Annotated in this window: 48 protein-coding genes and 1 pseudogene (2 of these 49 cut by a window edge); 17 read left to right on the forward strand and 32 right to left on the reverse strand. The window is 46.0% G+C overall.

What is annotated here, in order from left to right; genetic code table 11:
* Nucleotides 1-2,002, reverse strand: the 5' portion of a protein-coding gene (gene fadB / locus GMES_RS09020; RefSeq protein ID WP_006992343.1) for a fatty acid oxidation complex subunit alpha FadB. Its footprint begins 158 nt before the window's first position; 2,002 of the gene's 2,160 nt are visible here — the first part of the coding sequence; its start codon is at nt 2,000-2,002; its stop codon lies off the left edge, out of view.
* A gap of 307 nt (nt 2,003-2,309) precedes the next feature.
* On the opposite strand from fadB, the gene GMES_RS09025 reads away from it, so the two are divergent.
* From GMES_RS09025 to GMES_RS09040, 4 genes are all read left to right on the forward strand, one after another.
* On the forward strand, nt 2,310-4,223 hold the full coding sequence (locus tag GMES_RS09025) for a lytic transglycosylase domain-containing protein (RefSeq protein WP_006992344.1): 1,914 nt from the start codon (nt 2,310-2,312) through the stop codon (nt 4,221-4,223).
* A 94-nt stretch (nt 4,224-4,317) separates the two neighbouring features.
* The gene (gene pepQ, locus GMES_RS09030; protein WP_006992345.1) at nt 4,318-5,649 is read left to right on the forward strand and encodes a Xaa-Pro dipeptidase; all 1,332 of its coding nucleotides are present in this window, start codon (nt 4,318-4,320) and stop codon (nt 5,647-5,649) included.
* Between the two features lie 136 nt (nt 5,650-5,785).
* On the forward strand, nt 5,786-6,742 hold the full coding sequence (locus GMES_RS09035) for an SPFH domain-containing protein (protein WP_006992346.1): 957 nt from the start codon (nt 5,786-5,788) through the stop codon (nt 6,740-6,742).
* Nucleotides 6,726-7,178 (forward strand): NfeD family protein, encoded by a 453-nt coding sequence (locus tag GMES_RS09040; RefSeq protein ID WP_006992347.1) that lies wholly within the window; start codon nt 6,726-6,728, stop codon nt 7,176-7,178. The genes GMES_RS09035 and GMES_RS09040 overlap by 17 nt, the downstream gene beginning before the upstream one ends.
* A gap of 31 nt (nt 7,179-7,209) precedes the next feature.
* On the opposite strand, the gene GMES_RS09045 is transcribed toward GMES_RS09040, so the two are convergent.
* Complete coding sequence (locus GMES_RS09045) at nt 7,210-7,824, reverse strand: glutathione S-transferase family protein (RefSeq protein ID WP_006992348.1); 615 nt, start codon at nt 7,822-7,824, stop codon at nt 7,210-7,212.
* A 168-nt stretch (nt 7,825-7,992) separates the two neighbouring features.
* Here GMES_RS09045 and GMES_RS09050 point away from each other — a divergent pair, with 168 nt between their 5' ends.
* Nucleotides 7,993-9,105, forward strand: coding sequence for a hypothetical protein (locus tag GMES_RS09050; protein ID WP_006992349.1), 1,113 nt, complete (start codon nt 7,993-7,995; stop codon nt 9,103-9,105).
* A gap of 60 nt (nt 9,106-9,165) precedes the next feature.
* Here GMES_RS09050 and pmbA read toward each other — a convergent pair whose 3' ends face one another.
* Nucleotides 9,166-10,491 (reverse strand): metalloprotease PmbA, encoded by a 1,326-nt coding sequence (gene pmbA, locus GMES_RS09055; RefSeq protein ID WP_006992350.1) that lies wholly within the window; start codon nt 10,489-10,491, stop codon nt 9,166-9,168.
* Between the two features lie 108 nt (nt 10,492-10,599).
* Here pmbA and yjgA point away from each other — a divergent pair, with 108 nt between their 5' ends.
* Both yjgA and GMES_RS09065 read left to right on the forward strand, forming a co-directional pair.
* Nucleotides 10,600-11,127: a ribosome biogenesis factor YjgA gene (yjgA, locus tag GMES_RS09060; RefSeq protein WP_006992351.1), complete on the forward strand. Its 528-nt coding sequence runs from the start codon at nt 10,600-10,602 to the stop codon at nt 11,125-11,127.
* A 5-nt stretch (nt 11,128-11,132) separates the two neighbouring features.
* Complete coding sequence (locus GMES_RS09065; RefSeq protein WP_006992352.1) at nt 11,133-13,568, forward strand: beta strand repeat-containing protein; 2,436 nt, start codon at nt 11,133-11,135, stop codon at nt 13,566-13,568.
* Nucleotides 13,569-13,663: 95 nt separating this feature from the next.
* Here GMES_RS09065 and tldD read toward each other — a convergent pair whose 3' ends face one another.
* The 28 genes from tldD to GMES_RS09205 form a co-directional block, all read right to left on the reverse strand.
* Nucleotides 13,664-15,106 carry a metalloprotease TldD gene (gene tldD, locus GMES_RS09070; RefSeq protein WP_006992353.1) on the reverse strand — a complete coding sequence of 481 codons (1,443 nt, stop codon included), beginning with the start codon at nt 15,104-15,106 and terminating at the stop codon, nt 13,664-13,666.
* Nucleotides 15,099-15,929 (reverse strand): carbon-nitrogen hydrolase family protein, encoded by an 831-nt coding sequence (locus GMES_RS09075; protein ID WP_006992354.1) that lies wholly within the window; start codon nt 15,927-15,929, stop codon nt 15,099-15,101. Before GMES_RS09075 ends, tldD begins: the two co-directional genes overlap by 8 nt.
* On the reverse strand, nt 15,922-19,827 hold the full coding sequence (locus GMES_RS09080) for a YhdP family protein (protein ID WP_006992355.1): 3,906 nt from the start codon (nt 19,825-19,827) through the stop codon (nt 15,922-15,924). Before GMES_RS09080 ends, GMES_RS09075 begins: the two co-directional genes overlap by 8 nt.
* Nucleotides 19,824-21,287, reverse strand: a complete 1,464-nt coding sequence (rng, locus tag GMES_RS09085) for a ribonuclease G (protein WP_006992356.1) — start codon at nt 21,285-21,287, stop codon at nt 19,824-19,826. The genes GMES_RS09080 and rng overlap by 4 nt, the downstream gene beginning before the upstream one ends.
* Complete coding sequence (locus GMES_RS09090; protein WP_006992357.1) at nt 21,277-21,855, reverse strand: Maf family protein; 579 nt, start codon at nt 21,853-21,855, stop codon at nt 21,277-21,279. Before GMES_RS09090 ends, rng begins: the two co-directional genes overlap by 11 nt.
* A gap of 19 nt (nt 21,856-21,874) precedes the next feature.
* A complete protein-coding gene (gene mreD / locus GMES_RS09095; protein WP_011573122.1) occupies nt 21,875-22,351 on the reverse strand; it encodes a rod shape-determining protein MreD in 477 nt (158 codons plus the stop codon).
* A complete protein-coding gene (mreC, locus tag GMES_RS09100) occupies nt 22,348-23,208 on the reverse strand; it encodes a rod shape-determining protein MreC (RefSeq protein WP_006992359.1) in 861 nt (286 codons plus the stop codon). Before mreC ends, mreD begins: the two co-directional genes overlap by 4 nt.
* Nucleotides 23,209-23,258: 50 nt before the next feature.
* On the reverse strand, nt 23,259-24,302 hold the full coding sequence (locus GMES_RS09105; RefSeq protein ID WP_006992360.1) for a rod shape-determining protein: 1,044 nt from the start codon (nt 24,300-24,302) through the stop codon (nt 23,259-23,261).
* Nucleotides 24,303-24,567: 265 nt separating this feature from the next.
* The gene (locus tag GMES_RS09110) at nt 24,568-29,190 is read right to left on the reverse strand and encodes a LamG-like jellyroll fold domain-containing protein (RefSeq protein WP_006992361.1); all 4,623 of its coding nucleotides are present in this window, start codon (nt 29,188-29,190) and stop codon (nt 24,568-24,570) included.
* Entirely contained in the window at nt 29,190-29,630 is a 441-nt protein-coding gene (locus GMES_RS09115) for a pilus assembly PilX family protein (protein ID WP_006992362.1), read from the reverse strand. Before GMES_RS09115 ends, GMES_RS09110 begins: the two co-directional genes overlap by 1 nt.
* Nucleotides 29,620-30,459, reverse strand: a complete 840-nt coding sequence (locus GMES_RS09120) for a PilW family protein (protein ID WP_006992363.1) — start codon at nt 30,457-30,459, stop codon at nt 29,620-29,622. The genes GMES_RS09115 and GMES_RS09120 overlap by 11 nt, the downstream gene beginning before the upstream one ends.
* Complete coding sequence (locus tag GMES_RS09125) at nt 30,459-31,028, reverse strand: type IV pilus modification PilV family protein (RefSeq protein ID WP_033185171.1); 570 nt, start codon at nt 31,026-31,028, stop codon at nt 30,459-30,461. Before GMES_RS09125 ends, GMES_RS09120 begins: the two co-directional genes overlap by 1 nt.
* The gene (locus tag GMES_RS09130) at nt 31,018-31,584 is read right to left on the reverse strand and encodes a prepilin-type N-terminal cleavage/methylation domain-containing protein (protein WP_006992365.1); all 567 of its coding nucleotides are present in this window, start codon (nt 31,582-31,584) and stop codon (nt 31,018-31,020) included. The genes GMES_RS09125 and GMES_RS09130 overlap by 11 nt, the downstream gene beginning before the upstream one ends.
* A gap of 83 nt (nt 31,585-31,667) precedes the next feature.
* Nucleotides 31,668-32,237: a prepilin-type N-terminal cleavage/methylation domain-containing protein gene (locus tag GMES_RS09135; protein WP_006992366.1), complete on the reverse strand. Its 570-nt coding sequence runs from the start codon at nt 32,235-32,237 to the stop codon at nt 31,668-31,670.
* Between the two features lie 103 nt (nt 32,238-32,340).
* Entirely contained in the window at nt 32,341-32,979 is a 639-nt protein-coding gene (locus GMES_RS09140; RefSeq protein WP_006992367.1) for a type II secretion system protein, read from the reverse strand.
* Nucleotides 32,980-32,997: 18 nt separating this feature from the next.
* A complete protein-coding gene (locus GMES_RS09145) occupies nt 32,998-33,510 on the reverse strand; it encodes a hypothetical protein (RefSeq protein WP_006992368.1) in 513 nt (170 codons plus the stop codon).
* Between the two features lie 3 nt (nt 33,511-33,513).
* A complete protein-coding gene (locus GMES_RS09150; RefSeq protein ID WP_006992369.1) occupies nt 33,514-34,731 on the reverse strand; it encodes a type II secretion system F family protein in 1,218 nt (405 codons plus the stop codon).
* Nucleotides 34,724-36,652 (reverse strand): GspE/PulE family protein, encoded by a 1,929-nt coding sequence (locus tag GMES_RS09155; protein WP_006992370.1) that lies wholly within the window; start codon nt 36,650-36,652, stop codon nt 34,724-34,726. The genes GMES_RS09150 and GMES_RS09155 overlap by 8 nt, the downstream gene beginning before the upstream one ends.
* Nucleotides 36,649-37,770 (reverse strand): tetratricopeptide repeat protein, encoded by a 1,122-nt coding sequence (locus GMES_RS09160; RefSeq protein ID WP_006992371.1) that lies wholly within the window; start codon nt 37,768-37,770, stop codon nt 36,649-36,651. The genes GMES_RS09155 and GMES_RS09160 overlap by 4 nt, the downstream gene beginning before the upstream one ends.
* Nucleotides 37,767-38,675, reverse strand: a complete 909-nt coding sequence (locus GMES_RS09165) for an ExeA family protein (RefSeq protein ID WP_006992372.1) — start codon at nt 38,673-38,675, stop codon at nt 37,767-37,769. The genes GMES_RS09160 and GMES_RS09165 overlap by 4 nt, the downstream gene beginning before the upstream one ends.
* Before the next feature lie 4 nt (nt 38,676-38,679).
* Nucleotides 38,680-40,332 carry a pilus (MSHA type) biogenesis protein MshL gene (mshL, locus tag GMES_RS09170; protein WP_006992373.1) on the reverse strand — a complete coding sequence of 551 codons (1,653 nt, stop codon included), beginning with the start codon at nt 40,330-40,332 and terminating at the stop codon, nt 38,680-38,682.
* On the reverse strand, nt 40,322-40,672 hold the full coding sequence (locus GMES_RS09175; RefSeq protein ID WP_006992374.1) for a hypothetical protein: 351 nt from the start codon (nt 40,670-40,672) through the stop codon (nt 40,322-40,324). Before GMES_RS09175 ends, mshL begins: the two co-directional genes overlap by 11 nt.
* A gap of 1 nt (nt 40,673) precedes the next feature.
* Nucleotides 40,674-41,354 carry a type II secretion system protein M gene (gene gspM / locus GMES_RS09180; RefSeq protein WP_006992375.1) on the reverse strand — a complete coding sequence of 227 codons (681 nt, stop codon included), beginning with the start codon at nt 41,352-41,354 and terminating at the stop codon, nt 40,674-40,676.
* Nucleotides 41,355-41,400: 46 nt separating this feature from the next.
* Nucleotides 41,401-42,012, reverse strand: a complete 612-nt coding sequence (locus GMES_RS09185; RefSeq protein ID WP_006992376.1) for a PilN domain-containing protein — start codon at nt 42,010-42,012, stop codon at nt 41,401-41,403.
* Entirely contained in the window at nt 42,009-42,941 is a 933-nt protein-coding gene (locus GMES_RS09190; RefSeq protein ID WP_033185162.1) for a type IV pilus biogenesis protein PilM, read from the reverse strand. The genes GMES_RS09185 and GMES_RS09190 overlap by 4 nt, the downstream gene beginning before the upstream one ends.
* 253 nt (nt 42,942-43,194) lie before the next feature.
* Nucleotides 43,195-44,001 carry a DUF1338 domain-containing protein gene (locus tag GMES_RS09195; protein ID WP_006992378.1) on the reverse strand — a complete coding sequence of 269 codons (807 nt, stop codon included), beginning with the start codon at nt 43,999-44,001 and terminating at the stop codon, nt 43,195-43,197.
* 71 nt (nt 44,002-44,072) lie between these two features.
* Nucleotides 44,073-45,113, reverse strand: coding sequence for an arginine N-succinyltransferase (gene astA, locus GMES_RS09200; protein ID WP_006992380.1), 1,041 nt, complete (start codon nt 45,111-45,113; stop codon nt 44,073-44,075).
* A gap of 5 nt (nt 45,114-45,118) precedes the next feature.
* Entirely contained in the window at nt 45,119-46,324 is a 1,206-nt protein-coding gene (locus GMES_RS09205; RefSeq protein WP_006992381.1) for an aspartate aminotransferase family protein, read from the reverse strand.
* Nucleotides 46,325-46,476: 152 nt separating this feature from the next.
* Between GMES_RS09205 and GMES_RS09210 the strand changes: the two genes are divergently transcribed.
* A complete protein-coding gene (locus GMES_RS09210) occupies nt 46,477-46,905 on the forward strand; it encodes an Lrp/AsnC family transcriptional regulator (RefSeq protein ID WP_006992382.1) in 429 nt (142 codons plus the stop codon).
* A gap of 85 nt (nt 46,906-46,990) precedes the next feature.
* Here the strand turns inward: GMES_RS09210 and GMES_RS09215 are convergent, their stop codons facing one another.
* Complete coding sequence (locus GMES_RS09215; RefSeq protein ID WP_006992383.1) at nt 46,991-47,665, reverse strand: TetR/AcrR family transcriptional regulator; 675 nt, start codon at nt 47,663-47,665, stop codon at nt 46,991-46,993.
* Between the two features lie 239 nt (nt 47,666-47,904).
* Between GMES_RS09215 and GMES_RS09220 the strand changes: the two are divergent.
* The 9 genes and pseudogenes from GMES_RS09220 to GMES_RS09260 form a co-directional block, all read left to right on the forward strand.
* Nucleotides 47,905-48,831: pseudogene (locus GMES_RS09220) on the forward strand (amine dehydrogenase large subunit); the annotation flags it as partial.
* A 4-nt stretch (nt 48,832-48,835) separates the two neighbouring features.
* Nucleotides 48,836-49,357: a MauE/DoxX family redox-associated membrane protein gene (locus GMES_RS09225; RefSeq protein WP_006992385.1), complete on the forward strand. Its 522-nt coding sequence runs from the start codon at nt 48,836-48,838 to the stop codon at nt 49,355-49,357.
* A gap of 6 nt (nt 49,358-49,363) precedes the next feature.
* The gene (locus GMES_RS09230; RefSeq protein WP_006992386.1) at nt 49,364-49,984 is read left to right on the forward strand and encodes a redoxin family protein; all 621 of its coding nucleotides are present in this window, start codon (nt 49,364-49,366) and stop codon (nt 49,982-49,984) included.
* A 16-nt stretch (nt 49,985-50,000) separates the two neighbouring features.
* Nucleotides 50,001-50,558 carry a methylamine dehydrogenase light chain gene (locus tag GMES_RS09235; protein ID WP_006992387.1) on the forward strand — a complete coding sequence of 186 codons (558 nt, stop codon included), beginning with the start codon at nt 50,001-50,003 and terminating at the stop codon, nt 50,556-50,558.
* 68 nt (nt 50,559-50,626) lie between these two features.
* The gene (locus GMES_RS09240) at nt 50,627-51,025 is read left to right on the forward strand and encodes a c-type cytochrome (protein WP_006992388.1); all 399 of its coding nucleotides are present in this window, start codon (nt 50,627-50,629) and stop codon (nt 51,023-51,025) included.
* 29 nt (nt 51,026-51,054) lie between these two features.
* Entirely contained in the window at nt 51,055-53,379 is a 2,325-nt protein-coding gene (locus GMES_RS09245; RefSeq protein WP_006992389.1) for a TonB-dependent receptor, read from the forward strand.
* Between the two features lie 25 nt (nt 53,380-53,404).
* Nucleotides 53,405-55,105 carry an AMP-binding protein gene (locus GMES_RS09250; RefSeq protein ID WP_006992390.1) on the forward strand — a complete coding sequence of 567 codons (1,701 nt, stop codon included), beginning with the start codon at nt 53,405-53,407 and terminating at the stop codon, nt 55,103-55,105.
* 10 nt (nt 55,106-55,115) lie between these two features.
* The gene (locus tag GMES_RS09255; RefSeq protein ID WP_006992391.1) at nt 55,116-56,528 is read left to right on the forward strand and encodes an aldehyde dehydrogenase family protein; all 1,413 of its coding nucleotides are present in this window, start codon (nt 55,116-55,118) and stop codon (nt 56,526-56,528) included.
* A 144-nt stretch (nt 56,529-56,672) separates the two neighbouring features.
* A protein-coding gene (locus GMES_RS09260) for a DASH family cryptochrome (protein ID WP_006992392.1) crosses the window boundary here: on the forward strand, nt 56,673-57,671 show its 5' portion. Its footprint extends 303 nt past the window's final position; 999 of the gene's 1,302 nt are visible here — the first part of the coding sequence; it begins with the start codon at nt 56,673-56,675; its stop codon lies off the right edge, out of view.

The following is a 57,671-nucleotide window of genomic DNA, read 5'->3' on the forward strand; positions in this document are numbered from 1 at the left end:
ATGGAGGGAAGCCCAAACCGTACAACAAGGCCATGTCAGCTTCTGCTGCACTGCCCACTATGCCTTCTTCTAAACAACGAATCGCTTCGTTGGCCATTGGGATCATTACTCTTGCAATGATTTCATCGGCATCGAAGTCGCGCTTATCAGCACAATGTGGTGCAAACAATTCGTAGGCTTCATCTGCGGCTTTCTTCGCTGGGCGACCACGTTTATCGACACTGAAGTTGTAGAAACCTTTGCCATTTTTCTGACCTAAGCGCTCAGATTTGTACAACAAGGTAACGGGATCATTGTCAATTTTCTGCATACGCTCTGGTATGCCATCGGCCATTACGCTTGAGGCGTGATCGGCGGTGTCCATGCCTACCACGTCAAGTAGGTACGCTGGGCCCATAGGCCATCCGAAGATTTTCTCCATGACTTTGTCTACTGCTACAAAGTCAGCGCCGTCCATAACCAATTTGCTAAAGCCCGCGAAGTAAGGGAACAACACTCGGTTTACCAAGAAACCAGGACAGTCATTCACCACAATCGGGGTTTTACCCATTTTCAGCGTGGCTGCAACAACAGTTGCAATGGTGGCATCAGTGGTTTTTTCACCGCGAATGATCTCAACCAATGGCATTTTGTGCACTGGGTTAAAGAAGTGCATGCCGCAGAAACGCTCAGGCTTATCTAAGCTTTGTGCCAATTGGTTAATGGAAATCGTTGAAGTGTTGGAACAAATCACTGTGTCATCAGACACATTTTGTTCTGTCTCTTTAAGCACTATGCCTTTCACCTTCGGGTTTTCAACAACCGCCTCAATGACCAAATCAACGTCTTTAATCGCTGAGTATTCAAGGGTCGGTACTATGTTGTTCAAGGTGCTAGCCATAACAGCAGGGGTCACTTTACCGCGCTGCATGCCTTTACCTAGAATTTTCGCCGCTTCATTCAAGCCAAGATCCAATGCGTCTTGGTTAATGTCTTTCATGATAACTGGCGTGCCCTTCACAGCTGACTGATATGCAATACCGCCACCCATGATGCCTGCACCTAATACGGCCGTTTGTTTAACGTCTTTGGTCGAGGCTTTGGCTTGCTTCTTACCTTTGCTTTTCACTAACTGATCCGCAAGGAAGATACCCACTTGGGCCTTCGCAGCATCGCTTTTTGCTAGTTTGGTAAAGCCTTGATTTTCAAGCTCTAGCGCACCAGCGCGGTCTAAACGGGCTGCGTTAGCAACGGTATCAACCATGGTATGAGGCGCTGGGTAGTGCTTACCCGCTTGTGCGAATACCATGGCTTTAGCCGTTGAGAAGCTCATCATGGATTCATTTTTATTAAGCTTAAGAGGTGCTTTCTTTTGTGCGCGACGTGCTTCCCAGCCGAACTTACCGTCAATCGCGTCTTGCAACATGCTAAGGGCGGCGTCACGTAACTTTTCAGGTGCAACGACTGCATCGACTGCGCCTTCCGCTAACGCTTTAGCGGCTTTACGGTCACGGCCTGTGGTCATCCACTCTAGGGCATTGTCCGCACCGATTAGGCGAGGTAAACGTACTGTGCCACCAAAACCAGGCATAAGGCCTAATTTCACTTCAGGCAAGCCAATGGCTGCTGTGGTATCTGCAACACGCAGGTCACAAGCTAACGTCATTTCACAACCACCGCCGAGAGCAAAACCGTTGATAGCCGAAATCGTCGGGAAAGGTAAGTCTTCGAATCTATCGAACACTTGAGACGTTTTCGCTACCCAAGTTAATACTTCTTCAGTAGGCATATCGAATAAGCCTGTAAATTCAGTAATGTCAGCACCCACGATAAAGGTCGACTTATTCGAGCGCACCAACACCCCTTTTACATCTGACTGACTTTTAAGGGCTTGAGTCGCTTCGTCTAACTCGCTGACGGTTTGGCGGTCAAATTTATTCACCGAACCTTGAGCATCGAATACAAGCTCTGCAATGCCGTTTGGCAACAGCGTTACGTTGAGGCTTTTGCCTTCATATATCATTATTTTCTCCTTTGGCTTTGGCCAGGATTGAGGGTATTAAACTGTTTGACTGTTTAGATTTCTATCGCCGACTTTGCGCTGCTTTAAGTGCAACCTTGAAGCAACGATTTGGTTAATATCTTAATATCAAAACAACAACTAATTTATAACAATTATCAAATTGGGGTACGTTGCCATAATTCAACTGGTCATGCCAGTTAAATATGTTGAAACTTAGGTTGTCCCCTAACCCTGATTGCAGATATCTTATGGAAGTTATTTAACCAGCGAATGAGGCAGGGCTATTCTGCGTATTTTCCATATCCGGTTGCTACTGCTCGTATGCTTTTCATCTCAAGCAGCGACAACTCTTTCTTCAGCAGAGCAAAAACTACAACATCAGCGTGAAATCTTCGTCGAAGCAGAATCATTGGCTAACAACCCACAAAGCGCTGATTACCACAGGCTAGTTGCGCAATTAGTAGACTACCCATTGCTACCGTATGTCCAGTTGAAAGCATTGATGAACAACATCAATAGAAAAAATGGTCCAGAAATAGAAGCGTTTCTAGCGAAATATGAAAATACCCCCCTCGACCGTTCGTTACGCAAAAAGTGGCTGCAATATTTGGCCAAGTCACAACGCAAAACGGAATTTTTAGCTGCGTATACCAATACCGGCAGCGCCCAACTAGCGTGTAAAAACATTGAATATCGGCTGTCTGACCCTGTTGAGCGTAAAATAGCGTTAACCGAAGTGCCCAGATTATGGATTGTGGGTCAGTCACAACCCAAGGAATGTGACTATGTGTTTCGTGAATGGAAGAAAGAAGGTCTACTCACCAAAGACATGGTTTGGCAGCGCTTAGTGCTTGCTGCCACTAGTGGCAAACACACGCTGGTGCCTTATTTACAAAAACTGCTACCAGAAAACGAGCGCTATCTAGCTGACCTGTGGCTAGCGGTGCGCCGTGATGCTAGCTACGTGAGCCGTAGTTCGAAATTTCCTCATAAGTTAGTCAGCAAAGAAACCGAAATACTGATTTACGGTTTAAAGCGCCTAGCGTTTAGTCAGCCTGATTTAGCCTTAAAAAGCTGGTACGCACTAGAGAAACGGTTTGCTTTTAACGCTCCTCAGCGAGAGGCGATGACTGAACGTTTCGCCATTGCTTTGGCTGTGGCTGATCATCCTCAAGCTGATTTGTGGCTTGATAAAGCCAGTGCTGACTCAACCGACATCGAATTATTTCGCTGGCATTTGGCCCACGTTCTGCGCCTTGGCAACTGGCAACATGCGCTGGAATTAATTGAAGCCGCTCCTTCTGGGATCACCCAAGATTTAGCCTTTCAATATTGGCTTGGCCGTACTTACGAGCAGTTAAAAGCCGGTGACTTAGCGCAGCAAACCTTCAACAAATTAGCTGACCAACGTCACTACTACGGCTTTATGGCCAGCGGTAAGTTAGCTAAACAGCCTAGCTTGCATGACAAAACATTGAGTTTTAGCCCTGAGCAACTACTAGAAGTTGCCAATATGCCCCAAGCCAAACGTGCCTATGAGTTTTTGCAACTTGACAGAAGCTTAAGTGCAAGGCGCGAATGGTACGACTTACAGCAAGGGTTGAACGAACAACAAAGTTTGATGGCAGCAGTGCTGGCAGACAGCTGGAAGTGGCACGATCAAGCGATATTTACTTTTGCCAGAGTCGGCTATTTAGACGATTTGGAGCGACGCTTTCCGATTGCCTTTGATAAAAGCTTAATCAACAGCGCCAATAAAAACCAAGTCGACCCCGCGTGGGCCTTTGCTATTGTGCGCCGTGAAAGCTCGTTTATGCCTGATGCTAATTCACACGCGGGTGCCAGGGGGCTGATGCAACTTATGCCAGGCACGGCTAACTACTTAGCCAAAAAGAAAGTGGGCGGCAGTAGCTTATTTGACCCAGAGCAAAACGTGGCTTTTGGCACGCAATACATGCGCTACTTGATGGATAAAATGGACAACAACCCTGTACTCGCTACGGCCTCCTATAATGCCGGATGGCGCAAAGTATTGGATTGGTTACCCGAGCGCGATGCCGTACCCATGGATATCTGGGTGGAAACGATTCCTTACAAAGAAACCCGTAACTATGTAAAAGCCGTGATGGCTTATAAACAAATATACGCCCAGCGCTTAGGCCAGCCCAGTCAGGTATTTAAAGAACTGGTGGACATGCAGATAGCCCCTATACAGCAATAACATTTAGTTGCCTCTAGTAAGCCTAGCTAGCGCGGTGATCCTGGGTTGTGGTAACGTAAAAGGATGAAACACCTAAGGGCAATGGACAACAAAAATGCAGCAGCTAGCCGAACTTTATCCGCAACACATATTAGAATTACAAACCCGCACCAAAGAGGCGCTATCGCGCGAGGGTATTGATGGCTTAATTATTCATTCTGGCCAAGCCAAACGCATGTTCTTAGATGACAATAATTATCCCTTTAAATGTAACCCGCAATTTAAAGCATGGTTACCGGTCATCGATAATCCAAATTGTTGGCTGATCGTTAACGGCAGTGACAAGCCCAAACTCATTTTTTATCGCCCTAAAGACTTCTGGCATAAAGTCCCCCCTGAGCCTAACGATTTTTGGGTTGAACAGTTCGATGTAGTGCTGCTCACCCAGGCTGATGCCGTTGAGAAACACTTACCCTATGACAGAAGCCGCTTCGCTTACATCGGTGAATATATTGAAGTGGCTAAAGCGTTGGGCTTTGATTTAGTGAACCCAGATAGAGTATTAAACTATCTGCATTACCAGCGCGCTTATAAAACAGACTACGAATTAGTGTGTATGCGCCAAGCCAATGTATTAGCGGTAGCTGGGCACAACGCCGCAGCCACGGCTTTTAAGGCCGGTAAAAGTGAATTCGATATTAATCAAGCCTATTTAGCTGCCGTGCGTCAAAACGATAACCAAGTGCCGTATAACAATATTGTGGCTTTAAATGAGAACAGCGCGATATTGCATTATATGGAGCAAGACGTTTTAGCCCCAAATGAGTCACGCTCGTTTTTGATTGACGCTGGTGCTAGTTTTCATGGTTATGCGGCAGATATCACCCGCACCTATTGCAACGGGAGTATCCCAAATAGCAGTCACTTTGCTGAATTAATTAAAGGCATGCATCAAGTCACATTAAGCTTAGCGGATATGCTTAAGCCAGGTTTGCCCTACAGCGACATACACATTGCCGCACACGCGCAAGTTGCTCAGTTACTGCATCAGTTTGACATTGTTAATCTGTCTCCCGACGATATTTTAGCCGAGCAAATAGTCAGTACTTTTTTCCCCCATGGAATCGGGCATTTCTTGGGTTTACAGGTTCACGACGTGGCTGGCCATGTAGCGGATGATCGCGGCACGCCTAACCCGCCGCCAGCTGAACACCCCTTTTTGCGCACGACCCGTATGATTGAAGCGCGCCAAGTGTTTACCATAGAGCCAGGTTTGTACTTTATTGATAGCCTACTAGCTGATTTAAAGAGCACAGAAAAATCTAAATTCATTAACTGGGATATTGTTGACACGTTTAGACCTTTCGGCGGTATCCGCATTGAAGACAATATCATTGTGCATCGTGATAAAAACGAGAATATGACCCGAGACTTAGGCTTAAACTAGGCTCGCTACAGGGGCTTGTGAAGTGACTTGCCCCTTTGCGTTAAATTGGCATAAAAACAGAGCCTAAAAAATAACATAAGTAAAATAAGTAACATCAACGCTAGCGCCCACAGGGCATTTAAATAGGAAGAGATATATGGACGTTCTACTCAGTTATTTACTCTCAGTGCAAACATTGCTTTTGGTGTTTGTGATTGTGCTGCTCAAGTCTTCTATCAAATTTGTGCCGCAAAACCGCGCCTACGTGATTGAGCGTTTTGGTAAATACCAATCTACCAAGGAAGCAGGCCTGAATTTCATTGTGCCCTTCATCGACCAAGTGGCAGCGGATCGTTCACTCAAAGAAAAAGCCGTAGATGTACCTGAGCAAAGCGCGATCACCAAAGACAATATTTCACTGTCGGTAGATGGTGTATTGTATTTTCGAGTCCTTGACCCTTACAAAGCCACCTACGGCATAGATGACTATGTGTTTGCGGTAACGCAACTGGCGCAAACCACCATGCGTTCAGAGCTGGGTAAAATGGAGCTAGATAAAACCTTTGAAGAGCGTGACATCCTAAACACCAATATTGTTGCGTCTATCAATGAAGCATCTGGCCCTTGGGGCATTCAAGTGCTGCGCTATGAGATCAAAGACATCGTGCCGCCGCTATCCGTTATGGAAGCGATGGAAGCACAAATGAAAGCGGAGCGAGTAAAACGCGCCCAGATACTCGAATCAGAAGGTGACAGACAAGCCGCCATCAATCGCGCTGAAGGTGAAAAAGCCTCAGTGGTACTCGCCGCCGAAGCGGATAAATCAGAGGCGGTATTGCGCGCTGAAGGTGAAGCAAAAGCCATCGTTGCGGTTGCCGCAGCGCAAGCTGAAGCGCTACGCCAAGTCGGTGAGGCCGCCGCTACGGAAGAGGGCCAAAAAGCCATTCAGCTAGACTTGGCCACTAAAGCCATTGAGGCCAAAGAGGCAATTGCCAAAGAATCATCCGTGGTGTTACTGCCAGATAGCGGCACTGATATCGCAGGCGTTGTGGCACAAGCCACCACTATCATTAACTCACTAAATCGAGCAAAACATGATGTGGCTAAGCGATAATTTAGGCATAGGCTTAATCAGCCTTGGCCTCTTACTGTTAGCAATTGAAATTCTGGTGTTGGGGTTTTCCACGTTTGTACTGTTTTTTGTGGGCTGTGCTGCCGTTATAACTGGCATCTTAATTCAATTTGGCATTGTGGCGGATACCGCCCTCAACGCGACCTTGTTTGTGTCATTGATTACAGCAGTGCTCGCGGTATTTCTGTGGAAACCCCTTAAAAATATGCAAAAAGACGTGGATCCCAAAAAGGCCAGCAATGACCTAATTGGCCACAGCTTTATACTTGCCACAGACACCAGCGCTGAACAACCGGCGATTTACCACTTTTCGGGGATAGATTGGCGCTTAGTCAGCGAACAACCCATCGCCAGCGGCACCAAAGTTGAGGTCATTGCTGTGGATGTGGGGCAATTTACTATTGCGCCCTGCGCCTAGGCACTCGAAGTTCAGTACTCGGCTTTACTGCTCATGCTTTGCCCTTGCTTGCATCCATCGCGATGTAATTGGGCAAAGCTTCGATACGAGATAACCACGCCTGCACGTTAGGATACAGCGACAAATCAAATCCCCCTTCATGCGCAACATGTGTGTAGCCATACAAGCTGACGTCAGCCGCCGTGACACCCTGACCGGTTAAAAACCGCGTCTGGGCTAATTGTGACTCCATGACAGCTAACGCTTTATGCCCACCCGCTTGTTTGGCTTCATACTCAGCTTTTTTACTCTCAGGCAAGCCCAAATATTTTGCAATAAAGCGCGCCACAGCGATATAAGGCTCATGGCTGTATTGTTCGAAAAATTGCCATTGCTGCACCTTGGCTACAGCAAAAACGTCGCTTGGGAGTAGATCACTGCCGCTGGCCAAATAATTAATAATGGCGTTTGACTCCCACAGATGGCGCCCATCATCCAGAGCAAGCAAGGGAATTTTGCCATTGGGATTCATGGCTAAAAAATCTTTAGCATTGGTGCCGCCGGCCAATATATCAACATGGATCCATTCGTGCTCAATGTTCAACAACGCGCACATCAATTTCACTTTATAGCAATTGCCAGATTGTGCATCCGCATAAATTTTCATCTTTAATTACCTTTCACTTAATCAAAAAATGGGACTGATAAAACTGGCTTTATACTCACCTTTAACGCTTGTAATTCTTTGCATAAATCCATATAAACAAACAGGAATATCAAATTTATGACCACAAGCGAAATGCGAAAGTAACCCACAATAGAGAAGAATGCACCTATGGCTGATCACCGCCCTTTGTTTAAACACATTAGAAACCACGATGCCTTGTTCTCTGAATTGGCCCTGCTGCGTGGTGAATATGTCACGCAATTAGGTTTGAAGCATCATGAGTTTCACAAAACACCTAAGTTCATTACCCCTGATGGGCGCCGCTTAACCATTGAGCCAGAGCGCAGCATAGTCGTGCCGAATGTAGACGTGCTAAAAGGCGTTAAAAGCCAGCTTGAAAAAAGCATTGCGGGCTTTCATATCATCCCTAAAAGTGAAATTGGTTTTCGCTACCCGACCGCCGCAATTGCTGGCAGCGATGCGCCGTTTATCAAACGCTTTCGCTCAGAGTTTTTTCACAAAGACGGTGAAAACCGCGATATCTGCCGCCCTATAAACTTGTCATACGGCATTAAAAGCCGAGGTAAAGCGGATAATCGTCAAGAATATGAAGTGTGGGTACAAGACGCTCACCTAGCCCAAGACCCTTCACATTTATTTATCGATAAATACGGTGAAGACTTGCCTGATGATGTACGCCAGTTCGCATTAGAAGAGCCTGTTGTGCATGGCTGGATGGGCGTAAAGCGCGCGGCGTTTGAAGCCATTTACTATGATCCCAGTCGCTTTGGCGATATCGCTGTGTGCGTCGGTTTGTCGGTTGATGCCTACAATATTGGCGCGCGTCCTGATTTAGCCTACTCTGGGGAAATAGGCAGTTCAATTGCCATAGGCAATGCTGAATTAGAGTGGGAAGTGATGGGTTATTATGCCCCTGTTGGCCAAGCCTTTGAACATGACCAAATTTGGCATGCCATCGACAGCACCATTGCTGCTATTGCAACGCCATTAGAAAACACTTATCAAAACGATTTAATATCCACTAATGAGAGTAAAACTGAACGTATTTTGAGTACTGTTGCAGCGGTTGGCTCAACGCCTAAGCAAATTGCCGCATGGAATTTAAAGCCGTGGGAATTTTTAGAAACCACCAGCGAACATCGTAAAAAAGCTCACGATCCAAGTCGTAGCGTAAATTTGCTAGGGCGCTTAAATCGTTTGTTTTATCAAGACAAGCAACCATTGCCGTCACTGAATAAAATTCACGACTTAATAAGTTAGAAAGCGAATTTCAAGCAGAAAAAAGCCCACATTGAGTGGGCTTTTGTGTACAAAAAGGTTTTAATCGCCAGCGACTTGCATGTTATCGATCAAAATAGAGCCTGTTTGAATACTGCCTCGGCGTTCTATTTGTGAACCCACAGCGACGATGTTTTTCAACATATCAGCCAGATTGCCCGCAATGGTGATTTCATGCACTGGGTATTGAATAACACCATTTTCAACCCAAAAACCTGCTGCACCGCGGCTGTAATCACCCGTGACCACATTGACCCCTTGGCCCATTAATTCAGTGACTAGCAAACCTGTACCGAGTTCAGCTAACATTTGCTTATCGCTTTGCCCCGTAGGCTTAATCAGCCAGTTGTGAATACCACCAGCATGGCCAGTGGTTTGCATTTTCATCTTACGGGCAGAGTAACTGGTTAACAGGTATTGATTGAGAATACCGTCAGTAACGATCTCACTGTCTTTCGTGCGCACACCTTCGTGGTCAAACGCTGAGCTGGCTAAACCACGCATGATAAAAGGGCGTTCGCTGATGCTGAACCAGTTAGGCAGTACCTGCTCACCTAATTTATCGAGTAAAAACGATGATTTGCGATATAAATTGCCACCACTGATTGCACTGATGAAGTGGCCGATTAAACCCGAGGCAATTTCTTTATCAAACAACACCGGTACTTTGGCTGTTTTGATTTGACGAGCACCTAAGCGGCCTAAAGTAAACTCAGCCGACTCTTTGCCTATTTGCTCTGGGCTTGCCATAAGATCAGCCTGGCGCTCAACGGTATAGCTGTAATCACGCTGCATATCGCCATCTTGCTCACCAATGACCACGCAGCTCATGCTGTAACGGCTGCTGTTATAACCCACGTTTAGACCGTGGCTGTTACCGTATACCTTGGTGCCCAAATTCGCATTGTAAGACGCGCCATCAGAGTTGGTAATGCGCGGGTCGAAAGCTAATGCGGCGGTTTCCGCTGTAATGACTTGCTCAATGGCGAAGTCAGTATCTAGCTCGATCGGATGGAACAGGTCAAGATCTTGCGGCTCAAACGCCATCAATTCTTTGTCAGCCAAACCAGAACAGTCATCTTCCCCTGTGTATTTGGCAATTTCAATGGCCTTTTCCACCGTTAAGCGCAACGCTTGCGGACTTAAATCTGCGGTTGAGGCGCTGCCTTTGCGTTGCCCCTTGTATACCGTGATCCCTAAACCACCATCGTTGGTAAACTCGACTGTTTCAACTTCTTTTAAACGAGAAGAAACCGCGATCCCGCGTACCTTAGACATGCTAGCTTCGGCTTGCGTGGCGCCTTTTTCCTTGGCCAGTTTCAGTACATCTTCGACTATTTGTTGGATATCCGTTAATTGCTGCTGCATACACCCTTCATTATCAAACGAGATTACCTTGAGCGACTAACGACTAACTATATTAATCGCCAATACAAGGTTACAATATTTTCCTAGTGTACCATTAAAGACATTGTTATGGCCGTATCTCCAGATAAAAACGAATTTGAAGTAGAACAAGAAGACACCCAACTGAGCAAGACTCAGATCAAAAATCAAATGAATGATTTGCAAAAGCTAGGCGTATCCTTAGTGGATCTCAGCCCGACGGCGCTGGCCAAAATTCCTATGGATCAGGAGTTGCTCGACGCTGTTATGTTGGCTAGGCGCATTTTACGCAAAAAAGAGGGTTACCGTCGTCAACTTCAGTTGATTGGCAAACTCATGCGCCACCGAGATGTGGCTCCTATCGAGCAAGCATTGCTGCAAATTCAGGCTTCACATCAAAAAACCAATCAAAAATTTCACAAATTAGAGATGTTGCGCGATAACTTAATTGCCCAAGGTGATAGCGCTATTGAAGATGTCCTAGAAGAGCATCCTATTTTAGAACGTCAGAAATTGCGCCAGTTGGTTCGCCAAGCGGCAAAACAGCAAGCGGATAATAAACCGCCCAAAGCGGCTCGCGAGTTATTTAAGTATTTACAATCTTCAATAGACGGATAATAAATATGCGTAAACGGTTACCGATGTACATAGTGTGGTTAGCGATTTTTACGCTAACCAGTTGTGGTGGTGGGGTTTCAGGGGATAACGGCGACGACCCGTTTGGCTCTGGCGGTGATACTGATGATGACACATCTACTTTTACCTTAGCGGTATCAACCTATAATGAACAATGCTCCACATCCACGCAAAGCTTTACCTCAGGCCAAGTAGCCTGTGCACAAGCCACTTTGATGCAAAACGGTAGCCCTGTTGAAGGTGAAATTATTACCTTTTCTGGTTCGCTTGGTACATTTTCCAGTACAACGAAACTGACTGATAGCCAAGGCGTCGCACAAATAACGATTTCCAGTGAAAACAGTGAAGTCGGCGCGGCCGTGTTAAGCGCTACCTTTGATGACACCACTAGCAGCGAAAATTATGAATATTTAAGTGCTGATACCTTAACCAGCCAATCTGCCGTGGTTAACTTAGCTTTGCTTAACAGTGGTCAGGTAGTCAATCGTTTTCAGGCAGGCACTGATGTTCAGCTGCAATCACAAATTACCGATGAGAACGACCTAGCCGTTGAGGGAGTTATCGTTACCTTTAGCGCACAGCGCGGTACGCTAAATACCGATTCTGCGTTAACCGATAGCAATGGTGTGGCGCAAGTCACCTTGTCGGCTACAGACAGTGATATTGGTGCTGGCGTAATTACGGCCACAGCCGAGGTTAATGCTGTCGATTTAGCCTCGTCACTTAATTATGAAATACAAGCTGCCGGCGCCATCTCAGAACAGATTATCCGTTTAGGTTATTTTGATGACAACGGCGTATTTATTGAAAATCAACTAGGAGTGAGTGCACGTAATAGTGCAGGTGACGTTGAAATAAGTGCTGGTGGTACTTTGGGTGTTTCTATCGCACTGGTAGATGAAAATGACCAGCGTATTTTAACCCAAACCCCTGTTACCTTTAGTTCGAACTGTGTCACTGATGGTTTCGCCACAATCGACACTCTAGTTAACACGATAAATGGCGTGGCTAACGCCACGTTTGAAGACCAAAGCTGCGCAGGTGGAGACGGCAACACCGATTCTATTGTTGCATCTGTGGTAGTTAATAACGCAACCCTTAGTGTTTCTCAGGCGATTTCAATACAAGCAGAGTCCATAGGCTCATTGGCTTTTGTATCAGCTGAGCCCAGCTCACTAGTGCTTCGCGGCACGGGAGGTCAAAACAGCTCAACGGTATCGACCTTGGTATTTCAAGTAAACGGTGCACTGGGCAATCCATTGTCACAACAAGAAGTGTCGTTTAGCTTAAACACGCAAACTGGCGGTTTAACACTTTCTTCAACCACTGGCCTCACCAACTCACAGGGTCAGGTGAGTACTCGCGTAACTGCGGGTGACGTACCAACTTCAGTGCGAGTAACCGCCGAAGTAGAAACCGAATCAGGCGAGAGTATCATCACCCAGTCTGACCTATTGTCGGTTAACACCGGCTTACCCGACCAAAATAGCATGACCATCTCGGCTGACAACCTCAACCCAGAAGCGTTTGATATAAATGAGCAAGAAGTAAATCTAGTGGTGCGCTTGGCTGACACCTTCAACAATCCAGTGCCTGACGGCACCGCAGTCAGCTTTACCACTGAAGGTGGCTCTATCGACGGCAGTTGCACTACGGTGTCCGGCGCGTGCGCCGTAACCTGGGTGAGCGCGAATCCTAAGGTGCCAGATCACCGTATCACTATTTTAGCTACCGCTATAGGCCATGAAACCTTATTTGATAGCAACGGTAACAATTTCTACGATGATGCCGATGGTGCAGGTTTTAATGACAACACGGACAATGGGTTGTCGACCAGCCTATATGGGCAAACCGGCTTTGTGGATATCAGTGAAGCCTGGCGCGATGACAACGAAAATGGCATCCGCGATGCGGGTGAGATATTTCTTGATTACAACGCCAACGGTAGCTTTGATTCAGCCGACAGCCTCTTTAATGGCCCTCAGTGTTCAGGCAACAGTTGCGGCACAGGTGATGCGAATACCATGCATGTGCGCCGCGCCTTAGTGTTGGTTACATCTAGCTCCGCAGCGCAAATCGATATTATTGATAACAGCGCCGCCGTCATTGCCAGCAACTATCAAACATCAACAGCGGCAACGGCTATACCGCGCGATACCAGCCAAAGCTTTACGGTTGTTTTCGCAGATACCGCGCGCCAACCTATAGCGAGTGGCTCTACGATTGTCGTCAGTTCCAGTGCAGGGCAACTCAATGGTCAAACAAATTTAAGCATGCCCAGCACCTCGGTCAATGCGGCATCGCGAGCGACCTTCACCCTAGAGAATGATGTATCTGAAACAACATCAGCCACATTGAGTGTGACGATCACCTCCCCTAGCGGCGTTGAATCTACAACCAGCACGATAGTGACTTTGAATTAATGTTGTCACAGCTTGCAGATACAAAAATGGCGCGATATTCGCGCCATTTTTTTATTGCTTAGAAAGTCGTTGTTTAAAAAATAACAACTTGGTAATTAGGCTGTACCGCCTACAGTTAGTTCATCCACTTTAAGTGTAGGCTGACCAACTCCCACTGGCACGCTCTGACCGTCTTTACCACACACGCCAACACCTTTATCTAGGGCTAGGTCGTTGCCCACCATAGAGACCTTCTGCATAGCTTCTGGGCCGTTACCGATCAGTGTAGCGCCCTTAATCGGCTTGGTGACCTTACCATTCTCTATGAGATACGCTTCTGAGGTAGAGAACACAAACTTTCCAGAGGTAATGTCTACTTGGCCACCACCAAAATTAGGTGCATAAATCCCATTTTTGATACTGGCAATGATCTCTTCTGGCTCATGTTGCCCGCCCAACATATAGGTATTGGTCATGCGCGGCATAGGCAAATGTGCGTATGACTCACGGCGACCGTTACCAGTAGGCTTAACACCCATCAAACGCGCATTGAGTTTATCTTGCATATAGCCAGTCAAAATACCATCTTTGATCAGCACATTGTACTGGCTAGGGGTGCCTTCATCATCTACCGACAACGAACCACGGCGATTTGCCAATGTGCCATCGTCTACTATGGTGCAACCTACTGAAGCAACTTGCTCCCCCATACGCCCGCTAAACGTCGATGCGCCTTTGCGATTAAAATCTCCTTCAAGGCCATGCCCTACTGCTTCATGTAATAATACACCTGGCCAGCCACTGCCTAATACCACCGGCATTTGGCCAGCAGGCGCAGCCACTGCACGCATGTTTACCCGCGCCATATGAATGGCTTCATCAGCAATCTGTTCGTAAAGTGGGCGCCCATCAGCTTGGCTTAGAAAATATTCATAGGCATAGCGGCCACCCGCGCCTGAGCTGCCACGTTCACGTCGCGCGTCTTTTTCCATTAACACGGAGCAGTTCAAACGTACTAGTGGGCGAATATCAGTACAAAACGTACCGTCGGTAGCGGCAATTAAAACTTCCTCGTAAACACCACTGATGCTCACAACCACTTGGCTTAGTGCGCTTTCTTGCTGGCGAATGTAGTTATCAACCGCGCGCAAAAGGGCTATTTTTTCTTCGTCTTGCATACCTAAAATAGGATTGTCAGCATGGTACTTAGGGTCAACCTTGCTGTTTTTAAGGCCTGTAACTTTATGCTTGCCCCCCGCACTTGCAATGTTGCGCGAGGCTTTTGCCGCTTGCATCAAAGCTTCTGGGTTGATGTCATCTGAATAAGCAAACCCGGTTTTTTCGCCACTAACTGCACGCACACCTACACCGCGCTCGACGTTATAGCTGCCATCTTTAATGATGCCGTCTTCGAGCACCCAAGTTTCGTGCTGACTGGCCTGAAAATACAGATCAGCAAAATCATTATCATGTTGATAAATGGCATCTAACGCGTTTGCAAGATGGTCTCTGTCGAGGTTAGCGGCAGTAAGCAGGTTTTGTTCAACCAGATTAGACAAGGTAACTCCTGAATTTATTATGGGTATAGACCGGCATATCCCGGCGAATTCTATTAAGTATGGCAGGTTCTAGCTGAGCGTTGATCACACCGACTGACTGAGGTAATTCAGCTAAAGTTTCACCCCAAGGTGAAATAATACAGGAATGACCATGGGTTTGTCTCTGATTGGCGTGCACACCAGTTTGCCCAGCTGCTACCAAATAGCATTGATTTTCAATTGCACGAGCGCTTAACAAGGCCTGCCAATGGGCTTCCCCAGTTTTTTGAGTAAATGCCGCGGGCAGTGCTACCACGTCCAACGCTTTATGTTCGGCCATAGCTTGAAATAAGCCTGGAAACCGCACGTCGTAGCATATGGCTAAGCCTAAATGTCCAAATGGCGTGTCTGGCACACTCACGACAGCGCTGCCCGCTTGTGTGTATTTAGACTCACAATAGGTCTTAGTGTTGTCTGCGACCTGCACGTCAAACAAGTGAATTTTTTGATATTCAGTCACCCGTTCGCCAGCATCATTGATTAGCAAGCAGGATGCGGTAAATTTATCAGGGTTTTCACTTTTTAACGGCATACTGCCAGCCACTAGCCACACACCATATTGCTTGGCCATACCCATTAGGCGCGCCTGTATTGGGCCGTCACCCAATGACTCAGCAATACTCAATAAGACTTTATCGCCCCCACCAAAACAGGCAAAACATTCAGGCAATACCACCAAGGCTGGCTCGTTGACCGTTAACTGAGCCAGTTGTTGCTCAACAAAATTGAGATTTTCTGTGACATCAGGTGTGGATGTCATTTGCAGGGCGATAAGATTAGCCATCGGATACCTCCAGCGCTACGCGCTCTTGATCAATCTCTTGTGGGATGCTTATATCTGTATTGTGGCTATTTGGGTCTATTGCAAGGCCAACATTTGGCGTATCAACCGGCGCTGGGGCAGTTTGTGCCGGCAAGCGAATTTCTTTACTGTCACGCTCCAACTCTTCTAATTTAGGATCGTCTAACGTGCCCGTTAAGGAAAATTTAATATTGGAAATGACCTTGGCTGAAGTCAGTACCTGATCCAACGCTAAAGCCGCCAATGCGGTTGCTGGGTTGACCATATAGGCGACGATAAGCGGCAAACTGGATGTCACTTTAGGGGCAAACGCAATATTGTAGTTTACTTCTCGGGTGTTCAAGTTGGTATAGCCTTGCATAGTGATTTCACCTGCTCCGCCATCTACCACAGTATCACGGGTATCCACTGTTCCTTGGGCCACCTGAAAACTGCCTTTCATTTTGTCGTAAAAGAAGCCTTGGGCAAATACATCACGAAAGTCTAAGCGCAGCTTTCGCACCAGCGACTCTAAGCTTAACAAGCTAAATATCCGTGAGCCTTTATCTGTTACCTCAGTGAGATAACCATCGCTCAAGCGCCAATCAATATGGCCATTTAAGGTAGCAAAATCAAACTCAAACGGGGCGCGCTGCCAATCTAAATTGAATTTAGCTGAGGCTTTTGAGTCTTTAATACCTGAGTCAAACTCGAAACCTTTTAGAAATAAACCAAAGTCTGAACTGCTAAATTCACCTTCGATCTTGGTTTGATTGCCGCTTGGGGTAAACAACCAATCACCACTTGCGTAAAACAATCCGTGGTCGTTATTTAAGCGCAATGAATCAATGTGCATGCCGTTGGCAGCGCGTGATAATTTAAAGTCGACCCTGCCCAAATCTTTATCTTCAAAACGGCAGCGTTCACATAAAAACTCGACTGGCGGCAAGGTTTCGAGTTTAGGTTCAAACTCCACAGCCTTGCCTTCGTTTTTCTCCCAACCGGCCAAATCCAGGTAATCCGCTGAAATATTAATGCCTCTGGCTAACCAGTCTTTATATAGTGATACATTGGCCCTGACTTGCTTAGCGTTGACGTTTATTTGCCAACTGTCATTGGTGTTTTTGGTAACAGCTTCTAAGTCTGTTAATTGCTGAGAAGCCACAGTGGCGCTATCAGCATTGAGGAAAATACGCTGAGGCTCGCCGATAAAGGGCTTTTTGTTTGGGTCTGAAGCGATACCTGATTCATTGCCTGTTAAATCATGTAGCAAAGAAGAAATAGCATGGTACCAGTTATCAATGTTCACGTAGGGTAAGTTCATAGCAACACTGAAACCTAACCCCATGGGCATATCCAATGACTCACCTATGGCCAAATGGGCCCGAGAAAATTGCATAGTTTCATAAGGCAATACCCCATCAAAATTGACTTGTGAACCCATTTTCAAATTCACCGTTGACGCGGTCTCATCGCCGGAAATATCCAAGGTAAGCGGCTTGTTCTGATTCACCGTTTTGTTAAGCGGTTCAGGCAGCTGAGAGCCAATACCCTGTAATCCAGAATACACGCTGGCCTGATAACTAAAGCCGTCATCGGGCAAGGTCAGCTTGACATTCGCTTGCCACGGCGATTTACCATCAACGTAACTGGCCAAACTAGGCACGAATTGTTTGATTAGGGGTTTAACCTTCCAATCGCCTTGTAAATCGATATTCGCTAAGTAGCCCTCTTTGCGCTGGCGACCACTAAAATCGACCTTAACTGGCTGGCTGAATAGTTGCGCCTGTAAGCCGCTCATATCAACCACTTCATTTTTAAAAGACACTTGTCCTTTAGCGTGGGTTAAATTCATATCAACCCGAGGTACATAAACGCGGTTATCAGCCAAGTGGACCACGCCGCTTGCCACAACATCCTGACCTGATAAAGGAATAACCAAATTCAGATCCACATTAAGCGCATCACTGACTTGCACTTCATCAAGGACCTTGCCCAAACTACTGGCAAGACTGCTGCGTTTCATTAACTCGTTAACTTGAGTGCCAAGAGCTGAGCCTTTCGCATCAATGGTTAGCACCGCACCCACGTCTAAATCGGGTATATCTGCCGATAACCCAGACAAGTTCACGCCTAGTAACTTGCCCATGCTTGCTTGCATAAATAAGCCTTTGTTTTCAAACAACAGGTCAATGTTTAAATCATTCAGTTGCGGCCAATCAGGGGCGAATTCAAAACTCGCATCTTCCACCCCCACTGTGATTTGAAATACGCCTTGATTATTAGCATAAGGAAACTGGCCTAACTCTCCATTCCAAAGGATCTTAGCACCGTTAACATGGCCGCCCTTAAGGGCTCTTTGCAAATACGCTTTGGTCTCTTTACCCATAGCGGCACTAGGGAACAGTTCATTCACTTGTGCAATATCTAGTCCGCCAATTGTGCCATTAAGGGCAAGATAACCAGTGTTGCTCTCATAACGCAGGTGTTGATCTATGTTCAGCCAATCATTGCCCAGTTGTAATTTCGGCGCATAAATTGCGATACCCTCGTCAAGAGACTGAATATACATATCAAGGTCAACTCGTTGAAATTCGATATTTCGGTCGACTATGTTGTCCAATTTCCACTGGGAATTTCGCCCGCGAATTTGCACTCGGCCCTTATCGTTGTGCCAATTTATATCTAACTCAAGATTATCTACGCCAGGTATACTGTTGCTTTGCTGCCAGCCAATTTGACTGAGATTAACTTGGGCATAGGTATCCAACTTGTCAAATTTCACATTGAATTTATTCAAGGTGGCATTAGGCGCAAGGTCATTTAGAAGATTGAAGTCGACCGGATTTAAAACGAGGGGTAGCAAGGGTGTGATAGCAGATAAGTCTACTCGGTCTGCATTTTGTATATGCACTTGGCCTTGGTTGTTAATTTCACCATACCAATTAGATGTTTGCGTACGCTCGTTGGCTTGCAAGGCAAGATCATATAAATTGAAAATCCAACCATCATTACTAGGCTCAGCATTGAGTTGCCCCCCCAAGATGGCCGCTGTGATTTCGGCATCTTCGTTTTGCCATACAAAACGGCTATCGGCCAAATCTAGCTGGGCATTTTTGATATCGCCGTCTTGGATACTCGCCCACACAACAAAATTGCCCCGGCTTTCGATTAAATCGTAACGGGTCGCCAGCCATTGATTTATCCAAGGGGATAAATCTACTTCGTGTGCTCTGGCATAAAAAGTTCCATTAAGAGAGTCTTTGTCACCGCGCAGATCTAAGGTAAACGAGGCTGAGTTACTTGCCAGTTCTTCGACCTGCAGTTCACCAACACCTTGGTGATGAAGCCCTCTATTACTCCAGAGCAATTGATGAACCAACACCACCTGCTGGTCGTGTGCGGTGCTGATTTCAAACTGACTGTCACTCACAGAAAATGATTGAAGCTGCTCTAGAAACAACTGTTTCAATGCCGATACGACAGGAAAATCACTGCCTTCTTTGTTCATCAAGGTGACATCAATCTTGACGTTCAGGCCATTTAAGTCAAAGCGCTGGGAGCGGATCTGACGCCCCAGTATTGAGCCCCAAAAATCCAATTCGATGATGGTTTTTTTAATATCTAAACTAAGGGGAGATTGAGCATTTTGCACCAGCTGCAGGTCTTCAAGCACAATCGCTGGCCCTGCACCTTTCCACTGAGCCGTGATAGTGCCGATATTAATCTCGACCCCATACTGCCCCTCAACCCATTGCTCTAAACGATGTTTTTGCCCGTCCATGTAGGGCAACGTGTAACGCACAACACTGATGGCCACGGCCACCAGCACCAGCAAAATAGCAGCGCAAGTCCATAGTTTTTTAATAATATAAGCGGCATAAAAAGAGCCTGACCTCACATCATTACCACATCGTATTTATCTTGGTTGTATAGCAACTCTGTATGCACCTTTATTTGTTTAGAGACAAAGACTTCAAGCTCAGCGAGCATATGTGATTCTTCGCCTAACAAGGCTTCGACCACAGACGGTGCCGCATAAACGACAAATTTGTCTGCATCGTAGGCGCGATTAACGCGAACAATTTCACGCATGATTTCAAAACATACGGTTTCTACTGTTTTAACCGTACCGCGTCCCTTACATACTGGACACTCACCACACAGAATATGTTCCAAACTTTCCCGTGTTCTTTTACGGGTCATTTCGATTAAGCCCAGCGCGGTAAAGCCGTGAATATTAATTTTAGCTCGGTCTTTACTGGTTGCACTTTCGAGGCTATGAATGACACGCCTCTGGTGATCAGCATCAGCCATATCAATAAAGTCGATTAAGATCATCCCGCCAAGATTACGCAAACGCAGTTGGCGCGCAATTGCAGAGGTAGCCTCAATGTTGGTGTTGAATATGGTCTCTTCTAAATTACGGTGCCCAACAAAGGCCCCAGTGTTGATATCAATGGTGGTCATGGCTTCAGTCTGATCGATGATGATATAACCACCTGATTTTAAATCCACACGTCGCTCCAAAGAGCGCTGCGATTCGTTCTCAACGTCGTATAAATCGAAGATAGGACGATCCCCCGGGTAGTACTCTAATAAGCGGTGTAGCTCGGGTACATACTCTCGGGTAAACTGTTGTAACTCATGGAATGACAATTTGGAATCAATACGAATTCGGTCAAGCTCTGTCCCGACAAAATCACGTAACACGCGTCGTGCTAGGGGTAAATCTTCGTACAGTATATGGGCTTTCTTTTTCATCCGTGAACGGATTTTTTCCCATAGGCGGCGCAAAAAATCGGCGTCTTGGCGCAGCTCTTGGGCTTTCACGCCTTCAGCAGCGGTACGTAAAATAAAGCCGCCATTTTCACTACAATATTCTTGTACCAAGCTCTTTAAACGTTCTCGCTCGGCTTCATCTTCAATACGTTGAGAAACACCCACATGCTCAACGCTAGGCATGAACACCAAATACCTTGATGGAATAGTGATATCTGTGGTTAAACGTGCGCCCTTCGTCCCTATTTGGTCTTTGACTACTTGCACCACAATATTCTGACCATCACGCACAAGCTCACGTATATCACGTTTTTCTAGGTGGCTTGATGACACTTCATCTTCTACTTCGCTATGAATAGCGATATCCGAAGCGTGTAGAAAGGCAGCTTTGTCTAAGCCAATATCTACGAAAGCGGCTTGCATGCCGGGCAAAACTCTGCTGACTTTACCGCGATATATATTGCCTACTAAGCCACGCTTGGTATGACGTTCAATGTGAACCTCTTGCAAAATACCATTTTCGATAAGGGCCACTCGAGACTCAGAAGGGGTAACGTTAATTAATAGTTCAGCACTCATGGGCTAGGCTCATCCGAGAAAGTAGTTGATTCGTTTCGTATAAAGGTAACCCGACAACAGCGCTGTAACTACCCTTTATATGGGTGACAAACTTTCCGCCTATGCCTTGAATAGCGTAGCTACCCGCTTTATCTTGTGGCTCACCTGTTTGCCAATATTCTTCTATCTGAGACGGGGTCAAATCACAAAAAGTCACTTCTGTTTTCACCAATATACTCTCACAGTGCTCGCCAGAAGTGATAGTCACGGCGGTAAACACTTGGTGTTTTTGACCTGAAAGTCGCTGAAGCATACGCATGGCATCATCGAAATTTTTCGGTTTACCCAACGCTTGTTCATGAATGACCACAACTGTGTCGGCGCCTAGTGCAAGTCGACTTTCTGCTATATCTGCACTCGCTTGCCAACCCGCTTGAGCTTTTTGTTTAGCTAAGCGTTGCACATAGATTTCTGGCGTTTCACCAGGGAGTATTGTTTCGTCAATATCCGCGCTTAAGGTGGTAAAAGGCACACCGATTTGGCTAAGTAACTCAGCGCGGCGGGGTGACTGAGAAGCTAAAATAAGCATAACTGATGTCTGGTGGGGCTCAGCTCAAACGAAACTGACGGCGAACCCGACGTAGTAACCAAAATATCCATGGCCAAATTACCATAGAGGTAATCACAGGCCACATGTAAGTAAGCATGAAATAGATGTCGGTCAATAAATGCATTAACCAAAATACCACTAAATTATAAAGCGCACATAAAATACCGATCACAACCGCTTGCTGCCAAACCGAATAATTACGCAAACGCTGATAATTGGCTGCAAGTACGAACACACTTAAACTCATGGCAAAACTGTGTACGCCAATACTGGTGCCTAACAATATATCGAGTACTAAGCCTACGATAAAAGCAACGCCTACATTGACGCGTTCAGGCAGGGCAAGCGCCCAATACCCTAGGACCAAAAATACCCAGTCGGGACGATACTGTTCGACTATGGCAGGCATGGGCATAATTTGTAGCACCAAAGCCACTATAATACTCAGACCGATTGTATTGTTTCTTAGTTTCATTGTTCTGTATCCGGAACAGATTGCTCTGGCCCTACAAGATTATTTGGCCACAACAAAAGTAAGTATTTCAGACGGTCGAGCAGTGCCACTGGCTCAGCGTTGACCTGAGCAAACGGGCGCCCTTCATCGCGAACAATCGAGGTAATTATTGCTACCGGATAACCTTCAGGAAATACATTGCCCAAGCCAGATGAAAGCAACAAATCGCCTTCTTCAATATCAGCGCTGTGGGGAACATGCTGAATGATTAACTCATTTAAGCTCCCTGAGCCCGAAGCAATCATGCGTATATTGTTTCTGGCAACACGCACAGGAATGGCATGAGTCACATCTGAAATCAACAATACGCGGCTGTTTGTCGAGCCAACCTGCATGATTTGCCCTACGATCCCTTTATCATCAATAACGGGTTGACCTTCGTACACCCCTTGAATGGCACCGCGGTCGATAACGATTTGGTGACTATAAGGGTTGTTATCCACCGCCATTAATTCTGCAACTTCTTTACGAATATCGCCACGCACAGGGGTGTTAAGTAGGCGACGCAAACGGTCATTTTCCTCTTGCAGTAAAACAAAACGCTGAAGCTTGCCATTGAGCACAACAGCATCGTGTTGTAGCTCAGCATTTTCTTCAAGTAATTGCTGGTGCGACACTAAGCGGCTAGCACTGGCGTTGAGCATCTCGCTAGGTAAGTTAGCTAAATATTGAATAGGGCTGACCACAGAGTTGAGGTAGACACGGGTTGTGGCGAAGCCATCAAATACATGATCAAACACAATTAATCCGGCTGATAGCGCAAGAGCAAAAACCAGCTTAATGTGTAACGATGGACCACGCAGAAAAATCGAGTTCATATGAAATGTAAAAGCGGCTAATGCCGCTTTTTAGTATCCTTTACTTGGGGTTACTCGTAGCTAAATAAATCGCCACCGTGCAAATCGATCATCTCGAATGCTTTACCACCACCTCGTGCCACGCACGTTAAAGGATCATCTGCAATCACTACTGGTATGCCAGTTTCTTCCATTAACAGGCGATCCAAGTCTTTTAGCAAAGCACCACCACCCGTTAACACCATACCGCGCTCTGAAATATCAGACGCAAGCTCAGGAGGAGATTGCTCAAGCGCCACCATAACGGCAGAAACAATTCCACTTAATGGTTCTTGCAACGCTTCTAGAATTTCATTGCTGTTAAGCGTGAAACCTCGAGGTACGCCTTCGGCTAAGTTACGGCCACGTACTTCAATTTCTTTCACTTCTTCACCAGGATAGGCAGCACCAATCTCGTGCTTAATACGCTCGGCTGTGGCCTCACCAATAAGTGAACCAAAGTTACGGCGAATATAGCTAATAATGGCTTCATCGAATTTATCACCACCGATACGAACCGATGAAGAGTAAACAATGCCGTTCAATGAGATGATCGCTACTTCAGTAGTACCACCACCAATATCGACGACCATAGAGCCGGTTGCTTCAGATACAGGTAAACCAGCACCAATCGCAGCCGCCATTGGCTCATCAATAAGATAAACCTCACGCGCGCCAGCACCTAATGCCGACTCACGGATCGCGCGACGTTCTACTTGAGTAGAACCACAAGGTACGCATACGAGTACGCGAGGGCTAGGGCGCAAAAAGTTGTTGTCGTGCACTTGTTTGATAAAATGCTGTAGCATTTTCTCAGTCACATAAAAGTCAGCAATAACGCCGTCTTTCATGGGTCTAATGGCTTTTATGTTGCCAGGAGTACGTCCCAACATCCGTTTTGCTTCACCACCGACAGCCGCTACACTTTTAGGACCACCTGCACGCTCTTGCCGAATAGCAACAACGGAAGGCTCATTTAGTACAATTCCCTGATCTTTTATATAGATAAGCGTATTTGCTGTACCGAGGTCAATAGATAAGTCGTTGGAAAACATTCCTCGAAGCTTTTTGAACATTGAAAAACCGCAACCTGTTTGATATGAGAGATAATCCGCTAACTTTACCAATGCCCCCCGTCTTGGGCAAGTAAACACCTCATTTGATGCAATAAAAAGTGAAGAAACCTTAGTTTAATTGAGGTTTAGCTAACAAATTTTTATCAAGTCGCCAAAAAAGGACAAATATAGTCGTTTCGCTACTGAAAATAGATCTAGGTGTGACCACACACCGAATAGAAAGTGCCGAGCCTAACTAAATTTATTGTTCCATGAATTCTAGCCGTTAATGGAACACTTCCCGCCAGTGAATGATCCTGTCACTTCCGCGGTAAAGGCCAAAGGTTATTATAGAAGCTGGGCCATCAACACCCGTCGCGCCTGAGCACAGGGCTAAGTCTGAGCAAATAAAACCATCTCCGCTCCAATCGAAGTTCATGTATTGTGCCCAAGCTGGGTTACCCACGCCTGGATCTAAAGAGACTTCGACTACACCAGCCACGCCTGGGCCATTACCTGCAGCACTGCCCCTTAAGGCAAAGTTAGCATTACCTAATAGTTCTCCACCGATTAAAGTGCCAGCGCTAGTTACTGAGTCAATCTGCCCGGTGATATCGTTACTACCTTGGGCGCTTAGCACGATTTGCCCAGAACTTTCAGTTAAATCAATGTTTGTACAGTTGTCTTCCTGATTAAACTGCCAGCGACCATTTAGATAATGCTCTGCGCTTACTGGGGGGATCAGGAAATCTGTTTCAGGGCCGAAGTTAGGCCCAAGCGCCAAACGCCCGTGGCGGACATTGACGTCTACTCCTGTAATATCACTGCCTGTTGCAGCACTAATGCTAAATTCTTCACATCCTGAAATCGGGTAATCGCTTTGATAACACACGTTATTATCCGCGCTTAAAAAAGTTACTAGAAACGTCATGTCCACAGCGGCGACAAAAGGCTCTAGCAAAGGATAAGCGGCAAAATCCGTGGTGGTTTTTTCATAAGTAAATGTACCATCCAGCACGTCTATTAAGGTGATGCCAGTGAACGCACTAGGTGCGGTGATTGTGGTCGAAGCTGCATCGGTAATGCGCGTCACAGCTGGGCTCGCGCCAGCATGAATTGACGCATCTTCTATCACTACAGCTGCTGCGGTATCTGGACTATAACGCCAATAGCCGTTAATGAAATTTTTGGTTACTTCACCTAGGGCACTCATAGCAATTAATTCAACTTGAGTGCTCGGCGAAAAAGAAATCGGTTGACCCATATAAGTGAAGTTACCACATTGATTGACCAACTCTGGCGCGGTTAATATCTGAACGTCAAAGTAAGCTGGGGTGAACTCCCCCAGAGTAATAGGATCTTGACTACTGATGACACTTGTTGGGTTGTTGTTATCACTCAGGTAGTCGCTATCCTGAACATCTAGGCGAATAACACCCACTTCACTGTAGGTTGCCTGATAATTGTATTCCCCCGTAACGAAGGTTAATGCAGGCGTGTCTGCAAACTGTTTAATTGCATTACTCATCACGCTGGCGCCGTCCCCAAAGACTAATGTACCTTCGGCTGCATTTGATTCAAAAGGCAACATGCGCTCAACCGCTATTTGCAATTCGCTGGGCTGATAATTGGGCATTGGAATATCCCCTAAGACCCCATAGGCGGTAATATTTAAGGTAAACTCTTCGCCTGCAGGGTAAACGTCTGTATCCGCGCTTGACGGATAAGTATTGAAATCAGTGTCAGTATAAATGAGAGCTGGCGGCGCAACCGCCAAGGTTAATTTTGTAGGGACAATATCTACACTGGTATCACCTGAGGTAATTGACACCCCATCTATTTCAGCAGCGACTCGCAGCCCCACCCGCCCTGCATCTGCGTAATTAAACGCCTCTAATGTGGCCACACCGTCAGCGTCAAAAGTAAGAGAGACAATACCTGTGGATTCACCATCTGGTGAAGCACTCACATCGATACCACTGAAATCAGTTAAGCAACGATTTGGCGAAACACAGTTCACCCCCAAAGTGACATCTTGCTGCCCTTGTAATAATGCCTTACATACGCCGTTATCGTTTTGAACTGCGCGCAAATTTGCCCCAACAAAATTGGCTTGTGACAATTGATCAGGCAAAAATTTATCAGTCACTGTCTCGCCGATAAACTCAAAGCCGGCATCGACAAAATTGATGTCGCAGTCTGCTATGCCTGACCCGGTATTTAAGCAGCGCAAAGGCGCAGCTGGATTGGCACGAACTATGTCAAACGTAGCGGTTTCGGGCTCTAACACTGCCAGAGGTGTATTGATAATTTCGCCAGTAAACACTAACGGGTTCCCAGCCCCCCAACTATCTGGTGCTAACTGTACACTGCTCGTTTCTGTATACAATTGAGTGCAATTCTCATCTGCACAGGCTTTTATAGATATGTTTTCTGCCTCACAGGTTAATCCTTGACCGTCATGCTCCAATTGATAATGATTAATAGCTTGGCATGTGGCGATAGCGTTCATGTCTTGGGAAATCTCTGCGCTGTTTTGCACATAAGCATTAACTCGAATATTATCAAACTGGCCGTTGGCCGAGTTCGCTGTCATGTTCGTCACAATATAGTCCGAGCGGTTATCACCAAAATACAAAGTGTTAAATTGGGCGATGCTATTATTTACATTTAAACTATTCGACCGGCCCGCCTCAGCCCCATTAATATGAATAACAGCTGTTTTTGCCGCATAATCATAGCTAACGGCTACATGCACCCACTCACCAGCGGAGAAATTAAGTCCAGAAACAGTGGCTTCTGCGTCCCTATCGTCGATATCCTCTAAACCAAAATACAAAGTGGATGCACGTAGGCTTAAGTAAAAATACTTCGCAGTGGAATTTGAGTTTCCGGCATCGGTAGAAGCATCGAACAACTGACGTGCAATGTCACTCGACCAATCTTCATTGCTTCGATACCAAAAGGATATCGTCCCTGCTTGGCCAATATCATTCGGTGAAAACCCGCTATCAATAGTATCTATTACCGCTGCAGCTGTGTTCATTGGTACGTCCGCATATCGACAGGAAACCTGCGCCGTTGATAACACAGAAAGCACATCCCCCAAAGGAGATGCATGGCGCTGGTTACTTGTGCTATCTAATATGCTTTGACTACCATTAAATTCTACTTGCTCAAACTCATAAATCGCAACAGGAGCCGCAGCACAGGGGGAAACGTTGTTTAGATCTGTATTGACTTGACTCTGACTTTGCGCGTAGTCGTAGATTCGTACGTCATCGAATTCACCGTCCGCTGAGTTAGCGGGCGAATCAGCAAAATTATACAGACTGCGATTATCTCCTATGTATAAAGTGTCAAGCACTGGCATGCTGCCGTTGAGTCCTAGAGCGGATGTTTGGCTGGCTTGACTGCCGTTGATAAAAATTTCAGCGTTATCTTTGCTGTAATCATAGATCACTGCGATATGCACCCACTCATAAGCGGCAAAGGTTAATCCACCTACACTGGTAGCAGCGTCATCATCGGTAATATCTTCAAGGCCAAAACGTAAGGTACCATTGCGTAGGCTAAGATTAAAATATTTAGAGTTTGCATTCCCTACCCAAGTCGAGGCATCGAAAAGCTGCCTCCCCGTCCCACTACTCCACGCCAATGCACTGCGATACCAAAAAGAGATTGTGCCCTTGTCACCAATGTCAGTATCTACTCGAAGCTCAGTATCTATGCCCGCGCTAATATTGGCATCGGTGTTTTTCGGTACACTCATCACCTGACAGGATTTTTGAGTACTGGGGAAGGTAGGAAAGGCATCTCCCAGTGGAGATGCATCATATCCAGACACTGAAGAATCAATGACGCTATTAGCGGTCGCCCATTCTTCTTGCTCGAACTGGTAAAAGGCTATCGCCGGGCCGTCACAAACCTCCTCCTTTGCCGCACTGACATTAATATCATCGACATAAAAACCAGATCGAGAGTTTTGCCCGCTGACTTGGAACCCAATGGCAACATTACTGCCAATAAATTCGCTAATATCGAAACTTTGCGCTGTACGAGAAAAATTGCTGGCGGTGACTGTGTAATCTCTTAAGTTCCTCCAAGTACTGCCACCATCGGTAGAGATACCAAGCCTTACTAAAGATTCCCCTGCATTATGACCGACACTGTAATTAAAGTTAAGTTGAGCAGTAACGGCATCTGATAAGTCCAACCTTCGGTACACGAATCGCGCGCCATAAGAACGCGGGTTTTCAGATGCGACAACCCCTAAGCGCAAACAGTTTCCAGCAGAACAAAGTGAGTTATTGACGCGCAAATAACCCGAAGAGGGGCCATCAGACTCTCCAGCCTCTAGCCAATCTGAGCTCCAAGGCGCAGAGCCTGAAGAAGCACTGTAGCTGGCAGATGGAAAGTTATCAGCCATATTGAAGGTTTCGGTACTACAACTATTACTACTGATGGACCAAGTAGCCCTTAGGCCTTGCCTTACAATTGAGGCATCGGTGCTATGCGCAATAAACATGGAGCCTGATGTAGCAACCAATGCAGACGGAAGGTTTGAGCCACTGAAAGTTCCTAAAAGTGGCGTACTGACATTTTCACCATCATATACAGAAAAATAGTCATAGTTTTCTTCGTAATTAAAATCAGAAAAGCTGAGGGTAATAGCCCCTCCCTGAGGAGCACGAATAGTAAACCCACAGCGCTCATTATTGGCATATTCACCATTTGCCCCGCCGGAATCAACTAACTCCCCGCGAGCACGTGATGTTTCGGTGTCTGAGCATAGCGTGTCGGCGAGTACCTGCGAACAGCAGAGTACATTTAAAAGCAAGAGCAAAATGATTGAACTTAAGTAGCCTCTAAGGGTTTGGATCGCTCTTATCGCTTTTATCCCTTTCATTACTGGATCCCGTCAACCGATACGTTGCGACTGACCACAGTGTCACCTGCAATGCATTGCCCTTGAGCAGTAAACCTAAAATATTGGTAGCTGTCACCATCGTCTACAACCGAGACCACGGAACAACTGCTTTGATATCCGCAGTTAGAAAGGCCTGGGGTACTGGTGAAGGTAAAATTATCAGAGGCCATGCAATTACTTGCCCCAACGACAGGAAACGCTGCAGCAATAGAGCGCTCTACGCCTGCTCTTGCCGCGTTTAACGCTCTTTGACCGTACACTTCACTGACAACACTATCGGCAGAGGCCGCTAGCATTCTAAGCATAGCTAAACCCAAAATCGCCAAAACGATGATGATAAACAGCGCGATAACCAACATGCTACCGCGCTGTTTTCTTAGGCCGCGATGTTGCTCAACGCAAAGACGTTTATGGGACATTGGGCACATGAATATCACTACTAAGATTGATTATTTCATCGTTTAGCTCAAACGCGAGCAAGACTTGTATTAAGCTATTTCGATTCAAGGTGGCATTTTGTACGGTGAATGGCAGCTCCGAATTGGCGAGATCATTGACGATATTTTCAGCCATTAAGGTGCCGCCCGAAGTAAACGTTGTCTGACTCTGCACTATCGACGCTTGATGTCTAAACATGCTCCCTCCACGTATGCAGTAACTTACGGCATTTCGCACTATGTATAATCGTGAGGCAGGAGACACATCGGCAAATGCACCATCGACGGTTAAGGCGGCTAAATGCTCAGCGCTATCATTTGTAGTGCAATCACCATCACCGCTGTCAGTGCAGGATAAAATTGTACGCCGTTTGCTTTCATTAACGTCATAAACATCATTGCTATCGGTTGGATAGACAATTGCCATATCGCCATTTGCGATTGAAAACTGGTTATTAACATCGCCCAATTCTACCGTGTTTACTGTTCGCTCTGTAGAGGGCGCCAATGGTAAGCGCGTGTAATAAGTAGCCCATATTGTAGGCACAAACTCTATACACTGGGCGCCATTTTCTAGTTTGACGCGAGCACTATTAGGTACAGAACTGCGCAACTCTCTATTTAAGCGCTCAATGACAAAACGACTTTGACTTAACAGTTCGTCTCGCTCGCTCACATCATTGAAAATCTGCACACCAGAGCGAATAAAACTGGTGACACCAATAGACACAATACCCAGCACAATAATCACTGTGACCAGCTCAACCAAGGTAAAGCCTTTTTGTAAGTGTAACGTATGACGTGAGGCCATCAGTAGTTGTACCTATAGGTCGAAAAAACAACCTCCTCGCTGCTAGGGGTGGTTACCCTTACGGTGATAAGTTTTGCTGCACCCACAGCACCATCGTTTGATCCGTCTAAATCAGCATCGTAAAAGACCGAAACGCTGGCCCGAAATCCCTGATATAAGTTACGCCCATTGATACCTATTGTGCTGCCTGTTGCACTAAGAATATTGCCGTCTCTTTCATCTAGACCCTCAAAGTCATCCACATCGTTATACGCACTTCTGCTTTCACTGTCTGGGCCTAGGGCATTTGGCAGCGTACAGGCTGGAGCTGTTCCATCTCCGCATCGTTCACTGGCATTACGACTGGAATGCTCATCGAAGGACTTACTGCTGATTTCGTTGATAAGTGACTGGGCAAGCTCCGTCGCCCTGACTTGAAATATAGGATCAATACTACGGGTAGTTTGGGGAACAATGAGACCGATAAAGAACGTCATCGCGATAGCGAAAACCAACATGCCTATTACGAGTTCTATTAGCGTAAAACCTACGTTCAGCCTGAGCTGGGTAGTGGATCGTTTAACACTCACGGATATACCCTTCGCTTTCTACGCAAACGGCCGGGGATTGCGTTCCTTGGAAGGTTATGCGGCAAGTGGCTTGGCAACTACCAGCACTTGTCAATGGGCGACCTAGGCTATCAAATCGTATCCAATTAAATGCACCATTTCCTGTGTCTAACGTGTTCATGCCAATACCGTCAGCAGCGATTTCACCACTGCTGGTGCGCAGGAATTCAGGTGTGGCGTAATTAATGGTAGTTGCGCAAGTCGCAGTATGTTCAGCAGGGGTATTATTGCGATAGCTAAGCGTGGGCGGCCCATAGCTAGGATTGGTAGTATTAAAGTTAATTTGGAAACAATAACCGTTTCGCGTGTCTTGCATCGCGCGTTGTTGCATCGCGCGTAACGCTGATAATAAACGTGATTGATAGCTGTATTCAGCATAGCCGGTACTATCAAAGCGACTCGCTGCGGATACAGCCAGAATACCAATAATAAGGATCACCACTATTAGCTCAATAAGGGTGAAACCACGTTGCACAGCATTCACGGGGAATATGTTTTTGCTGCCCAACGTATTCATTCATTTTACTCCAAACAGGAAGCCGGAAAAGCAAGGCCAAATTAAATTTGGCTAATCACTAACACTCTTGCGGCTTAACCAGCTTAACAGCCAGTGGTAATGCTGCCGATCGTTGGTTCTTCACCTTCAGCTGTAGCTGCTTCATTATGAATGTAGTAGGCATAACAAGCCCCAGCATTCGTTGTACCGTTTGGATAAACGATTAGCGCCACATTGCTCTGGGTTGGCAAAGTCGTGAAGCCATCTGCAGTAAGATCAGCACCTATATCCTGAGATTCATCAACACAAAATTCAGAAGTACAAGCTCCACTGGTTAATTCTTCAATATTTGCGTCAAGCATATTGATCCAAGCAAGATCCCAATCGTGAAGAGCATATCCGAAATCAGTTTGCACGTTATCACCGTTTTTCAGCGCCAGGGTTGCTGCTGCTGATGCATTTGTCCCATCAAGTAGAGATTTAGCATGAATAATGTCGCTGGCTGACTGCATTGCACCTTCCATCCCTTTTACAACAGATGCTCGGGCATCACCTTGAATATCTAAAAATTTAGGCGCTGCAGTTACCGCCAAAATACCCAAAATACCCAAAATAACGATAACAATGATTAATTCAATAAGGGTAAAACCACCCTGTTGTTTGCTGCTTTGCATAATGTTTCTCCCACTTGCTAAATATGAAAATCTAAACTTTTTTTATTTTAACCACTTGAGTTGGCCTAGGCCATTAGCAAATGGTAGCGTGTCAAATTATTGACTAATTATTACTAAAAACAATCACTTGCCCGATGCGCGGATCGTATATAAAACCATTACCAGCCGTGTTGTCAACAGGCTCATTGGTATCGTTTTTTATCGTTTGGGTTAAATAATAATAACAAAGATCATTTCCCCCAGAACCATTTCCTTCGCTTTGGCGAGTAAAATAGCGGTGGTCATCAAACGGGCGCTCATTCCAATCAGATGAAATTGTCGGCGCGCTTTGCATGATTAAATTAAAAATACTTTCACAATCTAACAAACTTATCTGAGTATCTTCGGTACTGCTGTCGGTATCAAGTTGTCCTGTGGGGTATCCAGTGTCCTGATCAACGCCGATTCGAATATCGTCGATAGTCACAAAACTCAGGTTCGTTGCAAAGTTCTCCTTCGGCCGCCCTTCAATTTCCCATTGAGCTCGCACTAAGCCAACACCTGTTGCATAGCCACCTGCTACGCCTTCAACAGTGGCATCTTCAGCCTCTTCAGTCACATCAAGTAAGCGTGGTAAGGCAGTAGCAGCTAATAGACCTAAAATAACCACGACTATAACCAACTCAATTAAGGTAAACCCTTGCTGGCGCTGAGCGTTAAGCATTGAAAAGGTTTGGCGCTGTGATTTAGCTAATTTCGTCATATTTCTTTACCCATTAGGTTAACTTATTATTTTGGAAACCTGTCCCGTATACACTTTGTACTCAAAATAAGGCCCTGTTGATAATCTGTATCGACAGATTGATGACAGAGCATTATTGTTTATTTGCACGCCATCATAAAATTCAGCGTACATTTTGAACCCTTCAACTTCTAGTTCTGTATCCAGTACGTCTCGCCATAAAGCCGCGCACCCCATGCTTGTTGGTTCTAATCTAGGCCAACCCAGATGGCTCATCGCCAGAGGGTGTCTACCTGTTTCATTACCCTGCGTATCGTACTCAATCAACAAAATACTGCTAGGCCTACCCTCATTTTGCCACTGCCAATGCGCATTCAAAGTACTTTTAGTGAACTGCTCTACTAAGTTCTGCAGCGCTACCTTGCGAATACTTGGACTGCTGTCATTGAAATAAACGATAAACCCCAAGATAAGCGAGGTGAACACGACCACGACAATCAAATTGCTAAAGAGGCTACGTTCTCGTTCATCAGAGGCTTCATTTCTGCGCATAGCTTAACCTTGTATCGCTCCCATCATGTTCCACATGGGTGTAAAGATGCCTAAGGCCAGTACCAGCACCATAGCGGCAACGACCATGATAAGAATAGGCTCGATTTTAGAGGTCAGGCTCTTCAAATCATAATCCACTTCACGCTCGTAAAACTCGGCGGCTTCGCCGAGCAGTTCATCTACTCGGCCTGTTTCTTCACCTACATTGATCATCTGTAGCACCAAAGGAGTAAACATTTTACTTGAGCTTGCTACCCGTGAAAGGCTTTCACCTTTTTCGATGTTTTTGCGCATTTTCACGATCCTATCAGCCATGAAAGCATTACTGACCGCATCTGCAACTAAATTTAGGGCAGTGGTTAATGGAACGCCGGAGCGCAACATCATAGAAAAGCTGCGGGCAAAACGACTAAGTAAAGTGCGCTCGAATATGCCCCCGACAATAGGTAAACGCAGCTTGGCTCGGTCCCAGTTATAGCGCCCTTTGGGCGTATTGATGTACCTAGAAACCAAATATATTGCCACGATAATGCCTATCAACATATGCGGCCACTTTGTAATGAAAAAATCTGAGGTGGATAATAATACGCGGGTCATTAATGGCAGCTCAGCACCAAAGCTAGAGAACATATTGGCGAAGACTGGTATCACAAATATATTCATAATAATTAGAGCGGCGACGACAGCCAAAATAACAAATGTTGGGTAACGAGTAGCCGCTTTGATTTGTTTTCTGGTTTCTTGTTCGCGCTCCATATAGTCTGACAATTGCAAGAAGGCTTCATCCAGCCTACCGGTATTTTCCCCAACGTGCACGATGCTAACAAATAACTGACCGAAAACTTTGTTATGCCGATGCAGGGCTGAAGATAGCGTGCGTCCTCGCTCTAACTGGTCACACACATCGTTCAAAATTTTTGTCATGCGTTCACTGTTCGAGGTCTCTGCCAAGCCCTTCACTGAGCGAATGATCGGTATGCCAGATTTGGTCAGCGAATACATTTGGCGCGAGAAAATAACCAAATCCTCAAGTTTAATGTTCGGAGTGAATATGGATAAATCCAGAGACACGTTAGCAGAATCACTTACTTCTTTTATTTCAATTGGAGTGAATTTTCGGCCAAGTAAAATTTGCGCCACACTGGAGGCATCACTCGCTTCTAGGCTGCCTGAGGCGAGTTCACCGCTGGCGTTACGGGCTTTGTAGGTGAAATTAGCCATTATTACTACCTGGGCCATTGTCGCGAGGCTCTAGCTCGAATGAAAACTCGCCACTTGATGAAGTTGGTATATTTTGCGCACGACTAGTCCCTGAAGTTGGCACAGCCCCAGACTCTGCATTACCCCCAGGCGATACGGTTTGGCTGGATTGAATGTTTGTCATTTCAAGTTCATTGTTTTCTTCTGGCTCTTCCCCTGACTCAGACTCTGTCGCGCGAGCTTGCTCATCAGCCACCATTTCAATCAGTTTCAATACTTCATCAACTGTGGTGATGCCCATTTTGGCATACGTTAATGCGACTTTTGCTAAAGGCACGAAGCCAGGGCTGTGAAGTGCAGCTTGGCCAAACTGAACGGAGTCATTCGTTTTCAATGCATTCATCATGCTCTCTGTCATTTCTAATAACTCGAACACACCTACTCGACCACGATAGCCTGTATTGTTGCAGGTTTGACAGCCACGGCCGCGGCGGAACGTCACGTTGGCCACTTGAGAGTCGATACTTTTCAACCACAATGATTCTTCACGTGTGGGTTGATATGCCTCACTGCAGCTTTCACAGACTTTACGCACCAAGCGCTGGGCGATAACAGCGCGTAAAGAACTCGCCACTAAATACCCTGGGGCCCCCATATCGAGCAAACGTACCGCACTGCTGATAGCATCATTAGTATGCAAAGTTGATAACACTAAGTGACCCGTTAAAGCGCCTCGAAGACCAATTTCCGCCGTTTCTTGGTCTCGCATTTCCCCCACCATGATGATGTCAGGATCTTGCCTTAGCGTTGTGCGTAAAACATTGGAGAAATTCAAGCCAATCTTACTATTGGTCTGCACTTGGTTGATGCGTGGTAAGCGGTACTCGACTGGGTCTTCGACTGTAATAATTTTAGCAGAAGGCTGATTTAACTCACTTAACGCGCCGTAAAGGGTGGTTGTTTTACCAGAGCCTGTGGGTCCGGTAACCAAAATCATACCGTGGGGGCGTTTCAATAGTACACGAAAGCGTTTTAGTAAGGCCGCTGGCATACCAGTTTGCTCGAGAGACAGTACACCAGCTGACTGGTCGAGCAATCGCATCACCACTGATTCACCATTTTGTACCGGCATAGTAGAGACCCGCACATCGATGGAGTGGCCCTTGATACGCATATTCGTCCGCCCATCCTGTGGAAGGCGTTTCTCCGAAATATCCAGCCCAGACATCAGCTTTAACCTTAAAACTAAAGCTGAGGCTATGTTCTTTTCCTTGATAATGTTTTCTTGCAGCACGCCATCAACCCTTAAGCGAATACGTAACATCTCGCTGTCTGGCTCGATATGGATATCTGACGCTTTGGTTTGTAGTGCATCTTCAAAAATCGATTGCAATAAACGGGCTACGGCAGTGTCTTGCTCATTGTCAACGCCTGTATCGAAATCAAACTCTGCATCATCTTGGTATTCTTCCGCTAACTCTTGGGCGAAAGAAGCAATATCTTCCGTTCTACGGTAAAAACGATCGTACGCTTGGAACAATTGCGCGTCACTAACAACAGCGACTTTAACGGGTTTAGGTAGCACGCCAGATAAAATATCAAGCGCGGCCAAATCAGCAGGATCGCTCATGCCGACCAGTAGATGATCGCCCTTATCGTCAAGCACCAACGCTCTGTAACGTCGCGCCTGAACCTCTGGTAGCAGCAACACCGCTTCTACCGACACACGATATTGAGTTACATCGATTAGTGGCACACCCAAATGCTGAGACAAAAAGGTAAGAAGCTGATGCTCGGTCATAAAGCCAAGTTCAATCAGCATGTAACCTAACTTACGGCCACTTTGCTTTTGTGCAGAAAGGGTCTGCATCAATTGTTCTTCGCTAATAATCCCTTCTTGTACAAGAAGATCCCCTAAGCGAATTTTGGCTTTAGGCTTCATTCTATTCCAACCAATTCTTTCAATCGTTGACGTACAAACGTAATCACTTGCGGTGACAACTGTTGCTCGTCGTCTGCTTTTTGATAACTGATTAACGCTTGTTTATTTTCACCTGCGCTGTCCTGGGCGATGCCTAATCCTAACCACCACTTAGCCTTGAGTGGTTCAGCATTGACGAGTCTTTGATAATCTTGTTGTGCTTGAGCATAGTGTTCAGTCTGTTGTGCTAGCGCTCCCCGGTATGCATAGTAATCACTGTGCAGTACCAAAGAAGGCGAGACTTCCAACAATAGGGTTAACGCTTTAGCTTGTTGGTTTTGTTGAGCAAGTAATCTGGCGAGCATTAAGCGTAAATCGTGAAGCTCGGGTGAGTCTGCTAACCCTTCGTTGAGCAAGGCTTGTGCTTCTAGCATACGATTTTCAGCAAACAACAAGGACGCCAACTTCTTGCGAATGCGCAGGTTATCTGGCTCTTGGCTTAGCAACTGTTGCAACCCTTCAATGGCGATCAATGTTTTGCCGTCTCGCAAAGCTTGATTAATAGATTGTTTTAATCCCGCTTGCGCATTTTGAGTTCGATTGGCTTTCTTACTAAATGACGCTTTGGGCGGTATCACTTTTTCTGCTGCAACGTAGGGTGTTCTCATGTCACTTTGAGGATCGACAGCGGCTGGACCAACTTCCACTGATTCAACATTTTGCAACTGTGCAACTTGCGTCTCTGGCTTCTTGTCAATTTCAGTTACCGCTTGCACCTGTGAATTTGTTTCTGGCTGCTTTTGACTACTTGTAGAAAAATCTACGTTTGCCTTATCTGGCGGTTCAAGCCAAGTCATGTCGCCTTTTGCCTGCGTGTCAGGCTCATTAGGCTCAACTACAGCCATATCCCTTAATGCAGGATTAATCATGTTACTGGACGTGTCCTCACTAGATACATCATCTGTCGCTGCAGGCCACATAAATGTCACTGCGGCGAAGAGCAACGCAATCACCATCAATAAAATCAACCATGCCAATCTTGTTGTACTGCGCTGTGGTGGCTGATAGTCCGCACTAACTGCATCAGGTGCAGTCTGCCTAGTCTCAAGATCTTGCAGCATTTTGTTCACCACACTCATAAGGTAAACCTCTGATATGCGATATAACCAGCCAGTGCAATGCAGATAGCAAGTAATGTCACCACGAATACTCTACCCATACCGAAGCCCATTTTATAAGCTGCTTCCGTGTCTGCTATGGCTAATTTCACGTGCTTGATTTCCACTTGTTGTTTGCCTTCACCATACGCCAACATCAACGCTTTGTGGCATAGCACATTCACGATCCGCGGAGTGCCTTTACTGGCTTTAAACAATAGTTTGCACGCTCGGTTAGAGAAAATATCTCCTCCTCTATATCCGGCAACAGACATGCGATGACGCACATACTGGAACAGCTGGTCAGCATTCATGAGCTTAAGCGCATAGGAAAAAGTGACCCTCTGTTTTAATTGACGCAACTCAGGTAGGGCAAGTTTGTCGTCTAGCTCTGGTTGACCAAACAGCACTACCTGCAATAATTTTCGCGACTCAGTTTCTAAATTAGTGATTAAACGCAGTGCTTCAATACTTTCTACCGGCAATGCTTGAGCCTCATCAATAATAAGGACGACTCCGCGATTCTGTTGGTTAATTTCAATCAGTCGACGTTGGATACGCTGAGTAAACTCTTGTTGATCAGCGTTTTCGCTTAATGTCACGTTAAGTTCAGCGGCTACAGAGCGGCGCAATTCACTTGGCGTTAAATAAGGGTTCGGAATATATGCCGCGACGAAGTGTTCTGGAAGTTCGTTAAGTAACTTGCGACAGATCAACGTCTTACCCGTCCCCACTTCGCCGGTCACTTTGATAAACCCCTCACCTGTTTTAATAGCAGTGAGAAGCACCTCAATTGCTTCTTTGTGACTTGGCAAGCCAAAGAAATAGCTGGTATTAGGGGTTAAGGTAAAAGGCAATTCCTTTATACCGTAGTGGTATAAATACATACAGTTAATCCACGTGCAGCCAGTCAGCCATTTGATTACGGCTGCGGATTAACTGCTGGCGCCACGTGTCTGCACCTACCACAGTGGGTCGAAGTAAGATAACCAGTTCTTTCTTGGTTTCTGTTTCTTGGCGGTTCTTAAATAAATTACCCAGTAGCGGAATATCACCTAATAATGGCGTTTTTGACTCTGTTTCAGAAATAATTGACTGCATGAGCCCGCCGATAACCACTATTTCACCTGAGCGAGCATGAATAATTGTGTCTGATTCACGGATGTTGCTTGCAGCAAGAGGCAGTACGAACTGCTCTTCGTTTAAGGTTACAACCTTCTCCTGTTCTTCGGTTTCAATCACAGATGGGTGCACGTGCAATAGCACCCCACCTTGTGCATCAATTTGCGGGGTTACGTCTAACGCGATACCGGAAAAGAAGGGTGTCAGTTCAATATTGGGTGTGGTGGAACTCGTCGCGGCGGTCACTGTACTTTGACTGGATACGTCCGTCACAAAGTACTCGTCATCACCCACTTTAATGACCGCTTTTTGATTGTTGATCGCCGTGACTCTCGGGCTAGACAAAACCTGCACATTGCCTTGGGTTTGTAATAAGTTCAACACGCCGCTGAAGTCTTTATTAACGAACGATAAACTTGTAATACCCCCCAACGACGCTGAAATAGCATCCCCTAAGCTGCCTGCAGTGCTGGAAAATTGAAAGTCAGTACTGCCACTATTGGCTAACACTTCTGTCCAGTTAATACCTTGCTGATAACCATCGCTTAATGACACCTCGAGAATGCGTGCCTCTAAAATAACTTGGCGCTGTACATGTTCTTCTGATATTGCCAAAAACTCTTTAACAGAGCGTATTTCATTAGGCATTGCGCGCACAGTCACTAACCCAGCTTGGGGCATCACCATCACGCTACGACCTTCTTCTGCGCCAATCATGACCTGCAATGAAGCCAGTAAATCCTTCCAAAAATCGGTTTCAGTACTGGTGGAAATACTGGTGCCATTCCCATTATTTCCTGAATTTAAGTTATTTGAGCTACCGGAAGAGGAATTACCGCTAAAGCTGTTTTGCGAGCTACCTGAGCTACTACTGCTGCTGTCCTGCGCTTGTGATACACCACCAGAGGTAATACTGGTTTGCGTCGCCCCGTCTCGTTTCATCAACAGATAATTCACGGCAAACGTTTCTGTACGCATGCCAGAGGGATAAATGCGGTAAATATTTTGTCTGCGCTGCACATCGTAACCATATATTTCAGTGACGATATCGAAGATCTGCTCTAACGTGACCTGCTTCAAATTCAAGGTAATCAAACCCGACACAGATGGATGAATAGCCACGCTGAAGGGCGTATCTTCAACGATACCAGCGAAAAAACTCACCGCATCGATTTGCTGAGCATTAATATCAAATTTGGGTTCACCAAAGAGCGCTTTGTCAGCTTGTTCAGATTTGGGCATTAACGTTTGATGAACGGCATCAGGTAAATCAGGTACACCTTGCTTTTTAGGACTAACTGTCTTTTCAGTGTCAGCAATTGCGGCGTCCAGCGATTTTTCATAATGCGTAGTATCATGCTTTGCCTGACAAGCGACTAAAACCAGCAGAAATCCGCTTAGCGTAATGAGCTTAAAATCCATCATTTGCATCTTTTATAAATTGAGAGTGATTGACATAAAGTTCTTGCGAACCTTTGGCGCCGCGCAATATAACTAGACCTTTACGGATCGAGATGAGTGTTTTTCCTGCCACGTCCTGCCCTTCTTTAACATTCATACCATTAATAATGGCGTGCTTGTGATCACCATTAATAAATATGGCGCTGAGTATCAATGTATCGGCTATTTCCCCTCTAGCTGAAGTGCTGGGAACGGCATCAAATGGGCGGGTTGGATCTGCTAAAACCTGACCGGTCGCGACACTCGTAAAAGCCAATGTCATAGCAAAAACAGCCAGCATAGTTTTTATGTTTCTATGCACATCAGACTCCTATAAACGCTTTGCTGGTACTTAAAGTATACAGCTCAACTTCAACCGAGGCGTCCGGATAGCCAGTGACCACGTAATTAAAGCGTTTCCAATAAAACTGCCACCTAAGATTTTCAATGCGCGTTAAATAACGTTGAATATCAAAGTAACTGCCCTTTAATGACAAAAGCACACCGTGGCGGTACAAGTTAATATCTAGTAATTCGTTAGCAATGATTTCAGTGTCACTGTCTTTTGCACCTATGTTAAGCACGGGCGTTGGGGGGATTGACTGCATGCTGATTAACGTAACGCCCTTACTTTCCGCCAACACTTTTTCCAGTAGTAACGGCATTTGCTTAGGCGGCACTAAATTGACCGTTTCTTGTTGTAAGTTTGTGTCTAAATCAAGGCTTCTTTGCTTAAGTTTATCTAGCGACGCCACCAACTGCTCATTGGGGTCATTATTAAACGCATACTCACTGACCTCGATTTGTGCTTCAACGCTGCGCACTTGATTACGCACAGAAGCGATATTCTGCTCATCCCGGGTGACCGCTTCATTCATCGGCTCGATGAATAACAGGTAACCAACCATACCAATGACAACCACACCACTGAGTAGAATCAGTAGTTGTTCGCGTTGAGTAATGGCGAGAAACTGAGCGAAAAGTTTATCGTACCTTTCCTTCACTTCTTAGCTCCTTGATTCATGACTGCTCGGCGCATAACCACTTGGCTCATGGCTGTTCCTCCGCTTGTAAGTCACTTATTGCTTTGGTGCCAAGGGTAAACATCAACTGTTGATTTGGGTCGCGATACAGCTTAGTAGTAGAGAATTCTTGGCCCCTTAGGCGCTCTGTTAAGCTCAATTGCGTCATCCATTGAGGGATAAGCGATGAATCGGTTGCCCCTCCTTCCAACATAACTTGATTCTCATCTAATTGAATTCGGGTTAACCATAGCCCGTCTAAGTGATGCTCTGCTAGCCCCGACATCAAACCTGCAAAACCATTCGATTTAAACTGCTCTTGCCCAGATAACTCATCAATTACACGCTGCTTTAAACTCACTTCTAGCTGCTTACTCTCAATTGCCGCAAGCAATTTAGGATCTTTCGTGCGACTCGCTAATGTTTCGTTTAGCTCAACGAGTCGGTCCTCGACCTGCTGCTTTTGCACTTCAATCGCCATTAAGTCTGCTTTTACGCTTTGTCCATGACTATAGTCATAATAGTAAACCAGCCCAACAATCGTGAATAAAATTGCCCATATAGTCAGTACGAACGACAGCGTCAACACTTCTAACTTAGGGTGTAATTCGGGTAAATAGAGATTGATACGAGACTTCATTGTGCAGCCTCTGTATCCAATCTAACATCTGACAACGCAGCACCTAAGCTTGCTAAACTGACCGTTTTATCTGGCTGGGGTGAAGCCAAAGGCAGTGCCATGACGGTCACAGGCATAAAAGTCAGCTCTTGAATGATATTCGCCAGCTCTTGTTGGATAGTTGAATTGAGGTGAACGACAATCTTGCGTACGGGTGCTTGGCGCAGTTGACTCTCGAAATAGTCCATGGAGCGCTGAATTTCAACACTCAAGGTATCTCCCATCCCCATCTGAAACTCCTCTAACGAGAAGCTAGCCAAGTTTTCATAGCCTTTTAAACGCCGTGAGAAGAATAACTTGCCTTGTTTAATAATATTTAAATTTATCTGGCCGCCATTCTCTTGGAATAAAGTCAGAACAGCATCATCATCCGTTGGCAGAAGCTCGCTGGTTGCCAACTCTTCTATGGTAATGGTATTGAGTTTTAACTCTGCTCGGGTAATACCTTTGATTATCCCGTTAATGTGGGTGCGGCTAATGGCGACCACATTAACCTTTTCTTTACCGCCAATCACGGCTGGGTGGTCGTAGTAATCAAAGACATGCTCATCTGTACTGGTGAGCTGTTCTTTAATTTGCCATTTGAGAGCGGAAGCAATTTCTTGCTCTTCCACTTCAGGCCTATCTATTTGAAAATGCTGATATTTATTTAACCCCAATGCAATATAACAAGGGGTGCGTGCTAGATTATTGTTCGCTACGTATTCTTGCAAATGTTTCGCCCAATCTTGCATAGGCAAAGTATGTTGATCTACCCATTGGTAGACCCCAGATTTTTTTTGGATGACATTAAGGTGCAATTCAGCATCACCCATCTCAATTCCAATCGAGTGAAATTTTGATGGTTTGCTAAAGTATTGCTTTATAAACTCGCGCCAGCTAATTCGCATTGTTTAATTCATATCTTGTTACATTGCTCTGCTATTACAGCAAAATTTAGGATAAAGCACCAGCAATATAAACCGCTACCTTAATCACGATTTATTAGCCATACCAATAAGTTAACTTGAGAAGTTGTAGCTTAATTTCGCATCAGTATAGGAGACAATAGCGACATTGCGAATCGTAAACAATTAGACAATCGGCTAAAAAAAAGAGGCCCGTAAGGCCCCTTTTTTTAGGTAATTAAACGTACCTAAACTTTTATCTTGCGTTAGTACTTTCGAAGATTTTATCAGCTGATTCAGCCACAAACCCAGTAAATAATTTACCGTCAGGCTTAGGATAGCGTTTAGCGAATTCGTAAAAGCAGCTAGGAATGTCTCGCTCACCGTCAGTAAATGCCACCGGATGCTTATCTGCCAGCGTCGATGATTGCTCTAGCATGACTTCAACCGAGCCTTTTATTTCGCCGCCAGCGGTATTCAATGAAAGACCAGCCGCTTTCACCGCTTGATTAATTTGTTCGATAGAATCAAATTCGCTGAGATGGTTATTGCTGACGGTGAAATGATTCGCACGGTAGCCCCACGCAGCTACCCAAGCCGCAAACTCAGATTCTTGTAATAACTGCTGATAGGTAGCGTAATCAACATCCCAATGACGCCCAGAATATAAGAAATTATCTTGCGTGACTGCATCAGCGCTCATGTTCGAAACAAGTGATCGAATAGTTTGCTGTAGTGATTCGCTGCACTGCTCAAGCAAAAGCTCTGAAATAAACACTTTGGGTAAGTCTGGATTTTCTGAGTGCTCAAAATGTTTAGCGTATAGCTTTTTGCCTACAAAATGATATTCACCACAAGCCTTGTAACCCAACGCCTCAAAATGCGCCGCCAGTGCATCAAGGCCTATCCCAGGTAAGTTGAAGGTACGTAATGCGATGTGATCGTTAATCACTTCTTGTCCTTGTGTTTGGCCAAACAAGTTATGAACGGTAACCGCTGAAGGGGTAACAGCGAGGTAACTTTCCCACAGCTTCTCAAATAATGTATTCACGTTAGTATGCATAAATAAAAACCTTTCTATTCAATATAATATCTTGCAAAGGCGGTTTAACCTTTGCGCCTAGTTTATTCGCGCTACAACCCAATGAAGCGCACATCGCTGGCATCCTTTAAGCCTAATTCAGAGGCCATCTCAGCACTAATTAACAACGTATTGTTTTCTTTTTCATACCTGATACAAGGCGAGATAGTGGCGCGAAACTGGCATACATCTGTGCTACACAGCATGTAGTTCTGAGCACCTGAATCCATCGCAGGTAACTGGCTTTCATCCATTATCACCACAGTGGCCAGCTGACTTTGTTGCACTGTACGAATGCTCTTAAGAGCCACTTCCACCGTTGGCCCCGCATCAAATAAATCCACGTAACCACGATGAAGAAAGCCTTCTTTTTGCAATAATCGAAGTGCTGGCGCCGTTTTTTCATGTACCTGACCAATCACCTTTTGCGCCTCTTCACTCAACAGCGCCACATATATTGGGTGCTTAGGCATCAATTCTGCGATGAATGACTTGTCGCCAATTCCCACGAGGTAATCAGCTGTTGGAAAGTCGATACCAAAAAAGTTTGGCTCCAACCATGCCCAAAAAGGAGAGTGCCCATTATCATCAGAAACGCCGCGCATTTCAGCGATAACTAAATCAGAAAAACGCTCCGGATGATTTGCCATAAACAAGTAGCGTACCCGAGAAAGCAATTGTCCGGCGAAACCACGACGAAACTTTTCGCGCACAAACAAGGTACAAACCTCTGACGCGCCTGTGTAGTCGTTGCACAGGTTAAGTGTCTCTACGACTTTTTTGACACCTAATCGCGGTGAATAGTGCACATGACTGGCAATATGATAATGATAAAACGGTGCATCGAGCCCAACAGCGGCTTCAATGCCGGTAACGCCAATAATCTCTTTGCTTTGAGTATCCTCGAGTACGAACAGATAGTTTTGTTGGCCAGGGGAAGTCACTTGCTCAGCAAAGCTTTTTTGAGCACGCGAAATCTTGCTAAGTAGTAGCTCATCGTTATCAGGCAATGAGGTAAAGCCGTGACCAGACTCAACAGCAATTTGCTTTAACGCCGCAAAATCTGCGGCGCATATAGGGCGAATAACCAGCATGCTAGTTAGCCTTTAACTACTTGAGCAACGGCCAATTCAAAACGCTGTAAGCCTAATTCAATGTCTTGCTCTGGGATCACTAAAGAGGGAGTGAAACGCACCACGTCAGCTCCTGCTATTAGGCACATTAAGCCATGTTCTGCAGCAGCGACTAAAAATGCTTTTGCTTGGCCCTTATATTTTTCGTTTAATGCGGCGCCGAGTAACAACCCTTTGCCACGTATTTCAGCGAAAGCGTGATATTTGTCGTTGATACGCTGTAAGCCTTCGCGAAACAACGCTTCACGCTTAACCACGCCCTGCAAAACGTCGTCATTACTAACCACGTCTAATACCGCTTCTGCGACAGCGCATGCCAGTGGATTACCACCATAAGTTGAGCCGTGCGTGCCAATTTTCAAATGCTTGGCAATCTCGGTCGTGGTGAGCATAGCGCCAATAGGAAAGCCGCCACCAAGGGCTTTCGCCGTGGTTAGAATGTCTGGTGTTACCCCTAAGTTTTGATAAGCGTACATTGCCCCCGTACGACCAACACCCGTTTGCACCTCATCAAAAATCATCAGAGCATTGTGCTTATCGCACAGCGCCCTAACGCCTTTTATAAAATCAGCGTTAGGTGAAATAATACCGCCTTCTCCTTGCAGCGGCTCTAGCATTACAGCGCAAGTTTTATCAGACATAAGGGCCTCTAAACCGGCCAAATCGTTGTAATCTGCATGTGCAATATCGCCTGGCTTAGGGCCAAATCCATCACTGTAAGCGGCTTGCCCGCCCACAGTCACAGTGAAGAACGTACGTCCATGAAAGCTCTTGTTGAACGAAATAATTTGTGACTTTTGAGCCCCATACACATCTAACGCCCAGCGACGAGCGAGTTTCAATGCTGCTTCGTTAGCTTCTGCGCCTGAATTGGCAAAATACACTTTTTCAGCGAATGTTAATTGCGTGAGTTTCTGGGCTAGGCGCAACGCCGGCTCGTTGGTCATCACGTTAGAAAGGTGCCACAATTTTTGCCCTTGCTCTGTTAAAGCTTGCACTAAAGCTGGGTGACAGTGCCCCAAACAATTCACCGCAATGCCACCAGCAAAGTCGATAAACTCTTTGTCATTTTGGTCCCACACGCGAGAGCCTTTACCGCGCACTGGAATAATCGCAGAGGGCGCATAGTTAGGGACCATGACGTCATCGAATAATTCTCTGGTTACTTGCATTGTTGCGCTCCTGTAAGGCTTAAAATAGTTACGTTGCTAATAAGCATGGTTAAGATAATTAACTATTATCGAGGTAAACAGATTAAAATTGCAGTAGCATTATGGTCAAAATGAACACACTATTTAGCAAATAAACCAAATAAAGTATCAAAATGATAACTAAGCAAGAACAACAACTGTTATCCATCTTGCGCTCCAACGCCAGAGCCAGCATTTCGGATTTAGCGCGAGTGCTAAATCTATCTCGCTCCACGGTTCAAAATAGAATGACCAAACTTGAACAGTCCGGCGTCATTAAAGGCTATGCGGTGCAATACGGCAGCGAATACCAAGACAACCTGGTGTCCTCTCATGTATCCATCAAAGTACGCCAAAAACTCACCGCCAAAACCAACGCAGAACTACGCCAAGTCAGTGAGGTCAGTGAGCTGTACGCCATTAGTGGTGAATATGACCTCATCGCTATCGTGCAGGCTGAATCGCTGGAACAACTGAGTCATATTTTGGATAACATTGGAAATCTTGAAGGAGTGGAGCGAACTAATTCGTCGGTTATTTTAGAAACTAAATTTAAGCGTTAGTTTCAGTGATAATTTGAGCGCTAAGTTCTATTAAGCGTAAACTCAGCAGCTTAGTGGGCTCGCTCGATATAAATAACCTAATTAATTATCCATTGTGATTGGCAAGTTCAAAACTATTCTCTTGAATATCGTCAGGCGTAATATTTTTAACCAACTGAAGAAAGCTCATAGTAGCAATATTTGCCATGTGTTGAATCGAGTCGTTCCACACTTTGCCGTGGCCAACGAACATGGTCATGCCTTCCATGGATGAAGAAATAAATAAGGCCACCTTTTGCACCTGCTCAAAGTCCAGTCTCGGGTTCAGCCGCATAATGCTATCCTCAAGCGGTACGCGCACACGGGCGTATATTTCGTCCATTAACTTATCTGCATACTCATCATGATTAGCCAAAGCCCATAACTCAGGGTAAAACGTGGTCGTTGTGGGGTTACCCAAATCAAGCACAATAAAATTGATAATCGATTTGAGGTGCAACTCAGGATCATTGTTCGCCCCTAACCGTAATCTTTCAAATTCATCCATAAACTCATCAATACTGTGATCGAGCATATCTTTGAGCAAGTCGTTCTTGCTTGGATAGTAATATTGTAAATTTCCCACGCTGATTTGCGCGCCCACAGCAACCTTACGCATTGACAGCTTACTATAGCCTTGCTCAATCAATATGGTTTTAGCGGAATCCAGTATCAATAAAAGGGTTTCTTTACCGCGGCGAGACTCCCCTGTCCCTTTCCTAATATTTCTCATTTTATTCAATTAGTTACCTTAATCAGGTGTGCTATCCAATGCGTCTAGTTTTTTCTTAAAATCGATTATAACAGATCATTCCACAAGTCCTGCAAATGCTTGAATGAACGCTCAAAAAACACCCTCATGTAAAAAATTCGTAAAAAAGGCTTGGATCAATTGTACAAGTGTACTAGTTTAGTACGCACGTACTATTTAGCGCATTAATTGTTCAATGCTAAGTCGAATGATAAGGCCAAGTCAGCACTGGCTTTTTCGGCTCGTTTATTCCTTCCACCGAGCGCAATGAAATGTACAGCGCCGAAACCTATTACTCACGCGGGACTCGCGGAGTGCGCACGGATGTTTTGTCTGTTTGGGATAACGCCACTCTTAGCGTTAAAAAAGAAATTGAATTACCTCATAAAAAACGCGCACAAACAGTGTCAGAGAAAAACGCCACACAGCTAATTGATAACGACAAGTACATGCTTGTTTTCAATTTTACCCCCGCTACCTCGGTTTCCGTCATCGATATGCTTGAACACAAGGTTCTCAACGATGTGGATATCCCAGGTTGTAGTTTAATTTACCCTTCGGGGAAACGCGGCTTTAGTACCTTATGTGCCGACGGTTCAATGCTGAGCATTCAGTTAGATGAGCAAGGCAAGGTTGTCAGTGAAACCCGCGTACCGTCTTTTTTCAATGTGGATGAGGATCCCCTGTTTGAGAAATACGCTCGCATCAATAATGTCGGCTACTTCCCGACATTCCATGGCTACATGCAACCCGTTGATTTAAGCGGCCCAGTGGCTAAACCTCAAGAAAAATGGGATCTGCTAAGTGCCAGTGAGCGGGAGCAAAACTGGCGCCCAGGTGGCTGGCAAATCATTTCTGGCCACCCAGATGGGCGGGTCTTTGTTTTAATGCACAAAGACGGTGTGAATGGTAGCCACAAAGACGGCGGCACAGAAGTGTGGGTATATGACACCAAGCAGCATAAAAAGATCAAAACCATCCCTCTTGAATCCCACGGCATTTCGCTTGAAGTCACCAAGGGTGATGAGCCTCTTCTAGCCGTCACCAATGCGAAAATGATGATCGACGTATACAACCCCAAGAGTGCCAAGTTAGAGCGCACCTTGTCTATTGGCGGTGATAACGCCAACCCCTTCACGCTAATAGCAGTGGAGTAACCTTATGTTAATCAACCTATTACTCGGCTTACTTAGCGTATTTTGGATAGCTTGCGCCGTCCATAAACTGGCAGATTTAAACAGCTTCACTCACAACCTAAAACAATACCAATGGGTACCACCCATTCAACGCGACATACTAGTAATAGGCCTGATTTTAGCCGAAGCGCTAAGCGCCATCTTACTGCTACTGCCTGCTATGCAGCTATTCGGGCTAATACTCGCTTGCGGGTTACTACTGGCCTATAGCGGGCTTATCGCCCTGAATATTTACTCTGGTAATCAAGATTTTGATTGCGGGTGCCTATTTGGTAGTCAAGAACAACGCCTGAGTGTCAGCCTTTTATGGCGAAACGCAGGTATTTTATTGCTGCATTTGGTCGCGTTTTTTGCTCTGCAAACCGCCACATCTCGCACGTCAGATGTACTCATTAGCTTATTGTTCGGCGCTGTAGCACTGCTTGTTGGAGTTATTGCTCAGCAACTATTTCGTAACCAATCTCACATCAACGCTCTAAAGAGGTAACTCACTATGTCAAACCTATTTCTATTTACATTCGCCCTCTTGTGGGTACTGGTTATTGCACTTGGTGTTGTGGTTTACGCCCTAGCACGTCAAGTGGGTGTGCTGTATGAACGTGTAGCGCCAGCAGGTGCATTAGCCATGAATCAGCAATTAAAAGCCGGCGATAAAGCCCCTGAAATTTCAGTGAAAACCATCACCAATCAGAAATTGTTTATCGGCAAGCCGACCAAGAAGAGCACCTTACTGTTCTTTTTATCCCCGGATTGCCCAGTATGTAAAGAGTACCTACCTGTCATTACCTCCCTATCCCATGCCGAACGTTCGCATTTAGACGTGGTATTTGTAAGCGATGGAGATGAACCAGATCATCAGGCTTTTATTAAACAGAAAAAACTCGAAAACTTCCCTTATGTGCTCTCAGAAGAAGTGGGCAAAAAATACGGTGTGAGCCGCTTACCTTACGCCACCCTTATCGACAAGAGCGGCATTATCTCTTCAATGGGCTTGGTCAATTCTCGCGAACACATCGAAAGTCTGCTCAATGCCCAAGACCTCAATGTTGCATCGATTCAAGAGTTCCTAGAGAAACAAGGAAACAACGAACGCACCCTTTATAAACAGGCTTAACGAGAGAGACTCTATTATGAAATGGTTTGATAAATTCTTTGAAAACAAAACCCGTAATATCGCCCGTACCAGCTCAAGACGCAGCTTTTTATCCAATTTAGGCAAAGCTGTTGTGGGTGTTTCTGTCATACCTGCTTTGCCTGTAGCTAAAGCCGCCAGTGGTGGAGCCCCAGCGGGTGCTCACTATCCGGGGGTTTCCCCGCAAACAAGTGGTAGCGATGGGGACCCAGGCGACCCAACTACCTGCGAGTACTGGCGCTACTGTGGTATCGACGGCTTTTTATGTTCTTGCTGTGGCGGCTCTCAATCAGCCTGTCCGCCGGGCACTGAAATGTCACCCATAACGTGGATAGGCACCTGTCTTAACCCGGCGGACAACAAGCACTACATCATTTCTTATAACGATTGCTGTGGTAAGGCCGCATGTGGACGTTGCTTCTGTAACCGCAATGAAGATGACACCCCTATGTATCGCGCGTTTTCAAACAACGACACTAACTGGTGTGTGGGCGCATCGAGCGAAACCTATGTTTGCTCAACAGCGGTCATCCTCGGCACATCTATCGAATCATAGCTGGGAGTATTCCTATGCCTAATCGTTTTCGAGTCAGGTCATTAGCCACTCTGGGGATTGCTTTACTGATGTGGCTGCCCTTGGCGAGCCACGCCAATGACGCCCAGACCAAGATGAAATACACCTTGTTTTGCAGTGGTTGCCATACCGCGGATGGCCGCGGAAGTGGCGACCCTCGCATCCCTGACATGCGCAACTACGTGGGCTATTTTGCCGCCGTTGAAGGTGGCCGTGAATTTTTGATTCAAGTACCTGGCGTGTCAACCGCGCCTTTAAAAAGTAAGGAGTTAGCTCAAATCGTCAACTGGATGCTGCGCACCTTTAGTGCAGATCAACTACCAGATGACTTCAAACCGTTTGATGAACAAGAGGTGGAGCGATTGCGGCAGTACGTTCTACGTAGCGAATTGGGAGACACGCGCAAAGCGCTGGTTACCCGAATAGAAGAGTACAAAAAAAATAATTAAACACACTGGATTCGCAACTAGGAGACACCATGAAAACACTAAACTATTCGAGCATATCCACCGCGGTCACGCTTGGCCTCGCCAGTATAAGTGGCTTGGCCAGTATTAGCGCCCACGCTGATGTATTAGAAGTCATAGAGGTGACCGCACAAAAACGTACCCAAAGCGTTCAGGAAGTGGGCATTTCAATCACCGCTTTCAGTGGCGAACAACTCGATGCTCTTGGCTACGACAACGCCCAAGAAGTCACCGCCATGGCGCCAGGGGTCACGGCCATTCAGCCCAATGGCCCGTCTGCGTTTTATATCAATATTCGTGGCGTAGCGCAGAACGACTTTTCTGGTGATCATCAAGAATCCCCTGTGGCAGTATACTTAGATGAGGCGTACATCAGCGCGTCATCTGGTGCTGGCTTTCAACTGTTTGACATCGAACGGGTAGAAATACTCAAAGGGCCGCAAGGCACACTATTTGGCAGAAATGCGACGGGGGGCTTGGTACATTACATTTCACGCAAGCCCACCGACACCTTCGAGGGATATGGTAAGGTTACCTTAGGCAGCTATAACCAAATCCTGACAGAAGGCGCTATAGGCGGCGCACTCACCGACACCCTCTTCTCTCGCTTCTCATTCACCACCAATAATCACGACCCCTACATCAACAATACTTTAGGTAAAGATCTCAACAATGGCGACGACTGGGCAGCCCGTTTGCAATTTTTGCTTGAAGTCACAGACGACGTGGAATGGCTGATCAGCGCCAGAAGCGGTAAGCAAGACATAGACAGCGGATTTTTCGAGCACTCAAGCGCGCGCTTAAATCCTGAAACCGGCTTGGGGGAACATTTTGACGGCCCCAATTTAACGACATCAGCGTATCAAGAGCCTGATAATGGCGTGTACACTGGCTCCTATGACAGGATCGGCTTTAACAAAGTCGAAAGCCAAGGCGTCACCAGTAATTTACAATGGGATTTTGGTGATATTCTGCTGACGTCGATCACCGATGTGTGGAGTCTAGAGAAAGACTACATCGAAGACTCAGACGCCTCGCCACAAGACTACTACAACTTCTTTTTACAATCGGATGTTGACCAATTCTCTCAAGAGCTACGCCTTAACGGCCAAAGTGACAATAGTCGCTGGGTTGCTGGGCTGTACTATTTAGACATCGACGGCACGTTCGCCAATGGCGGAGAAGTGCGCGGCTTTGTTGACCAGCTTGCAGGCGCTGGAGCAGGTACCGGCCCTGAAACAGGCGGGCCCGTCACAATTTGGACCCCTTTTGACACCACCACCGAGACTTACTCTGTTTTCGCCCAGTTAGAATACGATCTAAATGAGCAATGGACCGTTATTGGCGGCTTGCGCTGGGCTAACGAAGAAAAGTCCATCGACTACTCGCAAAATTATGTGGAAATTGCCAATGGCAGTAACCCATCTGCTGCCAATATCGTCAACCCAGATCCATTGGGCTTTGGCGGCCCGCTCTTTGTATTTAATGATGAAACCTTCGATTTTGCCAGCCTAGATGATGATTACTTAACCGCCAAAGCGGAAGTAGATTACAGCCCCAGTAAAGGCACATTATTCTACCTAAGCTACAACCGCGGCATTAAAAGCGGCGGCTACAATGCTCCGCTCGATATCACTGACTTTCTTGATGGTAATCCTGAAACCGGTGGCCCAGAAGAAATGCAATTTGGCAAAGAAACCTTACATGCCTACGAGTTTGGTGTGAAACATCAGCTCAATTCCACCACTCGGGTCAATGGCGCTGTTTATTACTATGACTACGACGACTATCAAGCCTTTCGCTTAGAAGGCTTAACCACGTTCGTTTTCAACACTGACGCCAGCGTCAGCGGTGCCGAGCTTGAGATCACGTCAAACCCAATAGACAACCTAGACTTGCTACTTGGCGTTAGCTACGTCGACAACAACGTGGAAGATGCCTATCAGCTCCCTAACGGTGATCTAGTCGACCGCCGCGCGGTGGTTACCCCACAGTGGAATATTAACGGTTTAGCCCGCTACGGTTGGCAACTAGCGGACGGCGAGCTAGCAGCGCAAATAGATTTTGTTTACATGAGCGATCACTACTTTCAATTGAAAAATTCACCCGTGGGCGAACAAAGTGGCTACGCCCTATTTAATGCTCGGGTGTCGTACACCTCTGATGATGGCAAATGGGAATTTGCTGGCTTTGTAGACAATCTGCTTGATAAAGAATATCGCGTAATGGCCTTCGATCTCGCAGGCGGGCCTGAAGCTGGTGGGTTCGGCATGGTTGAGAATTACTACGGCAAACCCAGATGGTGGGGGCTCAGTGCTACCTACAATTTTGAATAAAAACACAATAGATTAGGAACATTTTATGGCGCTTACACAAAGCTATATATGTGGCAAGGCTGATGCTCAGCTTATTTACCAAACCATTGGTGATTACTTTGATTACATTAGCCAAAAACATGCAGACAGCGAGGCCTTGGTGGTTGCCCACCAAGACATTCGCTGGACATACGCCACCCTCAAACAAAAAGTCGATGAATTGGCCACTGGCTTACTCGCCCTTGGCATAACGTCTGGTGATCGTGTGGGCATCTGGGGGCCCAATTCTTATGAATGGACGGTCACCCAGTTTGCCACCGCAAAAATTGGTGCGATCATGGTGTGCCTCAACCCTGCTTATCGCCTTCGTGAATTAGAGTACGCGCTAAACAAGGTGGAGTGTAAAGCCATTGTCTGCGCAGAACAGTTCAAAACCAGCAGCTACCCGAAAATGTTACAGCAGCTCATACCTGAACTGGCGCACTGTGAGCCGGGGAAAATTGAAAGCTCCGTTACGCCCCATTTACGCAGTATTATAAAAATGGGCAACAGCACTGTACCTGGTATGCTCAATTATGAGCGCGTGACCCAAATGGGCGGTGATGCTGAGCGAAATCAAATGGCAACTATTACCAGTCAATTACTGCCGGACGATCCCATCAACATTCAATTTACCAGTGGCACTACCGGGCAGCCTAAGGGTGCCACTTTAACCCACTGTAATATTCTCAATAATGGCTTTTTAGCCGGTGAAGGCATGCGCCTTAGCCCCAGTGACCGAGTGTGTATACCGGTTCCCCTGTATCATTGTTTTGGCATGGTATTGGGTAATTTATCTTGTATCGCCCATGGTGCCACCATGATTTACCCCAACGATGCGTTCGATGCGTTGACCACTTTGCAAGTGGTTGAAAAGGAACGCTGTACTGCATTACACGGTGTGCCCACCATGTTTATTTCAGAGCTCGATCATGCAGATTTTAAGCAATTTGATTTATCTAGCTTACGCACCGGCATTATGGCGGGGTCATTGTGCCCTGCTGAAGTTATGAAGCGGGTGATCAATGAAATGCACATGGAACATGTGCTCATCGGCTATGGGCAAACTGAACTTAGCCCACTGAATCATTTAACCCTGCCAGAAGACCCATTACAAAAACGCGTAGAAACCGTAGGCCGTGTGATGTCTCGCATCGAGGTTAAACTTGTGGATGAATACAACCGGGTAATTCCTATTGGTGAGCGCGGCGAAGTATGTACACGCGGATATTCTGTGATGCGTGGTTACTGGAACGACCCAATTCGCACAGCTGAAACCATAGATGCAGGCGGTTGGCTGCACTCAGGTGATATTGGCATCATGGATGAAGATGGCTACGTAACCATAGTCGGTCGCAGTAAAGACATGATTATTCGCGGCGGAGAGAACATTTACCCCAAAGAAATAGAAGAGTTCTTATACACCCACCCAGCCGTGCAAGACATACAAGTATTCGGCATCGCCCACACAGACTTTGGTGAAGAGGTATGTGCTTGGATCTGCTTAAAACCTGGCAGCAGCGCTTGTGCCACTGAAATCACTGATTTCTGCAAGAACCAAATTGCCCACTTTAAAATCCCCAAGCACATACGGTTTGTCGAAGAGTTTCCATTAACGGTGACCGGCAAGGTGCAAAAATTCAAAATGCGCGAAGTCATGGAGCTCGAAATTTCTCAAGTTTCACCTTCTTCTTCCCCATCAAAATAGAGGATAAGACATGCAATCATTTTCAATGCTGATAAACGGCGAGCTTGTACAAGGTAATCGCCCGTTAGATATCATTAATCCAGCCACAGAAGAAGTATTTCAACGCATAACCTGCGCTGATGAAAGTCAGTTCGAACAAGCCATTGGCGCAGCGAAAGCAGCGTTTCCTCAGTGGCAAACCGTTGATATGCAAACCCGCAGAGACAGCCTAAACAAATTAGCGGATGCTTTAGAAGAGCAAACCAATGTTTTCGCCGAGCTGCTCACTCAAGAACAAGGTAAACCATTGGCCGAGTCTATTGCTGAAGTGGGTTTCAGTTGTGCCTTTATTCGATATTTTGCCCAAAGTGAATTACCCATTGAAACCTATCAAGATGATGAAACCGCCAAAATAGAGTTACATCGCAAACCTCTTGGCGTAGTCGCAGGTGTGGTCCCTTGGAATTTCCCGCTGATGATCGGTAGCTTTAAGTTGGCACCAGCAGTGCTGGCTGGCAATACATTTATATTAAAACCACCTGCTACCACCCCTTTGTGCGTGCTTAAATTGTCTGAAATATGCCAGCAGATATTCCCTAAAGGTGTGGTGAATATCATTACTGACAACAATGACTTGGGCCATATCCTTAGCACCCACCCTGATGTAGCGAAAGTGGCATTTACCGGTTCAACCCCCGTGGGTAAAAAGATCATGTCGGCAGCAGCGACAACGCTTAAGCGGTTGACGTTAGAGCTTGGTGGTAACGACGCAGGTATAGTACTACCCGATGTTGATCCGAAGAAAATTGCCCCTGCTATTTTTGCTACCGCGTTTATGAACTGCGGCCAAGTTTGTATTGCTCTTAAACGCTTATACGTGCATGAAGATATTTACGACGACCTTGTTCACGAGCTCAGTGAATTGGCGAATAATGCCATTGTGGGCAATGGGCTACATGAAGGCGTTACCTTTGGTCCGATTCAAAACAAAGCCCAATTCATCAAAGTACAAGAGTACCTAGCCGACGCAAAAGAAAACGGCGTTATCGCCGCGGGCGGCGAAGTACTCGACGGCCCGGGCTTCTTTATGCGTCCAACCATAGTGCGTGATGTAACCGATGGCTGCAAAGTAGTAGATGAAGAACCATTCGGCCCTATTTTGCCAGTGATCAAATACAAAACCATAGATGAAGCTGTTGAGCGTGCAAACAACTCAGTGTTTGGCCTAGGTGGCTCGGTGTGGTCAAATGATTTAGATAAAGCATACGACGTCGCCAAGCGCTTAGAATGTGGCACCACTTGGATAAACCAACACTTAGCCTTTGGACCTACGGTACCTTTTGGCGGCGCAAAAGAATCGGGTATCGGAGTCGAATTCGCCCAAGAAGGCTTATTGGAGTACACCCAAGTGCATGTCATTAATATGGCCAAACAGACCTTTTAATTTTTGACAGCATAAAATCTCTACAGCCGCCCATACTCATTGAGGGCGGCCTATTCTGCACTTCCTATCTATAAGCTGATCTCATCTGTTTAAGCACACGTATTTATTCCCAGTGATTGACTCTAGGATTACAGGTGTTTATTTTTGAAAAAGCTATATTCAAGGCCTGAAAAGCGTGGACTGTTTTGGTTTCGTCACGACCTGCGTTTACACGATAACCCCGCACTTGTTGCGCTTAGTGAACAAGTGGATGAATTATTATGTGTATTTATAATCGACCCACGATGGTTTAAGAGTAGCCATTTTCAGTCGGCGCATATGGGCGATAAACGTTGGGCGTTTCTGCAACAGAGTCTGTCTAACTTACAGGATAATTTGCAGCAGCAAGGCCATCAGCTGTTTGTGCTTGAGGGAGAAACCTTAGAGGTACTCGATGCCCTAGTTGGTAGTTATACTCCAAATATAGTCGCCTCAGGCATGCACCCCGGTGTTTATGAGCGCCAGCAATGGCAACGATTAAAGCAGAAACAGCCTGATGTTCATTTTATTCAGGAAAACGCTCACAGCTTATTTCAACCTGATACGCTACCGTTTGAAATAGAATTTTTGCCCGCAAGCTTTACTCCATTTAGAAAACGCGTTGAGGATCAGAGTGTTGCTCTCGCTTTACCAGCACCGACGGCTCTGCCACCCGCTCCCGATTTACCTTGGTTATCATCTAAAAATATGGACCTGACGAAAAAAGCAACAGGGCTTGTCTTCACAGGAGGTGAGGACGCTGGCTTAGCGCAACTTGAGTACACACTTTTTACCAGCCACAACATTAAAAATTATAAACAAACACGCAACGGTTTGGATGGTTGGGACTATTCCAGCAAGCTATCCCCTTGGCTAGCTAATGGGTGCCTTTCAGTTAGGCAAGTACTCACTGAGCTAACACGCTACGAATCAGAATATGAAAAAAATGACTCAACCTATTGGCTTTACTTCGAGCTGTTATGGCGAGAATACTTCCAATGGCACCTGTTCAAATACCAATCAAAACTATTTCAGTTTTCTGGGACGCAAGACACTCGCCCGTTGACCACCTTTATCGCTCCAAGGTTCGCAATGTGGTGCCAAGGTCAAACGCCTTATCCCATA

It is taken from the genome of Paraglaciecola mesophila KMM 241 (assembly GCF_000315015.1).
GTDB lineage: Bacteria > Pseudomonadota > Gammaproteobacteria > Enterobacterales > Alteromonadaceae > Paraglaciecola > Paraglaciecola mesophila.

Bases quoted from the DNA above. Each gene is read 5' to 3' on its own strand.
- pepQ (WP_006992345.1), top strand. From the start codon at position 4,318: ATGCAGCAGCTAGCCGAACTTTATCCGCAACACATATTAGAATTACAA.
- GMES_RS09035 (WP_006992346.1), top strand. From the start codon at position 5,786: ATGGACGTTCTACTCAGTTATTTACTCTCAGTGCAAACATTGCTTTTG.
- GMES_RS09040 (WP_006992347.1), top strand. From the start codon at position 6,726: ATGTGGCTAAGCGATAATTTAGGCATAGGCTTAATCAGCCTTGGCCTC.
- GMES_RS09045 (WP_006992348.1), bottom strand. From the start codon at position 7,824: ATGAAAATTTATGCGGATGCACAATCTGGCAATTGCTATAAAGTGAAA.
- GMES_RS09050 (WP_006992349.1), top strand. From the start codon at position 7,993: ATGGCTGATCACCGCCCTTTGTTTAAACACATTAGAAACCACGATGCC.
- pmbA (WP_006992350.1), bottom strand. From the start codon at position 10,491: ATGCAGCAGCAATTAACGGATATCCAACAAATAGTCGAAGATGTACTG.
- yjgA (WP_006992351.1), top strand. From the start codon at position 10,600: ATGGCCGTATCTCCAGATAAAAACGAATTTGAAGTAGAACAAGAAGAC.
- GMES_RS09065 (WP_006992352.1), top strand. From the start codon at position 11,133: ATGCGTAAACGGTTACCGATGTACATAGTGTGGTTAGCGATTTTTACG.
- GMES_RS09075 (WP_006992354.1), bottom strand. From the start codon at position 15,929: ATGGCTAATCTTATCGCCCTGCAAATGACATCCACACCTGATGTCACA.
- rng (WP_006992356.1), bottom strand. From the start codon at position 21,287: ATGAGTGCTGAACTATTAATTAACGTTACCCCTTCTGAGTCTCGAGTG.
- GMES_RS09090 (WP_006992357.1), bottom strand. From the start codon at position 21,855: ATGCTTATTTTAGCTTCTCAGTCACCCCGCCGCGCTGAGTTACTTAGC.
- mreD (WP_011573122.1), bottom strand. From the start codon at position 22,351: ATGAAACTAAGAAACAATACAATCGGTCTGAGTATTATAGTGGCTTTG.
- mreC (WP_006992359.1), bottom strand. From the start codon at position 23,208: ATGAACTCGATTTTTCTGCGTGGTCCATCGTTACACATTAAGCTGGTT.
- GMES_RS09105 (WP_006992360.1), bottom strand. From the start codon at position 24,302: ATGTTCAAAAAGCTTCGAGGAATGTTTTCCAACGACTTATCTATTGAC.
- GMES_RS09110 (WP_006992361.1), bottom strand. From the start codon at position 29,190: ATGAAAGGGATAAAAGCGATAAGAGCGATCCAAACCCTTAGAGGCTAC.
- GMES_RS09115 (WP_006992362.1), bottom strand. From the start codon at position 29,630: ATGTCCCATAAACGTCTTTGCGTTGAGCAACATCGCGGCCTAAGAAAA.
- GMES_RS09120 (WP_006992363.1), bottom strand. From the start codon at position 30,459: ATGGCCTCACGTCATACGTTACACTTACAAAAAGGCTTTACCTTGGTT.
- GMES_RS09130 (WP_006992365.1), bottom strand. From the start codon at position 31,584: ATGAATACGTTGGGCAGCAAAAACATATTCCCCGTGAATGCTGTGCAA.
- GMES_RS09135 (WP_006992366.1), bottom strand. From the start codon at position 32,237: ATGCAAAGCAGCAAACAACAGGGTGGTTTTACCCTTATTGAATTAATC.
- GMES_RS09140 (WP_006992367.1), bottom strand. From the start codon at position 32,979: ATGACGAAATTAGCTAAATCACAGCGCCAAACCTTTTCAATGCTTAAC.
- GMES_RS09145 (WP_006992368.1), bottom strand. From the start codon at position 33,510: ATGCGCAGAAATGAAGCCTCTGATGAACGAGAACGTAGCCTCTTTAGC.
- GMES_RS09150 (WP_006992369.1), bottom strand. From the start codon at position 34,731: ATGGCTAATTTCACCTACAAAGCCCGTAACGCCAGCGGTGAACTCGCC.
- GMES_RS09155 (WP_006992370.1), bottom strand. From the start codon at position 36,652: ATGAAGCCTAAAGCCAAAATTCGCTTAGGGGATCTTCTTGTACAAGAA.
- GMES_RS09160 (WP_006992371.1), bottom strand. From the start codon at position 37,770: ATGAGTGTGGTGAACAAAATGCTGCAAGATCTTGAGACTAGGCAGACT.
- GMES_RS09165 (WP_006992372.1), bottom strand. From the start codon at position 38,675: ATGTATTTATACCACTACGGTATAAAGGAATTGCCTTTTACCTTAACC.
- mshL (WP_006992373.1), bottom strand. From the start codon at position 40,332: ATGGATTTTAAGCTCATTACGCTAAGCGGATTTCTGCTGGTTTTAGTC.
- GMES_RS09185 (WP_006992376.1), bottom strand. From the start codon at position 42,012: ATGAAGTCTCGTATCAATCTCTATTTACCCGAATTACACCCTAAGTTA.
- GMES_RS09190 (WP_033185162.1), bottom strand. From the start codon at position 42,941: ATGCGAATTAGCTGGCGCGAGTTTATAAAGCAATACTTTAGCAAACCA.
- GMES_RS09195 (WP_006992378.1), bottom strand. From the start codon at position 44,001: ATGCATACTAACGTGAATACATTATTTGAGAAGCTGTGGGAAAGTTAC.
- astA (WP_006992380.1), bottom strand. From the start codon at position 45,113: ATGCTGGTTATTCGCCCTATATGCGCCGCAGATTTTGCGGCGTTAAAG.
- GMES_RS09205 (WP_006992381.1), bottom strand. From the start codon at position 46,324: ATGCAAGTAACCAGAGAATTATTCGATGACGTCATGGTCCCTAACTAT.
- GMES_RS09210 (WP_006992382.1), top strand. From the start codon at position 46,477: ATGATAACTAAGCAAGAACAACAACTGTTATCCATCTTGCGCTCCAAC.
- GMES_RS09225 (WP_006992385.1), top strand. From the start codon at position 48,836: ATGTTAATCAACCTATTACTCGGCTTACTTAGCGTATTTTGGATAGCT.
- GMES_RS09230 (WP_006992386.1), top strand. From the start codon at position 49,364: ATGTCAAACCTATTTCTATTTACATTCGCCCTCTTGTGGGTACTGGTT.
- GMES_RS09235 (WP_006992387.1), top strand. From the start codon at position 50,001: ATGAAATGGTTTGATAAATTCTTTGAAAACAAAACCCGTAATATCGCC.
- GMES_RS09240 (WP_006992388.1), top strand. From the start codon at position 50,627: ATGTGGCTGCCCTTGGCGAGCCACGCCAATGACGCCCAGACCAAGATG.
- GMES_RS09245 (WP_006992389.1), top strand. From the start codon at position 51,055: ATGAAAACACTAAACTATTCGAGCATATCCACCGCGGTCACGCTTGGC.
- GMES_RS09250 (WP_006992390.1), top strand. From the start codon at position 53,405: ATGGCGCTTACACAAAGCTATATATGTGGCAAGGCTGATGCTCAGCTT.
- GMES_RS09255 (WP_006992391.1), top strand. From the start codon at position 55,116: ATGCAATCATTTTCAATGCTGATAAACGGCGAGCTTGTACAAGGTAAT.